We start from the raw sequence: 55,523 nt of genomic DNA, 5'->3' as shown, positions 1-55,523 counted from the left end.
CCAGCCGGGCCTGCCCAAGGATGAGCTGAAGGCGTTGCAGGACAAGGCCAAGCAGGCCGGGTTCTTCGGCGTCCTCACGCCGCAGGAGTACGGCGGCATGGGCCTCGGCGCGATGATGACCGCGCTCATCGAGGCGGAACTCGGCCGCAGCTTCGTCCCGTTCCGGTTCGGCGGCTACGCGGACAACATCCTGTTCCACGGCAACGAGGAGCAGAAGCAGCGCTACCTGCTGCCGACGATCTCCGGCGAACGCGTGTCGTGCTTCGCGATCACCGAGCCCGGCGCGGGCAGTGACGCCAAGGCCATCCGCACGTCCGCCGTGAAGGACGGCAACGAGTGGGTCATCAACGGTGAGAAGACGTTCATCACGCAGGGCAACGAGGCCGACTTCGTGATGGTCTTCGCCGTGACGGACAAGGAGAAGGGCGCCGACGGCGGCGTCACGTGCTTCCTCGTCGACCGCGACATGGGCTGGAAGTCCGAGCCCATCCCGACCATGGGCCAGTGGGGTCCGGCGGCGCTCGTGTTCGACAACGTCCGAGTGCCCGAGGAGAACGTCCTCGGCGAGGTCGGCAAGGGCTTCCACCTCGCGATGCAGTGGATCGGCCAGGGCCGCTACCTGCTGCCCGCCCGCGCGCTCGGCAGCGTCGAGCGCCTCGTCGAGATGGCGATCGAGCAGGCCAAGAACCGCGTCACGTTCGGCCAGCCCATCGCCGAGTACCAGGCGATCCAGTGGATGATCGCGGACTCCGCGGTCGAGATCGAGGCACTGCGCTGGCTCGTGCTGCACGCCGCGTGGCTCGTCGACCAGAAGCAGGACTCGCGGCAGGCGCAGTCCATCGCGAAGCTCTACGGCGGCATCAAGGCCAACGAGATCGTCGACCGCGTCCTGCAGATCCACGGCGGCATGGGCTACACCCGTGAGCTGCCGATCGAGCGCTGGTACCGCGAGCTGCGGCTGCTGCGGATCTACGAGGGCACCGACGAGATCCAGCGCCGCACGATCGCCCGGAATCTCCTCAAGGGTCACGCGAACATCCGGGGAACGCTCGGTTAGCTCTATCTTGGGGTGGTGCTCAACCACAACATCCTCGGCGTCGTCGAGCGACAGGTCCGCACCTGGTCGGCCGACGACGCCGGGGTGTACGCGTCGGCGACGGGCGGCTACTCCCCGGCGTTCGCCATCCCGTTGCTGCAGCACGGCGGCCCGCAGCTGGGCCTGACCGGCGCGGACATGACCCAGGTCCTGCACGCCGAGCAGTCGCTGTGGCTGCACCGGCCGCTCCCGGCGCACGGCTCCACAATCGTCACCAAGACCGTCACCGGCATCTACGACAAGGGTTCGGGAGCGCTGGTCGTCAGCACCTGGGAGTCGGGGTACGCCTCGACGCGCTCATCGTGCTTCGTCAAGGGCGAAGGCGGTTTCGGCGGCGAGCGCGGTGAGACACGCGAGTTCGGCGTTCCGGACACCGAGCCGGAGGTCAGTTACTTCCGGACGTCGACGAACCAGGCGTTGCGCTACTGCGAGACCGGTGACGTGAACCCGATGCACCACGACCCCGAGTTCGCGCGGAGGGCGGGGTTCCCGAAGCCGATCCTGCATGGCGTGTGCACCCTCGGAATCACCGTGCGCGGCAGGAACTTCACCGAGTTGCACGCCCGGTTCACCGCCCCGGTGCTCCCAGGCGACGAGCTCAGGATCGAGCACTGGGCGACCGGTGAGTTCCGCACCTCGGCCGGCGATCGGCAGGTGCTCGTCGGGTCGGTTCGGTTTTCCGAAGTGGACAGCAGCTGAAAGTCAGCACGATCGCACCATGAGTAGTGCCCTGGCGACCGTGGACTCCGGAATCGAACCGGTGCGCGTCGCGGTGGAGTCCCGCGACCTGATCAGTGCGGCCGGTGTGACGCACCTGCTGAAGAACTCACCTCGCGTGCGCGTGGTGCAGGATCGTACGGACGCGCACGTCTTACTCGCCATAGTCAACGAGCTGTGCGCGCAGCAGGCGGCACGGCTGCGGGCCACCGGCTCGCCGCGGATCGTGGTGATCGCGGCACGGGTGCACGACCTCACCCCGTCGATCGCCGCGCAGGCCGGCCTGGCGGTCCCGTTGCGGCGTGCGGACGTCAACGCCGAACGCCTCATCAGGCTCCTCATCGGCGGGCAGGCGGTGCAGGAACGGTCGCCGGTGCTCAACGACCGCGACCTGCAGCTGCTGCGGTTGCTGGCCGACGGCGCGACGATCGCGGAGGTCGCCGCCCGGCTGTTCTGCTCGGAGCGGACCGTGAAGTACGCGCTGCACCAGCTGCTGGACCGGTTCGGGCTGCGCAACCGGGTGCACGCCGTGGCGTGGGCGATCCGCTCCGGTCTGCTGTAGCTCAGGCGGGACCGAAGACGGAGGAGAGCTGCACCCGCCTGCTGATCCCTGCCTTGCGGTAGACGCGGGTCAGGTGCAGCTCCACGGTCCGTTGGGTGACGTTGAACCGCAGGGCGATCTCCCGGTTCGTCTCCCCGTCCAGCGCCAGCTCCACGATGCGCGCCTCGTGCGGCGTGAGCTTTCCCCACGCACCGCCGCGCACCGGTGCGGGCCGCTCCGTCAGCGCGGCCCGCGCCACGCTCGCGATCTCGGCCGCCCCCGCACGTTCGGCGTCGGCCAGCGCGGCCCGCGGCGCACCGAGAGCGAGGTGCATGCGCGCCCTGTGCCGCAACAACAGGGTGCACACCCACGCCGGTGACAGCGTGCCGGTGTAACCGAGCCGCACCAGCATCTCCCGCGCTTCGCAGAACCGGCCGGTGTCCACACAGGACGCGACGAACGCAGCCGCCGCCAGTGCCGCGCAGCCCCGCGCGGGAGAAACGTGCTCCGCCAGCTCGTGCATGAGCCGGAACACCTCGGCGTGGTCACCGTTCGCCCTGTGCGCCCACATCTGCAGCGCGACCAGCCAGTCGTTCTCCGCACCGACGAGCCGGTCTCCCGGCGCGAGATCCAGCAGGACGTGTTCGGAGCCACCGTGCAGCAGCCCCAGCCCCGCGAGGACGAGCGGCGGCATCGCGAACTCCGGCAGGTCGCCGAGCACCCGCTCGGCCCCTTGCCCCGACCAGAACGCGCGCAATGCCGCAGCCACCGGAGAGTCACCGATGACCTCGCGCTCGCTCAACGGACTCATGGCCATCGCGAGAGCACGGAACGACACCGGCGGTCCTTCGTCACCAGCGGGTACACCGAGGACGTCCTCGTCGCACTGCCAGTCCAGCACCACCGCGGCGAGCCGGTCCAGCGCGCCGTCCGGGTTCCCCGCCGCGGTCAGCCGTTGCCAGCACCGGGAAAGCTCGTCCGCCCGAGGCGGGATCCCGCACCGCAGATGAAGATCAGCCATCCCGATCGCCACCTGCGCCACGACCTGCCCGCTCATCGGTTCACGCAGAGCCGCCCGCAGGCACCGCACCGCGCTCTCCGGCCGGCCGGCCGCCCGGTGCAGCCGGGCGGCGGTGCGCAACACCGGCGCGACCCACTGCTCCCCAACGGGTTGCGGGCACGCCACCAGATGCTCTGCCACCGCGGTCGCCGGATCCGATCTCCGGTGCATCACCTCCGCGGCCGCGCGGTGCAACCGTTCGCGCGACTCCGGTGCCATCTCGTGCCAGATAGCGTGACTCAACGCCGGGGAGTGGATCCGCATCGGCTCGTTGAGCACCAGCCGGGCGTCCGTGAGTCGCTCGAAGGCGGCGAGAGTGTCGCAGGACTCCATTCCGGCGACCTCGCACAGCAGGTCCAGCGGTGCGCTGCCCAGCACCGCGAGCGCCTGGGCGACGGCCACCGCCTCGCCGTCCAGCACCTGCCAGTACCGCCGCACGGCCCGAAGCAGGCGCGGCAACCGCAGCCCGCGCAACGACCTCGCCGACACCTCACCGGGATCGACGAGGTCGAGGACGTCGCTCAGCACACCCGGCGCGCCCCCGCAGTGGTCGAGGCACAACGCGGTCAGCTCGGGAGAGGCCTCGACGTCGAACCGGCGCCGGATCATCTCGGCCACCACGCCCGCGTCGACGGGCCGCAACGGCACCCGCACGGCGTCCGCAACGAGGTCCAGGCACTCGGGATCGAAGTCCCCGGCGAGCACCACGGCGCCGCGGAACCGCGCCAGCCGCTCGGTCTCCTCGGCGGAGAGCCGCTCGACGTCGTCGACCACCAGCAACGTGTGCCGGTCGGCCCCGGACAAAGCACGCAATCCGCGCACCGGCCGCATTCCGCTGCGCACCGCGATCGACGACGCGACGGACAACAACGCGCTCTTACCCATTCCCGTCGAACCATGCACCACGCACGACCGCGCACCACCGCTGAGCGCGTCTGTCAAGGCTGTGATCTCCCGCTCACGCCCCACGAGCACGCCGCCTGCCTGCCGGACGACGGTGTCGACGAGGCCAGGGCGGAGCGGTGCAACCATGCCATCCAGGAAAACGGCACCGACCGGGAAGGACCATGCAGAAAAACCGGCAGAAGTTCCGAAGGTCTGCCCGTTCGCACAGACACGTCTCGATCGGGAACGCCGGGGAATTGGTAATGGCAACAAGTCACGTTGAACCAATTCCGCTCCCTTTGCGTGAGAACTGCTGAACACCGGCGAACACCTCAGGGAGTCCCGATGCGGGTCGCATCACGCACCGTCTTCGACTTCGTCCGCCCGGACGGCAGCACCGTCCCGGTGGAGACCGAGCTGCTCTACCAGTCGGACGACCCGTTCGCGGTCACGATGAGATTCCACGCCGGCGGCGCGGTCGCGACCTGGATCATGGGCAGGGACCTGCTCGCCGAGGGCATGACCGCGCCCGCGGGTCTCGGCGACGTGCGGGTGCGGCCCAACACCGGCCGCACGCTGATGCTGGAGCTGGTCTCCGACCGGCACGTCACGGTGTTCCGGCTGCCCACGGGCACGCTGCGCAAGTTCCTCGACGCCAGCTACCGGCTCGTGCCGCCCGGTGCCGAGCGGTTCGACGCGGACGCGTTCCTCAGCGCTGTGCTGTCCTGAGGCGGTTCACGCCGACAGGCGGAGTGCCGCGGTCAGCTGGTGCTGCAAGTTGGTCATGCCGGGTGACTCGTAGCTCTCGGACGCCGCGAGCGCGCGCACTCGCTGCCGAGTCGCCGCGTCGTGGTCTCCCATCCGGTCGCAGATGTCCGCGAGCATGATCAGCAGCGACACCTTGGCCTCCGGGTCGGCCAGCCCGTCGGCGGCACCGGCCAGCTCGTCACGGGCTTCGGCGAGCCGTCCGGCGTTGCTCAGCGCGATGCCGCGGGTGTGCCGCACGATCGCCCGCACGCCGGACAGGGACGTCTTGACGAGCGCATCGGCCTCGTCCGCCACGGCCAGCGCCTCGTCGTGGTCGCCGGCCGCGGTCAGGCAGTCCGCGAGCCGGAGCAGGAACTGGGCTGCGTTCTCGTTCGCCACCCCGCGCTCACCGTGCGCCGCCCGTTCCTCGGCGATGCACGCCCGATGTGTCTCGATGGCCTCGGCGAAGCGGCCCAGCCGTTGCAGCTGCACTCCCGCCAGCGACAGGGCGTACACCACCCCGGACGACATCCCGCCCTCCCGGAACAGCTCGGCGGCTCGCCTCGCGTGAATCACGCCCGCCGCGTGGTTGCTGCTGCGCCCCTCGATGCCTGAGCGGTAGTAGTGCGCCCACGCCATCTCCACCAGTGAGCCGCACTCCTCGGCGACGCGCAGAGCCTCTTCGTGCGTCTTCATGGCTCGTTGCAGGTTCATCAAGCGCGCGGTGTAGACCCAGCACACGAAGTTGAGCTGCTGCGCCTCCTCCTCCGGCCTGCGCAGCGCCCGTGCGGCCTGGACGCCCGCCGAGTAGACCTCCTCCCACAGTTCGTCCACGCCGCGATGGTCCGAGTACCAGTGCATCGACTGCGCCACCGCCAGCACCTGCTCGTGCGCGCCGTCCGCGACGGCCTCCCGGAACGCGCCACGCCAGTTCGCCAGCTCGTCGGACAGCCAGCGGTCCGCGCTCGCCAGATCGGACGCGCCCTCGTCGTCCGGACGGAACGACGACGCGGCTTTCATCGCGGTCGTCAGCAGCCAATCGCGCGTGCGCAGCCGATGTGCGTCGAGGTCGGGTTCCTCGCTGTGCAAGCGTTCGCGTGCGTAGTCGCGAATCAGGTCGTGGCACGAGTACCGGCCGGGTAGGTCCGGTCGGAGGAGGCTCGCGTCCACGAGCTCCTCCAGCAACGTCTCCGCGTCGGCGGCGGGTATGTCGGCGGCGACAGCGGCAACAGCGACGGACGTGTCCGGGCCGTGGATCAGCGCGAGTCTGCGGAAAACCGCGGCGGCTTCCGGGGCGAGCTGGCGGTAGGACATCTCGAAGGCGGTGCGCACCTGGACGTGCTCGGTCGCGAGCACGTCGAGGCGTTCGCGTTCGTCGGAGAGCTGCTCTGCGAGGCGGCGCAACGACCACGTGGTGCGGCCGGTGAGCCGGTGGCCCGCGATGGCGAGCGCCAGCGGCACTCCCCCGCACAGCCTCGCGACCAGGGCGGCGGACTCCTGATCCGCACCGACCCGGTCGGCTCCCGCGGCCGCGGCGAGCAGGGCGACGGCGTCTTCGTGGCCGAGCGGCCCGAGGTCGACGCGGTACCGGCAGTCCAGGCCGGCCAGCACGTTGCGGCTGGTCACGAGCGCCAGCGACCCGGGACCGGCGGCGAGCAGCGGCCGGACCTGGGCCTCGTTCGCGGCGTTGTCGAGCACCAGCAGAACGGTCCGCTCACGCAGCACCGACCGGTACAGGCGGAAGCGGTCGTCGGCCTCGGACGGCATCCGCGCGTCCGGCACGCCGAACGCCCGCAGCACTCTCTCCACCGCGCGTTCCGGCGTGAGCGGGACGGGGTCCATACCGCGCAGGTCGAGGTAGAGGCAGCCGTCGGTGAACGAGCACGCGAACCGGTGGGCCGAGTCGATCGCGAGCGATGTCTTGCCGACGCCCGGCGGTCCGTGCAGGACGACGACGTCCAGCACCGATGACGCCGCCGCACGACCGATGCACTCGGCGAGCTCTTCCTGCTCGGACGCACGCCCGGTGAGCTCCTTGGCAGGCGGAGGCGCGCAGTCCGTCCTTTCCGGACGTGGCTGGGTTGCTTCCGGCGACCGGGCGAGCGCGACGAACTCGCTCGCCTCGGTGTCGTCGAGTCCCAGCCCGGCGACGAGCAGGCCGACCGTCTGCGCCTGCGGGGTCTGCACCCGGCCGCGTTCGAGGTCGCTCAGCGTGCGCACGCCCAGGCCGGTGCGGGCGGCGAGATCCTCCTGGGTCAGTGCGGCCCGGCGCCGGTAGAAGCGCAGAAACTCGCTGAAGGTGGTCGCCCGCATTCCCTCACCCTCTGGACAGGCACTCCCGCACTTCGGCGGCGATCTTGCGCGTCGCGTCGGTGTCCCACCGCTCGCACGCCGCCAGCGAGTCTTGCAGATGACGCAGACACGCGCTGTCGTCGCCTCGTGACTTGGCGTTGTCCGCGAGCGCGCGCAACGTCTCGATCTCCCTCACGCCGTCGCCGGACGCGCGGAACCCTTCGAGCGCCTTCATGAGGTCCTCATCGGACTCGGCGAGCCGGCCCGCCGCACGGTGGGCTTCGGCGCGATGCCACAGTGCGCGCGCACGCCACGACGTCATCTGGGCGCGCTCATAGACCTTCTCCGCCTCGGTCAGCGCCGAGACGGCGTCGTCCGGCCTGCCGGCCTGGATCAGGGCGAGTCCGAGCCACCAGACAGTGCGGCCGAGTGCTGAGAGTTCGTACGTCGTGCAGGCGAAAGCGCGCAGTTCGTTCGCTACTTCTTCGTGGATGCCCACCGCGTCGTCCGGACGGTTCATCCGCTGCCACAGCACGCCGAGCACGGACCGTGCGTAAAGAACGTCCACGGGCTCGCGCATCCACTCGATCGCCTCGCGGCACACGCGTTCGGCCTTTTCGAGATCACCGAGCCCGCTGTGCGCGGCCGACGCGACGAGCCACACCCAGCCGATGTGCCCGGTCTCGCCGGTCGACTCGGCGAGCCGGGCCGCGCGGGTCAGCACCTCCAGCGCGTCCGCCGGCCGGTCGACCACGTCGAACAGCACCCAGCCGAGCTGGGTGAGCACCACGATCTCCTGCCACGGCTGACACGTCGACGCGAGTGCGGCGCGGTAGACGTGTTCCCAGATCGGGCTCGGTTCGATGGCGGCGTAGTGCGAGAGTGCGATCACCGCGCGCGCAACGTCGTCGTGCAAGCCCTTGTGCTGCGCCTGTTCGATGATCTCGGGCATCAGGTCGCGGTGCTCGTCCAGCCAGCGCCTCGCCGCCGGAACGTCCGTGCGGCCGCGCGGACTCACGCGCCGCGCGTCGCCCGTCTGTCCGAAGAGGACTCCCGCGGTGACGGTGGTCTCCAGGAGCCGGGCGAGCATCCTGCGGTGCGCGTCGTCATCGGTGGCGTCGATCAGGCCGTTGGCGAACGTCCGGACGAGGCCGTGGATCGAGTACCCGAGGTCGTCGGCGTCGAGCAGGCTGACGTCGGTGAGCTCCTCCAGCGCCTGTTCCGCCTCCGTGACGCCGATGCCGGCCAGTTCCGCGGCGAGATCCGGGGTGACGTGGGTGCCGATGAGCAGACCGAGCCTGCGGAACACGAGCTTCGCGTCGTCCGGCAGGTGGGCCAGCGACACTTCGAACGCCCCGCGCACCTCCAGGTCGCCCGCGGTGAGCGCGGCCAGGCGGCGTTCCTCGATCTGCTCGGCCAGGTGCCCGAGCGGCCAGCGCGGGCGGCTGGCGAGCCGGTTGCCCGCGATCCGCAGTGCCAGCGGCAGCATCCCGCACAGCCGCACGAGCTCGCGCGCTGTCTTGGGGTCCGCTTCGACGCGTTGGGCGCCGATGATCGATGCGAGCAGCTCCACCGCCGCCTCCTCGGTGAGCCCGCCCAGCCGGATCCAGGTGGCGCCCGCGAGCCCGGCTAGCCTGCGGCGGGACGTCACGATCGTGAGGCAGCCCGGCAGGTCGGCAGCGAGCGTGCGGACTTCCTCCTCTGTGCTCGCGCCGTCGAGCACGAGCAGCAGGCGCCTGCCCGCGAGCAACGACCGGTAGAGCCGTATTTGGCCGTTGGTGTCCTCCGGCAGGTGCCCGGCGGCGACGCCGAGGTCTTTCAGCAACCGCTGAAGCGGCGGTGTGGAGCCTTCCAGCTCGATGAGCAGCTGTCCGTCCGGAAACCGTGCCTCGAGCAGATGGGCGGCCCGCACGGCGAGGCTGGTCTTGCCTGTGCCCGCCGCGCCGTGCACCACGACGAGCCCGCGGTCCTTCGCGGCGATCGCGTCGAGCTCCGCGTCCCTGCCGACGAGGTCCGCCACGTACATCGGCAGCGACCAGACGGGTCCCGGCAGCGCGACCCGGCCGGTCCTGGCGAGCCTGCGCAGCTCCTCGCGGGCGGGTTCGTCGAGGTCGAGGGCGTCGAGCAGGGCCTCGGTCGTGCGGCGCTGCGGGGAACGGGCACGGCCGCGTTCCATGTCGCTGATCGCGCGGACACTGACCCCGGAGCGCTCGCTGAGCTCCTCCTGGCTGAGTCCCGCGGCCTTGCGGTGGTGCTGGAGCCGGGCGCCGAACGTCATGCCACCGAAGTTAGTGGTTCAGGCTCGTCAGCATCTGCGCACACACGCGGGAGAGGTGCCGTCGCATCACCGTCGACGCCCCGGCCGCGTCACCGTCGGCGATCGCGAGGACCAGTTCGTCGTGGTCGTCCATCGACGCGTGCTGGTGTGGCGGGTCGTCCTCCAGCGCACTGCGGAGGAGCACGACGCGTTGCTGCACGAGCCTGACCTGCTCGGCGATGCGCGGGCTGCGGGCCGCGTCGATCAGCGTCTGGTGGAACGCGAGGTCCAGCCGGTACGGGAACGGCTGCCCCGCCCGGTAGTTGGCGCGGCTCTCCGCGCAGACCTCCTGCAGCCGCACCAGGTCCACGTCGGTCCTGCGCGACGCCGCCAGCTCCGCCGCCGCGCATTCGAGGGCCGTGCGCAGCTCGAACAACGCCTTGACCTCGTCGGCGTCCGCGGCGGGCACGAACGCGCCCCGGTGCGGCACCAGCGTGAGCAGCCCTTCGGACGCCAGGTGCCGGATCGCCTCGCGCAACGGCCCGCGGCTGATCCCGAGCTTCTGCGCCACCTCGACCTCGTTGACCCGTGAGCCCGGCGGGATCTCCCCGGTGAGCACCTGCTCGCGCAGGACGTCCACGGCCTGCCCGGCCAGACTGAGGTGCAGCGGAGGTGTCACGTTCGTCTCCTGCTCTGGACGGCACAGGCCGTCTCCTGGTTACACTAGCCGCGTTGTCAACTGTCGACAGTTGGCAGTTTCTCGAGCACACGGGAGGGGCGACATGGGACACGAGGTTGTGGCAGAGGTCTGGCGGGGCGACTTCCTGGAGTCCGTGCACCACGGCACCGTCGTCGCCACCGACGCCGCCGGCATCCCCGCGCTGGCTGTCGGACGTCCCGGCGACGTCGCGTTCCCGCGCTCGTCGAACAAGCCGCTCCAGGCCCTCGCGATGCTCCGCGCCGGCCTCGACCTCGACGGCGAGCTGCTCGCCCTGGCCTGCGCCTCGCACTCGGGCGAGGACTTCCACGTCGAGGGCGCGCTGCGGATCCTGGCCTCGGCCGGCCTGAGCGAGGACGCGTTGCAGTGCACCCCCGACCTCCCGCTCGGCGAGGAGGCCCGCGCCCGGCACCTCGCCCGCGGTCTCGCCGCCGCCCCGAAGTACATGAACTGCTCGGGCAAGCACGCCGCCATGCTCGCCACGTGCGTCGCCAACGGCTGGTCGACGGACGACTACCTGGATCCGACGCACCCGCTGCAGGTCGCCACTCGCGAGACGATCGAGGACGTGGCCGGCGAGCCCGTCGCCCAGGTCGGCGTCGACGGCTGCGGTGCCCCGATCTTCGCCATCAGCCTCACGGGCCTGGCGCGCGCGTTCGGCCGCCTGGCTTCAGCCCCGGGAGGCACCCTGGAACACCGCGTCGCCACCGCGATGAACGCCTACCCGCAGTGGGTCGGCGGCACCGGCCGTGACGTCACGGTGCTGATGGACGCCCTGCCCGGCGTCATCGCGAAGGACGGTGCCGAGGGCGTGTACGCCGTCGGCCTGCCGAGCGGCGGGGGTGTCGCCCTGAAGATCGCCGACGGCTCGTCACGCGCCCGCGCGGTCGTCGTGATCGCGGTGCTCAAGCGGCTCGGAGTGGACGTGAGCAAGGTCGAGGACCTCGCCACGGTGCCCGTCCTCGGCCACGGACGCGCCGTCGGAGCCGTCAAGCCCTCACTTGCCCTGGCCGGTTGATTCCTGGCACTACCCTTGAGCGTTATGGGCGATTCGAAGGACGAGAACGAGAAGTTCCAGGAGGAGCTGATCGGCCTCGACCCCCAAGACCCCGAGACGCAGGCGTTCGCCGAGCACCTCGACCGGATGAAGCGGCAGCGACCCGGCTACACCGTCGAGGGGTACCTGGAGGGCGTGCAGGACTTCGCCGACTCGGCGAACCGCACGACCGGGCACCAGCGGCTGGTGGCCGTCATCGTCGTCGGGATGATCCTGCTCGGCGTCATCCTGACGATCTGGTTCGCGTTGAGCGACATCATCACCATCATCTTCTGAGCCAAACGAAGACGACATCTCAACAAGGTCTTACGGCAGGGTGCACGCGGCGGTCGCCGGGAAGCCCTGCGCCTGTGCCCGCGTTATAAAGGGACATGGAACCTGTTGTCGGCGCCACCCCCAAAGTCGTGCGTTCCGAAGAGGAATGGCGCGCCCAGCTGAACCCCGCCGAGTACGCGGTGCTGCGCCAGGCAGGCACCGAGCGCCCGTGGACCGGCGAGTACACCGAGACCAAGACCGAGGGCGTCTACGAGTGCCGTGCGTGCGGAGCCGAGCTGTTCCGCAGCGACACCAAGTTCGACTCGCACTGCGGCTGGCCGTCGTTCTTCTCGCCGCTGGCCGGAGACGCAGTGCTCCTGCGCGAGGACCGCACCCTCGGTATGACCCGCGTCGAAGTGCTCTGCGCCACCTGCCACAGCCACCTCGGGCATGTTTTCGAAGGTGAGGGGTATCCCACGCCGACGGATCAGCGGTACTGCATCAACTCCGTCTCCTTGAAACTCGTTCCGTCCGAATAGGAGACTGAGCCGAGTCCGGTCGATCGGACCGGACCGACCTGGGAGGCGTAATGATCTTCTTCGGTACCGACGGTGAAGGCTCCAGCGGAGTCGACGGCGGCTCGTCCAGCTGAGAGCTGGTCAGAGCGGCGAACTGGTGACAAAAGACGGACAACCCTAAGGCTTAGTCAACAAGCATTGCGGGGCTGTGGCCCGGACCACACCATGGACGCCACCGAAGCACTTTCGGGGCAGTCAGGGGGTGGGTCGCATGCAGAGGCCTTGGGGGTTGTCCGGACCTGAGTTCCTTCAGCTCTACTGGATCGGGCTGGCACTGGCGGTGCTGGTCGCGATCATCGTTCGGGTACGCGTGCGGGCGGGTCACAGCAACCAGCCCGTGCGCTCCCTCGACATGGACGAGCTCGCCTATCTCGCGGGCGGTCCGAAGCGCGTGGTCGAAACGTCCGTCGCGCGGCTGCTCACCGCGGGTGAGCTTCGCACCTCACGGCGTGGCACGGTGCAGGTCACGACCACCACGAGCTCCTTGAACCCGGTGGACCGCGCCGTCATCACCGACAGCCAGCGCTACACCAACCGCACCGTCGGCCTGATGATCCCCTCCGTCTCCAAGGACGGCGTGGTCATCGGGATCGGCCGCAGGCTCGAGGAAATGGGCCTGGTCGTCCACCCGGACGTCGCGAAGAGCGCGCTGCGCAAGGGATCCATCGCGCTGTGGGTGTTGCTCGTGATCGGTGTGGCCCGCTGGGTCAACGGCGTCGCGATCGACGCGCCCGTCGGCTGGCTGACGTTGCAGCTCGTCATCACCGGTGCGCTCATCTTCCTCCTCACGCGGCGCGGCAAGCACGTCCGCACGTCCAAGGGGAACCGCGTGCTGAACGAGGCACGCACCACGAGCAGCGGCCGCGCCGCCACGTCCGACGAGGCGCTGTACGCGGGCGCGGCCGGGCTGGTTCTGTTCGGCGGTCTGGCGGTGTACCCCGATCTGGCGGTGCGCAGCTCGTTGCTCGCCGCTTCCGGGGGCAGCTACACCGGCTACACCGGGTGTTCGGCGGGTTCTTCATCGTGTTCGAGCGGTGGCGGAGGTGGCGGCTGCGGGGGCGGCTGCGGCGGGGGCGGCAGCTGATTTCCCGCTGTCCGGTCTGAATCAGGTAACACCAGGAACCCGGGGGTAGATCTCACGTCGAAGATGCACGGGCACCAGTGAGGGGAGTGCTGATGGCCAAGTCTTCGACACCGCAGGCGAACTGGGCCGCGGAGGAGATCGGGTTCCTGGCGGGGGGACCGGGCAGGGCGGCGGAGGCCGCTCTCGCCCGGCTGATGGACGGCGGTCTCGTGCGGTTCTCCCGTGAGGGACTCGTGACCGCCGTCCATCAGAACGGTCACGGCGCGACGAGCCCGCTCGAGGCGTCCATCCTCACCGGGCTGTCCGGCGGGGGCCGCCCGATCGGCCTGGTGGTGGGGCCGGCGGCGCACAGCCAGGAGATGGGTGCACTGCACCGCAATCTGGTCGAGAAGGCGCTGGTCCACCGCCAGTGGGGCAAGACGAACGGCGGCAGGGTGGCGTTGCGGGTCCTGCTGGTCCTGCTCGGCATCGCGTTCCTCGCGGCGGGGCTCTTCGTCGACCTGAACCTCCTGGCCGTCACGCTCGTGGCGTGGTTCGTGGCGTTCCTCCTGCGCGACAAGAAGATGCTCACGCAGATCGGCAGGGGCGTCCTGGGGCACGCACAGCGAAACCCGCGCAGCCGGGTGGACGCCGTGGCGTTGCACGGACTGCGTGGTGTGGTCGGCCGCCGGAGGGTCGCCGACCTGTACGGCTTGCCGCCAGGCATCCTGTACCCACCACCGGTGCACCACAACGGAAAGCGGAAGTCGCATTCGGACAGTGGCGGGTGCGGCGGCGTTCACGAGCACCACAACTGCGCGTCGTCGTCTTCCTGCTCCAGCAGCAGTTGCAGCAGCAGCAGCAGCTGTTCGAGCAGCAGCAGTTCCAGTTGCAGCAGTTCGAGTTGCGGTAGCAGCAGTAGCAGCAGCTGCAGCAGTTCCAGCAGTTGAGGGGGAAACTCATGGTCACACCGGTGACATCACAGGGGACGCAGCTTTCCGCGGAACAGGTCGGCTACCTGACGGCGGGTCCCGGCCGCGCCGCCGAGACCGCGCTCGCCCGGCTGATCGACGCCGGCCTCGTGCGGGTGTCGCGCGACGGCCTCGTCTCGGCCGTGCACCAGAACAACCACGGTGCGACCACGGCGATCGAGGCGCGGATCCTGAGCTACGCGCGTACACCCGTCCGGTTCGACACGGTCGTGCGGTCGGCCGCGCACAGCACCGAGATGTCGATGCTGCACCAGCACCTGCTCGACCGGAAGCTCCTGCAACGCCCCCGCCGCCGCAACGAGGGCTGGTGGTTCTCGCTCGTGGTCGCGGGCGTGCTGCTCCTGCTCGGCTTCGTGGCGCCGGAGTTCCTGCTCGGCGTCCCGATCGCCGTGCTGTTCTTCCTGTGGCAGCGCGGGCGCAAGGCCATCACCGGGGCGGGCAGGGAGGCCCTCCTGCGGGTGACCGCGACCGACCGGGTGCACGCCGTGGCGGTCTACGGCTTCTGCGGCAGGGTGAACCGCCGCCCGGTCGCCGATCTCTTCGAGCTCTCCCAGAGCATCGTCAGGATGCTGCCGCTGAAGCAGAACCGCAAGCGGCGGTCCTCTTCGGACGGTGGCGGCGGCGGGTCGAGTTGCAGCAGCTGCGGCAGCGGGTGTGGTAGCAGTAGTTGTTCATCGAGCAGCGGCAGCAGCTGCTCGTCGTCGAGCGGCAGCAGCTGTGGTGGCAGCAGCTGCGGCGGCGGTGGCGGAGGAGGCGACTGATGGCGGGCATCGCGGACCTGGGCGTCGGAATCGGCTGGCGTTCGGAGATCGACCTGACCGTGGAACGGCTGCCCGGCGTGGACTTCGTCGAGGTGGTGGCGGAGAACCTCCACCTCGGACACCTGCCGGAGTCGGTGACGCTGCTGCTGGAGCGCGGAGTTCCGGTGCTCCCCCACGCCGTGTCGCTGTCGCTCGGTGGCGCGGACCCGGTCGACCTCGGTCGCGTCGAGCACCTCGGCAAGGTCGCGGAAGCCGTCGGCGCGCCGATGGTGAGCGACCACGTGTGCTTCGTCCGCGCGGGCGGGCTCGACTCGGGCCACCTGATGCCCGTGCCGCGCACCAGGGACGCGCTCGACGTGCTCGTGGCGAACGTCCAGCTGGCGCAGCGGAACCTGCCGGTGCCGCTCGCGCTGGAGAACGTCGCCGCGCTGCTGGAGTGGCCGGACGGCGAGCTGTCCGAGGGCCAGTTCCTCGCCGAGCTCGTCGAACGGACGGACTGCTGGCTGCTCGTCGACGTCGCGAACCTGTACGCGAACGCGCGCAACATCGGCACGGACCCGGAGCGGTTCCTCGACGAGATTCCGCTGGAGCGCCTGGCTTACGTGCACGTGGCCGGCGGCGTCGACCACGGCGACGTCTACCACGACACCCACGCCCACGCGGTGCTGCCGGAAGTGCTCGGCGTCCTCGACGAACTGTGCTCGCGCGTGAAACCACCCGGCGTTCTGCTGGAACGCGACGACAACTACCCGTCCGACACCGAAATCGCGTCCGAACTGGCCGCGATCCGCGCCGTCGTGGACAAACACCGTGGCTGAAATCATCGACCGGAATGATCCTTCGGCCGCACGCGAAAGGCTTGCCGCCGCACAGGCCGAGCTGCTAAATGCATTGCTCGCGAACGGACCGGCTCCGGCGGGATTCGACGAACAACGACTGGACGTCGAACGCCGCGCGTTGCTGTCCAAACGCCGCGGCATCGTGCGGATGCTGGGGCCCGCTGTCGCCGACGAGCTCGGCGACCGGTTCCGGACGCTCTTCGACGCGTACGCCCTGGAAAACCCTCGTCGCGCGGGCTCGCGTGCCCGCGACGACGCCGCGGCGTTCGCCGAATGGTGCCGTGCCGCGGGAGAACTGTCAGCCAAACGCAAGGCGCGCTGGAAGTTCTGGCAGTCGAACTGACGGGCGAACAGAACTCCCTCAAGAATCGCCCGTTCAGCCCTGTGTGACCCCCGCCACCGTCGATACGTTCGAAAGGGTCGGGGGGCCATTTTCACATTGCGCAGAAGGCCTTCCGGCCTGCGCGGACCACAGCGCGCAGCATTTCGAACCATGAGGGGATTCGAATGCGCGGAAATGTGAAAGTGCTGGGGGCCGCCTTCGCGGCGCTCGCACTGACCGCGGGAACGGCCACCGCAGCGTCGGCCGCACCGCAACCCACCGGTCCACAACGGGCGGTCGACGAGATCACCCTCGTCACCGGAGACAAGGTCCTTCTGGGACAGGCACAGCAGGTCGTCGCGATTCAGCCCGGCGAGGGCCGCAAGGGGATGACCTTCAAGACCCACCGCGGTGCCGACGGGCACACGATGGTCGTGCCGACGGACGCGTTCGGGCCCCTGGCGGCGGGCCGGCTCGACCGCAGACTCTTCGACGTCACCACGCTGCTGGAGTTCGGCTACCGGGACCGGATGCCGTTGATCGTGGACGGTCAGGCGAGACTCGGAGCGCGGTCCTCGGCCGACTGGGCCGCTCTGCGGGCAGAGGCCGCCTCCGGTGACAAGATCTGGCTCGACGGCATCCGCAAGCCGAGCCTCGACCGCAGCGTCGCCCAGATCGGCGCGCCGGCCGCGCACCAGCGCGGCATCACCGGCAAGGGCGTCAAGGTCGCGATCGTCGACACCGGCGTGGACGAGAACCACCCGGACCTCAAGGGTCAGCAGATCGCGGAGAAGAACTTCACCAGCGACCCGGACACCACCGACAGGGTCGGCCACGGCACGCACGTCGGCGCGACCGTCGCGAGCGCCGGGTCGCAGTACGGCGGCGTCGCACCGGGCGCCCAGCTGCTCGACGCCAAGGTCTGCGTCGAGTTCGGCTGCCAGGAGTCGTGGATCCTCGACGGCATGCGCTGGGCCGCCGAGCAGGGCGCCCAGGTCGTCAACATGAGCCTCGGGGGTGGCGACACCCCGGAGATCGACCCGCTGGAGCAGGCGGTCAACGACCTCACCGCCAAGTACGGCACGTTGTTCGTGATCGCGGCGGGCAACTCGGGCGGGCCGGGCACGGTCAGCTCACCCAGCACGGCCGAGGCCGCGCTGTCGGTCGGCGCCGTCGACCGCGACGACAAGCTCGCCTACTTCTCCAGCAGGGGCCCTCGCACCGGTGACAGCGGGCTCAAGCCCGAGGTGACCGCACCGGGCGTCGAGATCGTCGCCGCCAAGGCGGGCTCCACCGAGCACGTCTCGGCGAGCGGCACGTCCATGGCGACTCCGCACGTGGCCGGTGCCGCGGCGTTGCTGAAGCAGCAGCACCCGGAGTGGACGCCCGCGCAGCTCAAGTCGGCGCTGGCCACCACGGCCAAGCCGGCACCCGGCGTGAGCCCGTTCGACCAGGGCGCCGGTCGCATCGACGTGGCCAAGGCGATCAACCAGGTGCTGACCGCGGACGTCGTCGCGGTCAACCTCGGCCTGCACGAGTGGCCGCACGGTGACGACAAGCCGGAGACCAGGTCGATCACCTACAGCAACCCGACCGACGCCGACATCACGCTCGACGTGAAGATCACCAGCGGTGCGCCGCAGGGCATGTTCTCGCTGAGCGCCTCGAAGGTCACCGTTCCCGCCAAGGGCACGGCGGCCGTCAAGGTCACCGGCGACACCCGCGTCGGCACGCAGGACGCCGCGTACACCGGCGAGGTCGTCGCCACGTCCGGCACGCACACCGTCCGCACGCTCGTCGGTGTCGAGCGCGAGGTGGAGAGCTACACCCTCACGATCGACATGATCGGCCGCGACGGGCAGGACCCCGTGGACGCGCTGACGTTCGTCAGCGGCCTGGACATCCCGACGTCCAAGGTGGTCTTCGGTGGTGGCGACCAGAAGATCCGCCTGCCCAAGGGCACGTACGTGGTCGACTCCTCGATCAGCTCGCCGAACGGCATGGACATGCTGTTCCATCCGACGGTGAAGGTGACCGGCGACCTGGCTATCAAGCAGGACGCCCGCCTCGCGCAGCCGCTGTCGGTGACGGTGCCGGAACCCACCGGGGACTTCGTCGTCGGTGAGCTCTCGTACCGGCGCGCGTACGGCGACAGGGTCCTGCAGGCAGGGCTGATCGCGTTCGGTGGCTTCGACGGCATCTCGGTGGCGCAGGTCGGCGGCCCGCTCTCGCCGAAGGAGCTGGCGTCGATGGCGACGCTGCACGCGAACTCCGCGGCCGAGGCCAACGTGTACTACCGGCTGTCCTACCCGGTCGCCGGCAGCCTGCCCAACGGCCTGACGCGCGCGCCGGGCAAGAAGGACCTGGCACGCGTCGAGGCCACCATCGGCGGTCTCAAGCCGGACAGCCGGGCGCTCAAGGGCGAGTTCCCGACGTCGGTGCACGGCGTGGGCGGCGGTTCGGCGCTCTACCAGTTGCCGGCGGGCAGCAAGGCGGTCGACTACGTGACGACCGAGGACCTGCGCTGGCAGTCGATCGTGAGCATCACCCACGCGAACGGCAGCCGGGAGGAGGCCGTCTCCGGGTTCCGCACGTACGAGGCGGGCAAGACCTACCAGGAGCGGGAGAACCAGCCGGTGTTCTCGCCGGCGCTGCCCGAGTCCCCGTACCCGTACGCCGAGCGCAACGGCACCCAGCTGTTCATCCGCGTGCCGATGCTGAGCGACGCGAGCAGCGGCCAGGGTGGCTCCACTGTGGACAGTTTCCGGGCGGCGCTGTACCGCAACGGTGTGCTGATCGGTGAAGGCGCCGGGGGCAACTTCCAGAACGTGCCGCTCCCGGAGGGAGACTTCCGCGCGGAGGCGAGCCTCGACCGGAGCTCGCAGTTCGAGTTCAGCAGCAAGGTGTCCGCGGCGTGGACGTTCAGGTCCAAGGGCACGCCGGGCGTGACCGACACCATCCCGCTCTCGGTCGTGCGGTTCGCGCCGAAGCTCGACGACAACGGCGCGGTGCCCGCGGGCACGCTGCAGCGAGTGGGTCTGGTCACCCAGTCCCAGGGCGACACGGGCAAGGTGCGCATCACCGGCGTCCAGTACTCGCACGACGACGGCAAGTCGTGGCGCAACGCGGGTGTGGCCGGCAACAGCGCGTTGATCTACCACCCGGCCGGCGCCAAGTGGACCTCGCTGAAGGCCACGGCGAAGGACGCCAGGGGCAACACGGTCGAGGTGACCGTGATCCACGCCTACAAGGTGAGCTAGTGCGCTGAACGGAGAGGGCCGCCCGGTTCAGGGGCGGCCCTTTCTCGTCACGGCAGGTTCGTGACCAGCTCGGCGGCCGGGACGCGGGTGCCCGTGTAGAAGGGGATCTCCTCACGCACGTGCAGCCGCGCCTCGGTGCCGCGCAGGTGCCGCATCAGGTCGACGATGCGGTGCAGCTCGTCGGCCTCGAAAGCGAGCATCCACTCGTAGTCGCCCAGCGCGAACGACGCGACGGTGTTCGCGCGCACGTCAGGGAAGTCGCGGGCTTCCTTGCCGTGGTCCGCGAGCATCTTGCGGCGGTCCTCCTCCGGCAGCAGGTACCACTCGTAGGAGCGCACGAACGGGTAGACGCAGACGTACTTGCGCGGCTCCTCGTTGGCGAGGAACGCGGGGATGTGGCTGCGGTTGAACTCGGCGGGGCGGTGCAGCGCGACCTGCGACCAGACCGGCGTGGAGACCTTGCCGAGCGGGGTGCGGCGGAAGCCCGTGTAGGCGGCCTGCACCTGCTCGATCTCCTCGGCGTGCCACCAGATCATGAAGTCCGCGTCGGCACGCAGACCGGCCACGTCGTAGACACCGCGGACGACGACGCCCTTGCCTTCCAACGCGTCGAGGTAGTTCTGCGTCTCGGAGGCGGCGGCGCTGCGGTCTTCCGGCAGCTTCCCCGGCTCGACGCGGAACACCGACCACATCGTGTAGCGGATGGTGTCGTTGAGCTCGTTGTAGTTCAGGCGCGCCATACGTCCATCTTGGCACGGCCCTGTCAACGGCGAACGCGGCCCAGCAGGTGTGCTGCGACACGGGCGGCGGCCGCGTCGGCGGTGGCGATGCACGCCGGTACGCCGACGCCGTGCAGCGTGGCGCCGGCCACCGCGAGGCCGGGTACGTCGCCGATGCCCTTCTCGATGGTCTCGACGAGGTCGACGTGCCCGACGCCGTACTGCGGCAGGCCTCCGCCCCAGCGCTGCACCACGTGGTCGATGGGCTCGGCCTTGATCCCGGTGAGCTCGTACAGGTCGTTGCGCACGGCCTTCACGAGGTCCGCGTCACTGCGCTGCAGGAGCGCCGTCTCGCCGCGGCGCCCGACCGAGCCGCGCACCAGCACGGGCTCGCCGAAGTGCGACCACTTGCGGCTGGAGAACGTGAACGCCTTGGCGGTGAACGGGGTGATGCGGTCGCTGTACCGCTCCCCCTCCGCGATCAGGATGCCGGAGCGGTCCGGCAGTTCGGTGCCCGGCGGCAGTGCCAGCGCGACGACGGCCATCGAGGCGACCTCGACCTTGCCGTACGCGGCGGACACCTGCGGCGCGATCTCGGACAGCAGTTTGCGCGCCGACGGAGCCGGGACCGCGAGCACGACGCCGTCGCACTCCAGGTACTCGGGCGTCGCCGCCGAGCCGATCTCCAGCCGCCAGCCGTCGCCCTGCCAGGAGAGCACGCGAACCGGCAGGCCCAGCCGGACGACCGGCTTCGCGACCTCGGCGAGCCGGTCGACGAGCGACGACACGCCGTTGGCGAGGCTGGCGAAGACCGGCGGGCGGGCAGCGCGTGGCTGCGGCGGCGCGGGCATCATCATCGCGGCGGCCGCGAGCAGGGAACCGACGCCCTTGTCCAGCAGCGTCGCGATCTGCGGCATGGTGGCGCGCAGGCCCAGCTCGTCCGCGCGCCCCGCGTAGACGCCGCCCAGCAGCGGGCCGACGAGACGATCCGCGACCTCGGGGCCGAACCTGTCCTTCACCAGCCCGCCGACGGCGACGTCACCGCCGTTGAGCTGGATCGGCGGCAGCGTCGGTTCCATCTCGACCCGCAGCGCGCCTTCCGACGACAGCATCTGCCGGACGGTCTCGACGCTCGCCGGCACGCCCATGAACGTGTGCGAGGGCAGCTGGTGCGTCCGCCCGGCCGCGTGCACGCTCGCCTTGGCCGCCGTCGGGTGCACGACGTGGTCCTGGAGGCCGACCTCGTTGATCAGCTCCTGCGCCTCCGGCTTGCGGTGCAGGAACGCCTCCGCGCCCACGTCGAACCGCACGCCGGCGAGCTCGGTGGTCCGCAGCTTGCCGCCGAGCCGGTCGGACTGCTCGATCACGGTGATCTTCGCGTCGGGGCCGAGCAGCATGCGCAACCGGTGCGCGGCGGCCAGGCCGGAGATCCCTCCCCCGACGACTGCTACGTGCGGCGCTCTTCCGCGCATTACAAGCTGTGGATCAGTTCGACGGTCCGGGTGATGATCTCCGGATCGGTGTCCGGCAGCACGCCGTGGCCCAGGTTGAAGATGTGGCCGGCGGCCGCCTTGCCCTCGGCGTGGATGCGGCGCACCTCGCGTTCGACGGCCTCGAACCCTGCGAAGAACAGCGCCGGATCGAGGTTGCCCTGCACGACCGGCTTCGGCAGCTGCGGGGCGGCGTTCTCCAGCCTCCGCACCGCCTCGTCGAGCGGGATCCGCCAGTCGACACCGACGACGTCCGCGCCGGCCTCGCGCATCGCGGGCAGCAGCTCGCCGGTGCCGACGCCGAAGTGGATGCGCGGCACTGTCGTGATCGTCTGGAGCACCCGCTTGGAGTGCGGCAGCACGAACTCGCGGTAGTCGCGCTCGGACAGCGCGCCCGCCCACGAGTCGAACAGCTGCACGGCCTGCACCCCGGCGTCGAGCTGCGCGTGCAGGAACGCGGCGGTGACGTCCGCGATCTTGGCCAGCAACGCGTGCCACAGCTCGGGGTTGCCGTGCATGAGCGCCTTGGTGAGCTCGTGGTTCTTGCTCGGCCCGCCCTCGACGAGGTAGGAGGCGAGCGTGAACGGCGCCCCGGCGAACCCGATGAGCGCGACCTGCGGCGGCAGTTCCTTGAGCAGCAGCCCGATGGCGTCCGCGACCGGCTGGACCTGCTCGGCGTGCAGCTCCGGCAGGTTGCGCACGTCGTCCAGCGTCCTGACCGGCTTCGCGACCACGGGACCGGTGCCCGCGACGATGTCGAGGTCGACACCGGCCGCCTTGAGCGGCACCACGATGTCGGAGAAGAGGATCGCGCCGTCGACGCCGTGCCGCCGGACGGGCTGCATGGTGATCTCGCGGACCATCTCGGGATCCATGCACGCGTCGAGCATCGCGGTGCCCTGACGAAGCGCCCGGTACTCGGGCAGCGACCGTCCCGCCTGCCTCATGAACCAGACAGGGGTGTGCGACGGGGTGCCGCCACGAGCGGCCACGAGGAGGGGTGCCGAAAGGTTTGACACTGTGCAGTCATCTCTCTTTCTTTCCGCTTCATGGTCCCACGCCCCGGCGTGCCGCCGTCACTCGGTCGGTTTGCGAGGCATACAGTCAGTTGTGTGACCGAGCCGGAAATCTTCCGCCGGGCGGTGGGGACGCTCAAGTCGGTTCGCCACAGGCCCGAGATCGAACTCACCGAGGTTCGCCCGCCGCAGCGGCTCGCGCCGTGGGCGTACGCGCTGACGGCTGAGGTCACCGGCCCGTCGGACGAACTGTCGACAGGACGCCTCGTGCTCCTGCACGACCCGGACGGCGACGAGGCGTGGGGCGGTGTCCTGCGAGTGGTGGCCTACGTGCGCGTGGAGCTCGACCACGAGCTCGCCTCCGACCCGCTGCTGCCCGAGGTCGGCTGGTCGTGGCTGACCGAGGCCCTCGAACAGTCGGGCGCCAGGTTCACCGCGCTCGGCGGAACCGTGACGCAGACGTCGTCGGCCAGGTTCGGTGACATCGCCGGACCGGCTCGCACGGACGACCTGGAGCTGCGCGCGTCGTGGACCGCGCTCGACGGAGAGCTCGCCGAGCACGGCACCGCGTTCTACGAGCTGATGGCGACGGCCGTCGGGCTGCCGCCGGTCGGGGTCACCCTCTTCGGGCAGCGCTAGTCGGCGTCCCTGAGGACGCGCAGGATGTTCGCGCCCGCGAGCTTCGCGCAGTCGTCCTCGGACCAGCCCTTGTCGAGCAGCGCGCCGATGAGGTTCGGGTAGGTCGACACGTCCTCGAGTCCCTGCGGCAGCGCCTGGACCCCGTCGTAGTCGCCACCGAGGCCGATGTGGTCGATGCCGACGACCTCACGCGCGTGCTCGACGTGCGCGACGACGTCGTCGAGCGTCGCGACCGGCGCCGGGTGGTCGACGATCCACTTCTCGCCGAACACCTTGCGGGCGTCGAGGTCGGCGTGGTTCTGCCCCGCGGCCGTCATGGCGTCACGAAGGGCTGCATCCCATTCAGCGAACCGGGGTGCTACGAAGCTCGGCACGAATGTGATCATGGCCACACCGCCGTTGGTCTTGAGCTTGACCAGGACGTCGTCCGGGATGTTGCGCGGATGGTCGGCAACGTGGCGGCACGACGAGTGGCTGAAGATGACGGGCTTGACGCTCGTCTCGAGCGCGGCGTGCATCGTGCTCGGCGCGACGTGCGAGAGGTCGACGAGCATGCCGATGCGGTTCATCTCGCGCACGACCTCGCGGCCGAACTCCGTCAGGCCGCCGTGTTCGGGCTGGTCAGTGGCGCTGTCGGCCCACGGGGTGTTGTCGTTGTGGGTGAGCGTCATGTAGCGGACGCCCAGGCGGCGCAACGCGCGCAGAACGCCGAGTGAAGAGTTGATGGAATGTCCGCCCTCGGCACCGAGGAGGGACGCGACACGCCCGGACGCGAAGACTTTTTCCGCCTCGGCGGCGGTCGTGGCGATGCCCAGGTGATCGGAGTACCGCCCTGCCAGCTCGTAGACCAGTTCGACCTGCTCCAGCACCGCGGTGACCGCTCCGTCGCCGGCGAGCCTGCCGGGAATCCAGACGGACCAGAACTGCATGCCGAGGCCGCCCTCGCGCATTTTCACGATGTCCGTGTGCAAGCTGGGATGACGTTCCGTGAGATCGATCTTCGCGGCGGTCGTGTAGACGTCCTCGCCCGTTCCCTCACCGAACTCCCGGAGAGCCCACGGGAGGTCGTTGTGGCCGTCGACGAGGGGCACACGCTGCAGCAACGCCCGCGCTCGCTCGGGACCGGTCAGGCTCGGCACAACCATCTCCTAGATGTCGTCATGAGGGCAACTCGCGTTACTCCCCCTATCCAGTTGTCAGCCAATCGTGTGACAACTGAGGCCATCTGTCACAACTCAATAGGGATAGATACCCGATTGATCGTCCCGTAGACCCGCTTGGGCGGCTACGCTGCCCCAGACGACACCACTTTCGGTCGATCAGTGGCGCGGCTGATTGGGCGAAAGTCCCGGTGCCGGTCGGGGGGCACGACCGACTCCAGGGAGGTAGTGACGTGGCTGCCGTCGGCTTAGGTCAGGCCGTTCGTACCACGCCAGCCGGCTCGTTGCCGGCGAACATGGTCCCGCACCCGCGGGAAGAGCTTTTTTCAGTGCTGGTGGTCGACGACCACCCACTGCTGAGGGAGGCGATATCAGCTCGGCTCACGCAAATGGGAGCCGGCACAGTGCATGAGGCCGCATCGGTGGCAGAGGCTCGGGCGCGGGCACTTGCAACCGGTCCTTGCGACCTCGCGATCCTCGATCTGGGCTTGCCGGATGGCACCGGCATCGACCTGGTCACGGAACTCCGTGCCCAGGGCTGGCCCCGCATCGTGGTCCTCGCATCCTCCGACGACCCCTACGCGGTCAGGTCGGCCTTCCAGGCGGGCGCCCAGGCGTACCTCCTGAAGTCCGCCTCTCCGATGGTGGTCACCGACGGGGTGCGCCGGGTTCTCGATGGCGGCGTTTACGCAGATCCGAGCGTGGCACCAGTACTCGCAGCGGGTACTCGGGTGCCGGGCACCGACAACACGCCGCGGGAACTCTCCGCGCGTGAGGTCGAGGTGCTCCAGCTGGTCGCCGATGGCCAGAGCAACAAGGAAATCGGCGAGGCTCTGAGCCTGTCCGCGTTGACGGTGAAGTCTCACCTGTCGCGGATCGGCCGGAAGCTGGGCACCGGGGATCGCGCTCAGATGGTCGCGCTGGCCATGCGTGCCGGCGTGATCCGTTAGATACCGGTTTGAAGCACTGAACCGGCCGAGAACACCTGTGAGTGGTGCGATCGTCGTAGGGTCATCCGCTGTGGATGTACCCGCCGACGAGCCAACCGCACCAACCGGACCAGATCCGGTACCGCTGACGGAACCTGCTGATGGGGTCCCGCCCGTGGTCGCCGATCCTGCTGCGCTCCGGCGAGCCGCTGACGCGCTCGCCGGGGCGAAGGGCCCGGTCGCGGTGGACACCGAGCGAGCCTCGGGCTACCGCTACTCACAGCGTGCCTATCTGGTGCAACTGCGCCGGGAGGGCGCCGGCACCTGGTTGGTCGACCCGATCGCTCTAGGCGGACGGCTCGACCCGCTGGTGCAGGCGCTGGACGGCACCGAGTGGGTGTTGCACGCAGCGTCTCAGGACCTGCCGTGCCTCGCCGAACTCGGGCTGCGACCCGGCGTGCTGTTCGACACCGAGCTGGCGGGCAGGCTGGCTGGGTTCGAACGCGTGGCATTGGGCACGCTGGTCGAGCGACTGCTCGGCTATCGGCTGGAGAAGGGGCACGGCGCGGCCGACTGGTCGCGCCGCCCCCTTCCTGCCGACTGGCTGACGTATGCCGCTCTGGACGTGGAGCTGCTCGTTCAGCTCCGCGACGTTCTCGAGGCCGAGCTGGAGCGCCAGGGCAAACTCGCCTGGGCGCTCGAGGAGTTCGAGGCGGTACGGATGGCGCCGTTGCCGCGCCCCCGTACCGACCCCTGGCGGCGCACGTCGGGTATCCACCGCGTGCGCAACCAGCGTCAACTGGCCCTCGTCCGCGCGCTCTGGGAAGCCCGCGACGCCGTGGCCCGCGAACGCGACATCGCCCCCGGCCGAGTCCTCCCGGACTCCGCCCTGATGGAGGCAGCCGCCCGCAACCCCGCTTCGGAACCCGAGCTGCTCGCGCTGCCGGTCTTCCGCGGCCGGGCCCAGCGCCGCATGTCCGGCGTCTGGATGAACGCCCTGCGCAAAGCCGCCGCCCTGCCCAAGTCGGAGCTCCCAGAGCCCGCCGGGCAGCACGAAGGTCCTCCCCCGCCCAACCGCTGGGCGGACAAGGACCCGGACGCGGCGGCCCGTCTGGCCGCGGCCCGCACGGCACTGACGGCCATCGCCGAGGCCAACACCCTCCCGGTGGAGAACCTCCTGCTGCCGGACCTCGTGCGCCGCACCTGCTGGCAACCGCCGGCCGACGTCTCCCCCGAATCCGTGGCCACCGCGCTGCGCGACGGCGGGGCCCGGTCGTGGCAGATCGAGCTCACCCTCGAAGCCATGACGAAGGCGCTGGCGGCGACAGCACCGCAGGCCTGACCCACCCACATCCAATATCCGATATATCAGTTCACCCCGGCCCACCGCCGGTCGACCCTTGCTGACCTGCCCCTTAGCAATGAGACTTTGGACGACGTCCGCAAAAGACTCATTGCAAGGGGCAGGTTCGCATGATCAGCACCGACCGGCTGGACCTGCTGCCGCTGCGGGTCGAGCACGCCGCGGAGATGGCGACGGTGCTGGCGGACCCGGCGCTGCACACGTTCACCGGCGGCGCCCCGCTCTCGCCGGAGGCGCTCCTCGCCCGGTACGAGAGGTTGGTCGCGGGCTCACCCGACCCGGCCCAGCGCTGGCTCAACTGGGTGATCCGGCTGCGCGCCGACGACCGGCTTGCCGGCACCGTCCAGGCGACCATCACCGGCCGGACCGCGGAGATCGCCTGGGTCGTCGGCACGCCGTGGCAGGGTCGCGGCATCGCGAGTGAGGCGGCGCGAGGTCTCGTCGGCTGGCTCGGCACCCAGCCGGTGGACACCGTGATCGCGCACGTTCATCCCGATCACCACGCGTCCGCCGCGGTGGCCGCCTCCGCCGGCCTCTCCCCCACCGGCGAGTGGCACGACGGCGAGATCAGGTGGCTGAAGCCGCTGCGACGGCAGTCCTGAACGACCTGCGGTAGGCGCTCGGCGTGAGACCGGTCCGGCGTACCAGGTGCTGCCGCAACGAGTCGGCGCTCGTCCCACCGCCCGTTCGTCGTCGACGCTTCCCGCGTCGGTTCCACGTTCGGGCTGACGGCGACGCCGCTCGACGAGGTCCTCACCGCGACCCTGAGCCGGGCGGACACCCGGTCGCGGGAGCTCACGACCGCCTGATCGCTCTCCGTTCAGTGAAAGACCGTGCTCGGCGTCGCGCTGAGCACGGTCTTCGGCGTTTGCACGCCCGCCCTGTCAGTCGGCCGAGCCATCTCCGATCACCTTGCGCGACGCCTGGGTGTGCGCGAGCCGCCGCACCGCCTTGAGCACGGCGTCGCCGATCAGGGTGCCCACGACCATTCCCTCGATGACGTCGTCGGGCGAACCGCGCCGCGCGACGTACTCGACGTCCGCCTGCGCGATGATCTTCAACCCCTCCAGGTAGGGGTCGAGCAGGTCGTGGAAGTGGTCGTGGCCGACCGAGCGGGCCGCGGACAGCGCCATGGCGAGCATGTGGGTCACGTTGCTCTCGGTGACGTCGCAGTACTCCTCGCCCTGCCGCCGGACGAACGCGAGAACGTCCTCGACGGCGAGCGGGTCGAGCTCGCCCGAGCCCGGCTGGCTGATGGCCTCCTGCACGGCGCCGAGCTTCTCGTGCAGTGACTCGTCGCGGTTGTCGATGGCGGCGAGGACGTCTCGAACCGCCGCGATCGAGAGGCCACCGACGTCCACGAGGGCACGCACCAGCCGGAGGCGACGGAGGTGCTCGTCGTCGTAGTGGGCCTGGTTCGGGCTGGTCAGCACGCCGGCGGGCAGCAGTCCCTCACGCAGGTAGTACTTGATCGTCGGCACCGGGACGCCGCTTCGCTTCGAAAGCTCGCCAACACGCATATGGATAGTGTACCTTTCCGATAGCGGCGAGCGCCGCTATCCATTCTTCTGAGGGGGCTCAGATGCTGAAGACCGCATACAACTGGCACCGGCCGTTAATGCTCTTCACGCTGTCCATGGTCGTTCTGACTCCGATCGCCGCACTCGGCATGCTGCTGGACGACCGGGTGCTGGTCGACTCGCCGATCTGGTTCAAGCCGTTCAAGTTCGCGGTGTCGTTCGTGCTCTACAGCGCCTCGCTGGCGTGGTTCATCAGCCTTCTCGATGGCCGCGCGCACCGGATCGCGTGGTGGCTCGGGACCGTGTCCGCGCTCGTCGGCGTCGGCGAGATGGCGATCATCGTCGGACAGGTCGTCAGGGGGAAGCGCAGCCACTTCAACTTCGAGACGCCGCTCGACGCGGCGCTGTTCAGCGCCATGGGCACGATGGTCGTGGTCCTCTGGGTCGCGAACCTGGTCATCGCACTCATGTTGCTGCGCAAGAAGTTCGCCGACCCCGCCCTGGGCTGGACGGTGCGCTTCAGCCTGCTGATCGCGCTGATCGGCATGGGCGTCGGCTTCCTGATGACCCAGCCGAAGCCCGGCCAGTCCATCGACCAGGGCACGCTCGGCGCGCACTCGATCGGCGGGGCCGACGGCGGACCGTCGATGCCCTTCACCGGGTGGAGCACGGTGTACGGCGACTACCGGGTCGGCCACTTCATCGGCATGCACGCCCTGCAGTTCCTGCCCCTGCTGATCACGCTCGCCGGCCGGTGGGCGAACGCGCGCCTCGCGTGGGTGATCAGCGGCGGCTACCTCGGGCTGACCCTGCTGGTGATCTGGCAGGCCATGCGCGCCCAGCCGCTCATCAAGCCGGACGCCCTCACCCTGGTCGTCGCCGCTGTCATCGTCGCCGGGACCGCGCTGGGCGTGGTGTGGGCGCGGCAGCCGCAGCAGAACACCGAGAAGGAGCTCGTGGCCGCATGACCGCCATCCTGTTCGACCTGACGTTCCTGTTGATCGCACCGTTCTGGGCGCTCATGATCTTCGCGCCGAAGTGGTCGTGGACGCGCAGGATCGCCGAGTCGTACCTCATCGTGCTGCCGCCGGTCGTGATCTACGTCGTGCTCATGGTCCCCGTGCTGCCGGAGCTGATCCCTCTGGTCACGCGACCGGAACTCCCGGCGCTGGCCGAGTTCATGAGCACGGACACCGGCGCCGCGCTGGTGTGGGCGCACATGATCGCGTGGGACCTGTTCGTCGGGCGCTGGATGTACCTGGAGGGGCGCCGGCTGAACGTCCACCCGCTGGTCATGGCACCCGTTCTGGTGATCACGATCCTGCTGGCGCCGGTCGGGTTGCCGCTGTTCCTGATCGTGCGCAAGGTGTGTGACGCAAAGAACAGGGGTGCCGCTGTGGTTACCCGCCAGTAACTAGGGCTAGAGTTGGCGTTACCGACCGGTAGGGATGTCGCGCACCCCCTGCCCGGTGGACAGAGTTGTCACCACAAGTGGAGGAGACGCCGTGGCCGCACCAGCAGCGCCGGCACGCGTTCGGAACGTGGTCTTCGTCGACGGCGTGCGGACGCCGTTCGGCAAGGCCGGCCCCAAGGGCATTTTCGCCGAGACCCGTGCCGACGACCTCATCGTGAAGGTCATCCGTGAGCTGCTGCGCAGGCACCCCGAGCTGCCGCCGGAGCGCGTCGACGAGGTCGCCATCGCCGCGACCACGCAGATCGGCGACCAGGGCCTCACGCTCGGCCGCACCGCCGCACTGCTCGCGGGCCTGCCGAAGTCGGTCCCCGGTTACTCGATCGACCGCATGTGCGCGGGCGCGATGACCGCCGTCACGACCGCGGCGAGCGGTATCGCGTTCGGCGCGTACGACATCGCGATCGCTGGCGGCGTCGAGCACATGGGCCGCCACCCGATGGGCGAGGGCGTCGACCCGAACCCGCGCTTCCTGTCGGACAAGATCGTCGACACCAGCGCGCTCGTGATGGGCCAGACCGCGGAGAACCTGCACGACCGGTTCCCGCACATCACCAAGGAGCGCACGGACGCCTACGCGGCCGCTTCCCAGGCCAAGTACGCCGACGCGCTCAAGAACGGCAAGATCGGCCCGGAGCTCGTGCCCGTCGCGACCCGTTCCGCCGAGCACGGCTGGGGCCTCGCCACCGCCGACGAGCCGCCGCGTCCCGGCACCACCGTCGAGGACCTGGCCAAGCTCAAGACGCCGTTCCGCCCGCACGGCCGGATCACCGCGGGCAACGCGGCCGGTCTGAACGACGGTGCGACGGGCTGCATCCTCGCCGAGGAGGAGACCGCGCGCGAGCTCGGCCTGCCCATCGGCATGCGGATGGTCGGCTACTCGTTCCTGGGCGTCGAGCCCGAGGTCATGGGCATCGGCCCGGTGCCGGCGACCGAGAAGGCTCTCGAGCGCGCCGGTCTGTCCATTGAGGACATCGGCCTGTTCGAGGTCAACGAGGCGTTCGCCATCCAGGTCCTCGCGTTCCTCGACCACTTCGGCATCGCCGACGACGACCCGCGCGTGAACCAGTGGGGCGGCGCGATCGCCACTGGCCACCCGCTGGCCTCGTCCGGTGTCCGGCTGATGACGCAGCTGTCGCGTCAGTTCGCCGAGCGGCCGGACGTCCGCTACGGCCTCACCACCATGTGCATCGGCATCGGCATGGGCGGCACCGTTATCTGGGAGAACCCGAACTGGAGTGGCGACAAGTGACCATCACCGCTGAGGAAGCAAAGGCGATCTTCCCCGACGAGGTCGTCACCCACGCCAAGACGCGTCTGATCAGCGTTCCCGGCCTCGACAAGCCGGTCGCGCTCATCACGATCGACAACGGCCTGGACCACACCCGCCCGTCGACGTTCGGCCCGCAGTCGCTGGTGTCACTCGGTGCGGCGTTCGACGAGGCCCACGCGGCCGGCCCCGCCGCGATCGCGGTGACCGGCAAGCCGTTCATCTTCGCCGTCGGCGCGGACCTGTCCGCCGTCGAGCAGGCGACGGACCGCTCGCAGGGCGTCACGATCGGCAAGCTGGGCCACGACGTCTTCAAGAAGTTCACCGACTCGGACGTCCCGACCTTCGCCTTCGTCAACGGCGCGGTCATGGGCGGTGGCCTCGAGCTCGCGCTGTCGTGCCACTACCGCACGCTCGCGTCGAACGCGGCCGCGATCGCGCTGCCCGAGGTGTTCCTCGGCCTGTTCCCGGGCTGGGGCGGCACGCAGCTGCTGCCGAACCTGATCGGCGCCAACGACGCCGTGACGGTGATCTTCGAGAACGCGTTGAACCAGAACAAGATGCTCAAGCCGAAGGAAGCTCTGGCGCTGGGCATCGCGGACGTGCTGTTCGACTCCGCCGACTACCTGGAGCAGTCGCTGCTGTGGCTGTCCGGTGTCGTGCGCGGTGAGATCACCGTGCCGCGCAAGGAGATCGACCGCGGCGAGGCGTGGGACGCCGCCGTCGCGCGCGCCAAGGCGATCGTGCACGGCAAGACCAAGGGCGCGGCGCCGGGTGCGCAGAAGGCGCTGGAGCTGCTGGAGCTGGCGCGCGAGAACGACCTGGAGAAGGGCTACGCCGCCGAGACCGAGGGCCTCGCGGACCTGGTCATGAGCGACGAGCTCCGTGCCGGGCTGTACTCGTTCAACCTGGTGCAGAAGCGCGCGAAGCGGCCGGCCGGTGCGCCGGACAAGTCGCTGGCGCGCAAGGTGACCAAGGTCGGCGTCGTCGGTGCCGGTCTGATGGCGTCGCAGATGGCGCTGCTGTTCATCCGCCGCCTGCACGTGCCGGTCGTGCTGACCGACATCGACCAGGCACGCGTGGACAAGGGCGTCGGCTACGTCCACGGCGAGATCGACAAGCTGGCCGGCAAGAAGCGCATCTCGCCGGACGAGGCGAACAGGTTGAAGGCGCTCGTGTCCGGTTCGCTGGACAAGGCCGCGTTCGCCGACGCCGACTTCGTGATCGAGGCCGTGTTCGAGGACCTCGCCGTGAAGCAGCAGGTGTTCGCCGAGGTCGAGGAGCACGTCTCCGCCGAGGCCATCCTCGCCACGAACACGTCGTCGCTGTCCATCACGGACATGGCGTCGAAGCTCAAGCACCCCGAGCGGGTCGTGGGCTTCCACTTCTTCAACCCGGTCGCGGTCATGCCGCTGCTGGAGATCGTGCGCGCCGAGCAGACCGACGACGCCACGCTGGCGACGGCGTTCGCGGTCGGCAAGCAGCTGAAGAAGTCCTCGGTGCTGGTGAAGGACGCGCCCGCGTTCGTCGTGAACCGCCTGCTGACCCGCTTCATGGGCGAGGTCATCAAGTCGGTCGACGAGGGCACCTCCTTCGAGGTCGCGGACAAGGCCACCGAGCCGCTCGGCCTGCCGATGTCGCCGATGATCCTGCTGCAGCTGGTCGGTTCCGCCGTCGCGCTGCACGTGTCGGAGACGATGCACAACGCGTTCCCCGACCGCTTCTCGGTGTCGGAGAACATGAAGAAGTTCGTCGCGGCGGGCAAGGGCGCCGTCTGGCAGTGGGACTCCACCGGTGCGCAGACGGTCGACCCCGAGGTCCAGGCGCTGTGGGAGTTCGGCGACTCGCCCCTGTCGGGTGAGGAGGTCAAGACCCGCGCGCTGGAGGCTCTGGCCGAGGAGATCCGGATCATGCTCGACGAGGGCGTGGTCGCGGAGGCGCAGGACATCGACCTGTGCATGATCCTCGGTGCCGGATGGCCGTTCTGGCTGGGTGGCATCACGCCGTACCTGGACCGCACCGGCATCTCGGAGAAGGTGACGGGCAAGCGGTTCCTGGCGCCGGGTGTGGCGTCCGTGCCGGCCTAGGTAGTCACGAAGACGCCCGGTTCCCCTTGGGAGCCGGGCGTTTTCGCCTGCTCGGGCGTACACCGGCAGTGATCATCGGCCTACCTTCGGTGCATGGCCAGAAGCTACCCCTTCGCGGAGCCCGGTCGTCTCGAGATCGACCCCGAGCTGACCGCGACGCCGCCGCTCACCCGCGTGAAGTTCCCCTACGGCAAGGAAACCTGGCTCGTGACGGGCCATCCGGAAGCACGGGCGGTGCTGAGCGACCCCCGGTTCGTGCGCACCACCGCGGACCAGCTCGACGAACCGCGAATGGGCGAACACAACAACTCGCCCGGCATCCTGTCCCTCGACGCGCCACAGCACACCCGGCTGCGCAAGCTGGTGACGAGCGTCTTCACCGTGCGCCGCGTACAGGCCCTGCGCCCGCGCGCCGTCGAGATCGTGGACTCACTGCTGGACGACCTGACCCCGCCCGCCGACCTGGTGGAGGGCCTGGCCCGCCCGTTCCCGATGCTGATGATCACGACGCTGCTCGGCGTGCCGCAGGAGGATCACGAAGAGTTCGGCATGTGGGCAGACAGCTTCCTCAGCACGGGCGCGGTACCTGCTTCGGTCGCCGCAGAGCACTACACCGCCATCTGCGACTACCTGGCCGCTCTCGCCCACCGGCGTGCCGAAGCTCCGACCGACGACCTGTTCGGCGCGCTGGTGCGCTGCCTGAACGCGGGCGAACTCACCGTCGACGAGCTCGTCATGGTCTCGTTCAGCATCCTGGTCGGCGGCCTGGAGACGGTGAAGACGCAGCTGCCCAACATGGTGTACCTGCTGCTGACGGGCCCGTCCCTGCTCGAGGAGCTGCGCGCCGACCTCTCGCGACTGCCCGCCGCGGTGGAGGAGATGCTGCGCTACATCCCGCTACCGACGACCGCCGTCTTCGCGCGCTTCGCCACCGAGGACGTGCCGGTCGGCGACGTGGTCATCGCGCGCGGCGAGCCGGTGCTGGTCGAGGTGCCCGTGACGAACCGCGATCCCCGCGTCTTCGCCGACGCCGACTCCCTCGACTTCGCCCGCGATCCCAATCCGCACCTGGCGTTCGGGCACGGAGCGCACTACTGCCTGGGCGCACAACTGGCCAGGCTGGAACTCCAGGTCGCGCTGGAACGCCTGCTGACCCGCATGCCCGCGCTGCGTCTCGCCGTGCCGGAGCAGGAGCTCGGCTGGAACCGGGGCTACATGGTGCGCGGCGTGACCGCGCTGCCGGTGACCTGGTGAACTAGTCCTCGAGTTCGGGCTGGTACTGCTCCGCGCTGCCGTCCTGGCCGATGAAGTAGGCCTCGATGTTCGTCGCCCGCAACGTCACCTCGGATCCGGCCACCAGGTCGCGGTAACGCAGCAGATCCGGCAGGCCGAGCGCGACGACGTCGAACGGGTGCTTCTGGCGCAGCATCAGCGACCGCCGCAACGCCTCGCTGAACGCCCGGCGCGGCGAGTCGTCGTCATCGGGGACTTCTACCAGCGCACCTTCGAGCTGACGTTCGAGCGCGGCCCGCACGTGGTCTGCCGTGCACCAGGCCGCGATCTCCGTGAGAGTCATGTGTCCCGTATCGCGAAAAATCGCGGGATCATTAGCAGTCCGGATGTTTCGATCGGGTCATGTTGCCCCGACCGGCGGTTCTGGTCGACGTCGACGGCCCGCTGAATCCCTACCTGGCGAAGCCGACCCGGCGCCCGGCCGGCTACACCACACACCGCATCCGTCCCGCGGGTTTCTCCAGGCCACTGCGTGTCTGGCTGGACCCGTCCCACGGCCCGTGGCTGCTCTCGCTCGCCGCCGCGGCGGATGCGGACCTGGTGTGGGCGACGACGTGGGAGCACGAGGCGAACGAGTTCATCGGGCCGCGGCTCGGGCTGCCCGAGCTGGAGTGGATCGACTTCGGCGGCCGCGGCGCCGACCACCGCGACGGCCACCACGGGAAGGTGCCCGCGATCACCGAGTGGGCGGGTACACGGCCGATCGCCTGGCTGGACGACGAGTTCCAGCCGCGCGACGCCGGGTGGGCGGCTGCCCGGCCGGGCACGCTGCTCGTGCCGGTCGACCCGCGCAAGGGCATCGGCATCGAACACCTGGAGCAGGTCCGCACGTTCCTCACCCGAGGTGAACGGCGGAGTGATCATGCCGGGCGCTGGACCTGACGGATCGGCACGACCTCGACGAGCCGTTCGACGTCCTTGAAGTCCTTGACGTTCATGGTCAGCACCGGCATGCCCGCGACCGCCGCGGTGGCCGCGATCTGCAGGTCCATCCGCCGCGGACGAGGACTGCGGCCGGCTCTCCGCACCAGCGAGGCCATCTGCCCGTAGACCTTGGCCTCCTCCACACCGAACGGCAGCACCTCGAACGTCTGCAGCGCCGCGTAGTACCGCTCCGTGCGGGCGAAACGCTCGACGGGGTCGTCGGTGTCCAGCCCGAACGCCAGCTCCGCGATGGTGACCGCGCTGAGGAACGGCTGCGCGTCGATGTAGTCCCCCAGGTGCGCCCGCTCGAGCCTGATCAGCACACAGGTGTCGAGCAGGCAGCGACTCACCTCTGCCACGGGTCTTCCAGCGGGTCGTCCGCGCCGAAGACCTCGTCGGCCGCATTCCTGTCGGCCTCCCAGCGATCCGCGTCGACCGGCGGCAGCGTCCCGAACAACACCTGCACGTCACGGAGCGGCGGCCGCGACGGGGCTTCCGGCCGATACGGCAGGAGCTGCGCGACCGGTTTGTTGTTGCGGGTGACGACGAAGCCCTCACCCGCCTCGACACGGCGCATGATCTCCGCGTTGTCGTTGCGGAGCTCACGCTGCCCGATGGCCTTGAGCTTCATGACACCAATGTAGCACAAACCTGCGAAAGGTGCTACAGAGTAGCTACAGGAGGCCCTGGATACCCGTGATGACGTGATCAGGATCGGTACCTCGGGCTGGCGCTACCCGGAGTGGCGCGACGGCTTCTACCGCGACGTCCCGCAGAAGCGCTGGCTCGGTCACCTGGCCGGACACGTGGGCACGATCGAGGTCAACGGCTCGTTCTACCGGCTCCAGCCGCCGTCGAACTACCAGAAGTGGGCCGCCGAGACCCCGGACGACTTCCTGTTCGCCGTCAAAGGCTCGCGGCTGATCACGCACCACAAACGCCTGCGCCACGTCGAGGAGGCGCTCAAGACCTTCACGTCCTCGCTCGCACTCGGCGCCAAGCAGGGGCCGATCCTCTGGCAGCTGCCGTCCACCCTGCGCTTCGATCCCGCCACCCTGCAGGACTTCCTCACCCTGCTCCCACCGGGTAGGCACGCGGTCGAACCGCGGCACGAGTCGTTCCGCACCGACGCCTACTTCAGCCTCCTGCACGCCCACAACGTCGCCCACGTCGTGTCGGACGCGCCGGCGTTCCCGTGCATCGAAGCCGTCACCGCCGACTTCGCCTACGTCCGGCTGCACGGCCACGACGAGCTCTACATCAGCTCCTACAGCGACGAGCAGCTCGACGAGTGGGCGCGGAAGATCCACGACTGGGACCGCGACACGTTCGTCTACTTCGACAACACGATGCACGGCGCGGCCCCGTACAACGCGCTCAGCCTCATGGAACGAACCACGTCTCCAGCGCGGCGTTGAGCGTCGACGGATCGCTCACCCACGCGACGTGGCCGTCCGGGCGGATGAACACGCCGCCGAGTTCTGGCACGTCGTCCAGCAACACCGGTTTGCCGGGCCGCAACAGCTCGGCGACCGTCGTGCGCCTGCCGTCCACCTCCACCGCGAGGTTCGGCGCGAGCCTGCCGAGCCACGGGTGGTCGCCGGGGATCCGCGGGTCGTACCGGGTGTCGACACCCGTGACCATCTCGGCGAGGTGTTTGCCGACGGCGGGCAGCCCACCGAGCTCTACCAGCAGATCGCGTACGGGGTCCAGTCGACCGGCCATCGTCTGCGCCCGCGCCGTCCGCAACAGTCGTCTGCCGACTGCATGCCGTTCATCGTGGTAGGTGTGCAGCAGACCGGCGGGCGCCCGGCCGTGCACGGTCGCGGCGAGCTTCCACCCGAGGTTCGTCGCGTCGGCCAGCGCCACGTTCACCCCGACCGCACCCGCGGGCGGATGGACGTGCGCGGCGTCCCCGGCCAGGATCACCCGCCCCTGCACGTACTGCTCGGCCTGCCGCGCCGCGTCGGAGAACCGGCTGAGCCACAGCGGTTTCCCCAGCGGAACCTCCCGGCCGAGCCGCGCGTTCAGCAACGACTGGACGTACTCCAGTTCCACGGGCCCGTCACGCGGTTCCGGCTCGTCGAGCACGATCCGCACGTATCCCGGCCGCGGCAGCACGAACACCTCACCCGTCGCGAGCGCGTCGTAGTCGGCCTCGACGTCCGCGATCAGCCCGTACGAGGTCGCGTCCACGCCGGGAAACGCGATGCCCGCACGTTTGCGGACCACGCTGCGGCTGCCGTCGCACCCGACCAGGTACGAGAACCGCCGCCGTTCCTCTCCGACGACCACGTCGACACCGTCGTCGTCCTGCCGGAGATCGACGACCGCACGCCCCCACCGAACCCGCACACCCAGCTCGGCGAGCCACTCCTCCAGCAGCTCCTCGACCCGGTTCTGCGCGATGCCGAGCGTGTACGGATGATCGGTGTCCATCGTGGAGAGATCGAGAACCAGTCCGGGCAGGAACATCCCTTGCGGTACAACGGGTCCTTCGGCGAGGAACCGCTCGACCAGCCCGCGCCGGTCCAGCAGCTCCAGGCTGCGGGCGGACAGCGTGAAGCCACGCGGGTGCGACGACCGTGCCGGCGCCGCGTCCACCACCTCTACCTCGGCACCGGCCAGCGCCAGCTCCGCGGCCACCATCAGCCCGGCCGGCCCCGCCCCGGCCACCAGCACCGTCATTCCGCCACCTCCGGCCACGCGAGCCGGCCGGACTCGACGTCGGCGACGATCTCCTCGACCCAGCCGATCTCGGCCTCGGCCATCCGCACCGCGTACTCGACCTCCACCACGAACAGGCGCGGCACCTGCGCCAGCGCCTCCTGGTGCCCGGCGCGCATCTCCTCCACCGAGGCACGCAACCGCTCCGCCCGCTCCCGCAACGCGGCCACTGCACCGTCCGGACCGAGCGCGCCGAGATAGCTGACGGCGGAGAGGAACTTCGGGTACTCCGCCTGCGGTTCGCGCACCAGCCGGTCGACCCAGGCGGTGAACTCCTCCCGCCCCAGCGCGGTCAGTCCGTACACGGTCCGCTCCGGCCGCGCCCCGACCCGTACCGTCTCGCGTGCCTCGATCCACCCCTCACGCACGAGCGCGCGCACCACGTCGTACAGCGATCCGGTCGTCACCTTGAACGCCCGGTCCATACCGCGTTCGCGCAACGTCGCCGCCATGGCGTGCGGGTGCAACGGCGACTCCATGAGCAGTCCCAGCACCGCCATACCCAGCGCATTCTTCATCACTCGGCTCCGATCGCTCGGATCCGAGTATTTGGGTTGAAGCGTTTCGCGTCAACTACCCTGCGAGACATGAAGGTGATTCGCGTCTCGGCCACCCTGCTCCTGGCCGCGAGTCTCGTAGCTCCCGCGCAGGCGGAACCGGCGTCCTGGACCGGTCCGCTGAGCACGCGCGGACGGTGGATCGTCGATGCCAACGGCGACCGCTTCAAGCTGAAGTCCGGCAACTGGCATGGTGCGAGCGGCACCTGGAACGGTTCCGGCGACATCAACGACCCCGCCACCCACCACGCCGGCGAGAAGGCCGACCAGGTTCCGCTGGGCCTCGACCGGGCGACGATGGCCACGATCATCAGCGGTTTCAAGGAGATCGGCGTCAACAGCGTCCGGTTGCCGTTCTCCAACCAGATGATCAAGGACACCAACCCGGTCAACGGGCTGAAGGACGCGCATCTCAACGGCAAGCGGCCGCTGGAGATCTACGACGCCGCGATAGCCGAGCTGACGCGCAACAACCTCGCCGTCATCCTCAACAACCACACCACGACGTCGAGGTGGTGCTGCGGCGTCGACGGCAACGAACGCTGGAACACAAGCCAGAGCACGAACCAGTGGGTCAGCGACTGGGCGTTCATGGCCGACCGCTACAAGGCCAACAAGCGCGTCGTCGGCGCGGACCTCTACAACGAGGTGCGCCGCAACATCTGGGACGACCCGAACTGGGGCTGGGGCAACGACCACGACTGGCACAAGGCCTCCCAGCAGGCCGCGGACCGGATCCAGCAGACCGCGCCCGACCTGCTCGTCATCGTGGAAGGCATCAACTGGACCGGCATCCCGGTCGACGGCTTCCCGCACGGACGTCCGACGCTGGAGCCCGCCAGGCACCTCAGCCACACGCTCGCCAACCCGGACAAGCTCGTCTACTCCGCCCACTTCTACGGCTACACCGGGCCGAACCACAGCGGCGCCACCGGAACCGGCGAGACGAGCGACCCGCGTTACCAGGACCTGTCGCCGCAGGAGCTGACGGATGTCCTGCAGCGGCAGGCGTTCTTCATCACCGAGGCGCAGAAGCACTTCACCGCGCCGCTGTGGATCAGCGAGTTCGGCGTCGGCGGCCGTGAGGAGACCAACCCCAGGTCGCGCGACTGGTTCGAGCGGTTCGTGAACCATCTGGTCGCGGCCGACGCCGACTTCGCGTACTGGCCGCTGGTCGGCTTCCACACCAACCGGCGCGGCAACGGCTGGGCGCTGCTGCACTGGGACGCCAACGGCAACCGCATGGGTGTCAACGACGGCGACGACTGGCGCGCCAACGCCTGGAACCGGCTCGTGAACGCCCCGCAACGGTCCGGGCAGATCCCGCGCGAGACCCGGTGGAACATGCTCCTCAAGGAATCGTGCCCGCAGAACGAAAAGCTCGTCGGCATCAGCCACACCGGCAACCGCGGCCTGTGCGTCAGCGGTCCACAGTGGAGCAATACGACGCGCGTCACCAACGAGCAGCACGTCACCGACGACTGGGCACGCGGCTACACGAAACTCCAGTGCCCGCGAGGAAACGCGGCCGTCGGGTACGCGAACCTCACGCTGATCTGCGCACCCAACACCACCGGGACGAGCTCACGCGTCCTGTGGTTCGACCGCGGCGACAACCGGCCGGACCAGGGCGGTGACTGGGCGAACGGGCACTACAAGGGACAGTGCGCCCAGGACGAGCACATCGCCGGCGTCGCCTACAACTGGCGCAGGACGCCGGACGCGTTGCTCTGCAGGAAGTGAATTCCGAAGTGTTGAAGGAAGGCGGCCGCGGAATCCTCGACGTCGGTTGAGGTCTTGCGGTCGCCTTCGGTCACCACGAGCTTGTCGCCGGTCACGGTGATCCGCCCGTCGGGCAACGCCAGCGACGCCATCGGCCCGCGCCGGAAGTGCGACTCCGGTGCGGTCTGCTGCCACCAGCACGTCGGCACGAACTCCGCGAGCTGACGCGGCCGCCGTTCCAGCCGGTAACAGGGCTCGCCGTCCCTCCGCACCTCCACGTCGTCACCCACGTCCACCAGCCGGAACACGCCGAACGGGTCCTTCTGGTCCTCTCGCGACGCCCACGACAGCGGGTGCAGCGTGAAGGCGCCGAACCCGACGTCCACCAGCCACGCGTCGTCCACCAGCAGGGCGAGGTGGTCGAACGGCGGCCCGAACGTCTCGCCGTTGAACACGCGAGCCGCGAGCAGCTCCACGGAATACCCCAAGTGCCGCAACAACTCCGCGAACATGCCGTTGAGCTCGTAGCAGAACCCGCCCCGTCTCTGCACCACGATCTTGTCGTAGAGCCACGGGACCTCCAGCACGATCCGGGTGTCCATGTGGGTGTCGAGGTTCTCGAACGGGACGCTCAGCAGATGCCGTTCGTGCAGTTCCGTCAACGACGACGAGCGGGGAGCGCCGATGCGCTGTAGGTAAGCGTCCATCGTGCCACGATAACCACATGGGCGAGGTCAGGATCGGCACTTCGGGGTGGGTCTACCCGCCCTGGCGCGGCGTGTTCTACCCCAAGGGCGTCACCCAGAAACGCGAGCTGGCCTACCTGAGCGAGAAGCTCAACTCCGTGGAGATCAACGGCTCCTTCTACTCGCTGCAACGCCCGTCCAGTTACCAGAAGTGGGCCGCGGAGACCCCGGACGACTTCGTGTTCGCCGTGAAGGGCAGCCGCTTCATCACGCACATGAAGCGCCTCAAGGACGGCAACGAGCTCCTCGCGAACTACCTCGCGTCCGGCGTTCTCGCGCTCGGCCCGAAGCTCGGCCCGATCCTCTGGCAGCTCCCGCCCACGCTGCGGTTCGACCCCGACCTGCTCACCCGCTTCTTCGAAGGTCTCCCCCGCACCACCACCGAGGCCGCCGAAGTCGCCAAGCGCCACGACCACCGCGTGGACCCGGCGCACACCACCACGGACGCCGAACGCCCGATGCGCTACGCCCTCGAAGTCCGCCACGACAGCTTCAAGACGCCGGAGTTCTGCGACCTGCTCAAACGCCACGACATCGCACTCGTGATCGCCGACGCGGCCGGCAAGTACCCGTTGATGGAGGAGGTCACCAGCGACTTCGTCTACGTGCGGCTGCACGGTCACGACGAGCTCTACGTCAGCGGCTACACCGACGAGGGCCTCGACATGTGGGCGAAGAAGGTCGAGAAGTGGCGGAAGCACGGCGACGTGTTCGTGTACTTCGACAACGACGCCAAGGCCTATGCCCCGCGTGACGCGATCGCACTCCAAGATCGTCTCGCCGATTGATCCAAACGGACGCACACTCGTTTCGACGGAGGTGCGCCCATGTCGACGAAGAGCCTCATCGCCGCGTTGGTGATCACTGCGGGCGCGGTTGCCTCGAGTGGGATCGCCGTAGCGCAGAGTGACAAGAGCTGCGACAAGGGCGAGTTCTGCGTGTGGGCGGGACCCGACTACACGGGGGCGGTCCAGCGCCTCGACCTGGAGACCGCGAACCCCGACGAGTGCATCACCCTGAACCTCGTCGGCAAGTCGTTCGTCAACCGCCTGAGCAGGGACGCGAGCGTCTTCCAGCGGGAGAACTGCTCGACGGAGGCCGAGTTCACCACCTACCCCAAGCACGGCACCTACGTGCCCGACGCGTACTTCGTGATCCGGGCGCTCGAAGTGTGGGGACCATAACGAGGGCGGACTACTTTAGTCACCCTATGTAACACCACCCGATCGTGTGAGTACTCACCAGTAGGTCTCATTTGGTGCCTAGGTTGCCGCCCTATCGAGTGGTGGCAGCTGGAGGAAATGTGACCGTGGCGGGTGAAGCCGGGTTACTCGAACTGATGGCCGGAAGACTGGCCAAAGACGATCTCACCCCACGTGCGGCGGAACTGGTGCTGGCGGCGTGCCGCGGCGAAGCGGCGCTGGAACGCGCGCTCACCGGTGTGCCCGTTCAGGAGGAGGCGCCGCGGGAACCGGCGGACGGCCCCGGCCAGGGGATTTTCGTGTCGGAGATCCGCGTGCGCGGCTTCCGGGGCATCGGCCCTCATGCGCGCCTGCCGCTGGCACCGGGTCCCGGGCTGACCGTCGTCACCGGGCGCAACGGCTCTGGCAAGTCGAGCTTCGCCGAGGCGGCGGAACTGGCACTGACCGGCTACAACGCCCGCTGGACCCGCGCGCGGCACGACGTGTGGCGTCAGGGCTGGCGCAACCTGCACCAGAACGACACCGCCGTCGAGCTGGAGCTCGTCCAATCCGGGCAGGCGGACAGGACGACGATCCGGCGGTGCTGGGCGGAGGACGAGGACCTGGCGCAGGGCGAGTGGACGCAGGACGACGAGCCGTTCGACGGCCGCAGGTGGCACGACGCGCTGGAGACCTACCGGCCGTTCCTGCCCTACAGCGAGCTGGGGACCGTTCTCGACGCACAGCCGGAGGACCTCTACGAGGCGATGCACCGCCTGCTGGGACTGGAGGCGATCACCGAGGCGCAGCAGTCGCTCGCCGAGCACCGCAAGCGTCTCGCCGAGATCGTCGCCCGCCCCTACGACCGGCGGGAACGGGTGCGCGCGGAGCTGGCGGCGTCCCAGGACGAACGCGCTCGCCGCGCCGCCGCGCTCCTCGGCAGCGACTCCCCCGACCTCGACGCGATCGCGGACCTGGCACTGGGCGCGGACGTCGGCAGTGGAACCAACCTGCTGCACCAGATCGTGGCCCTGCCGCTGCCGCCCGACGACGAGATCGAGAGGTGCCGCGAGACCCTCGACCTGGCGCTCGGCGCGGTCACCGTGGTGGCGACGGACAACGCGCAGGACTCGTTGCGGTGCAGCGAGATCCTGCGGCTCGCGATCCAGCTGCAGGAGTCGGGCGGCAACCAGGCGTGCCCGGTGTGCGACCTCGGCCGGCTCGACGGGCTGTGGCTCGCCAAGGCCAGGGAACGCGCGGAGCACCTCAGCAGGGCCGCCGCGGAGCTGCACGAGGCCGCGGACCGGCTGGACGTGGCGGTGGCGGCCACGCGGGCGTTGTGCCAGCCGGCACCGGACGTGCTGCTGGAAGCGCAGGGCATCCTCGACACGACCGCCGCGCTGCAGGCCTGGCAGGCGTGGGACGACTGCGTCGCGATCGACGACCCGGTGCGGCTGCGCCACGAGTTCTTCGACCGCCACGCCGAGCTGGAGGCCGCGGTCGAGGCGGTGAAGGCCGTGGCACGCGAGCAGATCGACCGGCGTGACCTGGTGTGGCGGCCGATGGCGATCGCGTTGTTCGAGTGGCACTCCCAGGCGCAGCAAGCGCTTGCGGATGCCGACGTGCTCGCCGACGTGACCGAGGCGGAGAACTGGATCCGCAAGACCGCGGCGACACTGCGGGCCGAGCGCATCGCGCCGTTCGCCAAGGAGTCGCAGCGGATCTGGCAGCGGTTGCGGCAGCAGAGCAACGTCGACCTGGGCGCGGTGCGGCTCGGCGGCACCCGCAACGTCGAGCTGGACGTGTCCGTCGACGGCGTCTCCAACTCGGCGCTGGCGGTGATGAGCCAGGGCGAGCTGCACTCGCTGGGGCTCGCGCTGTTCCTGCCGCGGGCGATGGTGGACGAGAGCCCGTTCCGGTTCGTGGTGATCGACGACCCCGTGCAGGCGATGGATCCGTCCAAGGTGGATGGCCTCGCCCAGGTGCTCGCCGACGTCGGGCTGACGCGCCAGGTCGTGGTCTTCACGCACGACGAACGGCTGGTGGAGGCACTGCGGCGGTTGCGGCTGCCGGCGACGGTCTGGGAGGTCTGCCGCGGCGAGGAGTCCGTCGTGCAGGTGCGGTTGTCCGACGATCCCGTCGGCCGCTGCCTGAACGACGCGCGTGCCATGCGCGGCGACGAGCACCTGCCGGACGCGTTGCGGGCGGAGCTGGTGGCCTCGTGCTGCCGGGCGGCGCTGGAAGCCGCTTCGCACGCCAGGTTCCGGCGCGAGCGGCTCGCCCGCGGGATGCCCCACGCCGAGGTCGAACGCACGCTGGAATGCGCGCTGACAACCCGGCAGAAGATCGCGCTGGCCGTGCTCGACGACCTCGGCGAGCCGGGGAAGCTGTTGCCGCACCTGGAGGACGTCGTCGGATCGTGGGCGGTCGACCTGCTGCAGGCTTGCCGCGTCGGCGGTGACGGTGGCGACCTGGACGTGCTGATCCGCGACACCGAACTGCTCGCGGGGTGGTTGCAGCGATGAACCTGTCCTCGGACGTCCAGGACCGCCTGACCTGCGTCGCGAACCTGCTGGCACGCCCGGATCAGCTCGACGGCGTGCGGATCCGCTGCTGCGCGGAGCTGTTGCGCACGGCGGTGGAACGATCGGTGGCCCGTGCCTGTGGCGCCGTGAACACCGACCAGCCGGTGCACGCGTTGCTGATCAGCCTTCCGTCCCATGTGGACGCTGACGTGGCGCACGACGCCTCACAGCTGTGGCACGCACTGAGCCGCGCGATCCGGCACCACGGCTACGAGCTGACCCCGACCGTCGCGGAACTGCGCGGCTGGCACGCCGACACCGCGTCCGTCGTCGTGGCTCTGCAGCCGACCCTGACCCTGTCCGGCACCATCGACCTCACCTGAAGGCACCGGTGAAACTGCTGCTGTTCGCGGACCTGCACCTGGACACGCGCTTCGCCAGCGCTGGTCCCGCACGCCGCCAGGCGTTGCGCGACACGCTGGGCCGGATCGTCGAGCTCGCCGAGGAGTCGCACGTCGACGCGGTGCTCTGCGCCGGCGACCTCTACGAGCACGAACGCTGCTCCCCTTCCACGGCCTCGTTCCTGCGTTCGTCGTTCGACTGCTCGATGCCGGTGTTCCTGGCGCCGGGCAACGACGACTGGTACGGCCCGCAGTCGGTCTACCAGCAGGTGGACTGGTCGCCGAACGTGCACGTGTTCTCCTCGGACGACCTGACGCCCGTCGAGCTCGCCGACGGCGTCACGCTGTGGGGTGCCGCGCGCGTCGGACCCGGCCAGACGCGGGACTTCCTGGACGGCTTCGCGGTGAACAGGTCCGGGGTGAACCTGGCCCTGTGCCACGGTTCCGCGCCGGACGATGTGGCGATCACGGGACTGGACCACGCCTTCCTCGGCCACGTGCACACACCGGAGCACGCCACGCACTACACGTTCCCCGGCAACCCGGATCCCCTGACAGCGGGCGAAACCGGTGAGCGGGGCGCCGTTCTGTGCACCGTCCACGACGACGGCACGGTGTCGCGGGAGGTGTTCGACGTGTCGGCGTCGCGCTCACTCGGGTTGCTGATGGAGAGCTCGGAGGCGTTTCCGTTGCTGGATTTCGACTCCGTTGCGGCAGAACGAACCGTGCGCGGCCAGTTCGTGCGCGACGTGCTGGCCGACGCGACCTTGGACACGGCGTTGCGCGGCCGCGTGCTCGCCACCGGCCTGCGGGCCTTGGAGGGGCGATGAGGATCGAGTCGGTCACCGCGCACGCGTTCGGGCCGCTGCACGACCGGACGCTGCCGCTGGCACCGGGACTGACGGTGGTGTCGGGCGTGAACGAGTCCGCGAAGTCGTCCTGGCACGCCGCCATCCGCGCGGCTCTGTGCGGCGAACCGTCGGCGCGGCACCGCCCGTGGGACGGCGAGTCGTGGCGTGTCGCCGCAACGGTGTCGCTGGCGTCCGGCGAGGTCGTGACGGTCGACCGCGACCTCGACGAGGACAGCTGCCCTGACGTCGCGCGCCACGTCGGCCTGGACCGCACCTCGTTCGCCGCCACCGCCTGCGTGGACCAGGCCCAGCTGTTGTCGGTGCTGGACGCGGCCGACGGCCTGCAGGACCACCTGCGCCACGCCGCCGCCACCGCGGGCACCGACGGCACGGTGGAACAGGCGTTGCTGCGGCTGAACGCACCCGTGGACGCGTTGCGGGAGGCCAGGAACCGCCTGCGGGAAGCCGAAACGGACCTGGCGGTGGCCCGCCGCGAGCACGCGCGTTATCTGGATCTGAGCGTCAAGGCCCGGTCGGCCGCCGCCGCTCGTGCGCGCATGGCCGTGCAGGAGCACTCCGCTGTCGTCGACGCGCTCGCCGCTCGGGTGACTCGCCTGACCGAGCTGCAAAAGCGCTTCGGTGACGGCCCGCCGTCCGGCCTGGCGGCGCAGGAAGAACTGACCCACCTGGTCAACCGCGCGCTGGCCGCGTGGCGCGCCGCTCCCACCCCGCGTGTGCTGACCGGGCCGTCCTCGTCGACGCTGCAGGGCGAGCTGGAAGCCCTGCCGGAGTTCCCCTGCGGTGAGACCGCGCTCGACGACGACCTTCGCGTGGTGGCGAGTGCCTACGAGACCGCGTCGGCCGTCGCTGCCGCTCACGACGAACGCCGCCCGTCGCCCGCCACGACGGCCGAACCGTCGGTGCTGCGCGGTCTGGCGACGCGGCTGGACCCGGCCAGCGGAGCCCGTCTGACCACCGCGTCCATCGAGGTGGACACCGCCCGCCTGTACCAGGACGAAGCGGCAGCCAACGCGGCGCGCGTCCAGGTGGAGGCCGACGTGGCGGCCGCGCGGGTGCAGGAGATCGCGATGCCGAACCCGTTCCTGCGCATCGCTTTGCTGGCACTGAGCTGCCTCACGACGTTGGTCGGTCTGCTGCTGTTCCTGGTGAACCAGGAGATGGCCGCCATGGGTGTCCTCGTCGCCGCTTTTGTCGCCGGTGTCGGCGGTGCCCTGGCCCGCGGCAACGCGCCCCAGCGTGACGACGCCGTGGCCTTCGCCGCCGAGCGAGCCGCGGCCGCCACCGAGGCACGCAGCCTGCTGTTCGCCGCGGACCGCAAACTTGCGGAGGCCGAGGGTCAGCGCGCCGTCGCCCTCGAGGCCGTTCGCGTCCACGACGAGGCCACTGCTTCGTGCGCTGCGCTGGGCATCCCCCCGGACCGCGAAACGTTGTGGCGCCTGGCCAACCGCGCGGCCTGGGAAGCGGAGCACGCCGACCTGGTGTGCGAGGTGGCGCGCACCGAGAAGGTCGTCCGCGTCGAGCTCGCCGCCCGCGGCAAGGTCGACAACACGATGTCCGTGCCGGACCTGCTGATCGACTACGAGACCGACTGCAAGGTCCGCGCGCGTCAGGCGTTGATGGCCGCCCAGCGCCCGCTGCTGGCCCGGGCACTGGAGGACCGTCTCCTGGCCGAAGCCACCGTCGCCGAGGCCACCGCCGCTCACGACCGGGCGCTGTCGCTGCTGCGCGAGGCGGTGACCGCGATCGGCGGCTCGGGTGAACGTCCGGAAGACCTGCTCCGCGCGATCGCCGAGTGGCAACGCGGCTGGGACCGGCGGCTGCGCGAGGCCGAGGAGGAACGCAACGCGTGGGCCGAACTGCAGTCGCTCCTGGCCGACGGCACCCTGAACGACCTGGAAACCACCCTCTCCGCCGCCCAGAACCACCACGCCGCGTTGCTGGCGGACGCCGCCCGGTACGCCGCCTGCGCGCCCGTCGACCCGTCGCTGGCCGCCGCCGCCGAATCCCTGGCCGCGACGGTCGCCGAGCTCGCCAGGGCACTGCCCGGCGTTCCGGAGGCCGAGGAGGACGTGCAGGCCGCCGCTGCCGTGCTGGCCGAGGTGCAGGCGGAGGTCGAGGCGATCGACCTCGCCTCGCGCTACCTGGTCGCGGCGCGGGAGAAGGTCCACAGCACGATCGCCCCGGCGCTGGAAGACACGCTCCGCTCGTGGCTGCCATTGGTGACCGACGGGCGTTATGTCGATGCCGCCGTGGATCCGCTGTCGCTGACCGTGCGCGTGTGTGCCGCCTCTGAGACGTGGCATCAGGCCTCGCGTCTGTCCTTGGGCACGACAGAGCAGGTGTACCTGCTGCTGCGAGTGGCTCTTGCTCAGCACCTCGCCACTGAAGCGTGTCCGCTGCTGCTGGACGACGTGACGGTGCAGGCCGATGACGCGCGCACTCGTGCGGTGCTGGATCTGTTGCTGCGGTTGTCGGAAGACCGGCAGATCGTGCTGTTCGCGCAGGAGACCGCGGTGGTGGAGTGGGCGCGGGAACGGCTGGGTGAGCGCGACGTGCTGCATCAGCTCATGCCTGTGGCGGTCTGACCCCGGCGGCGACGAGCGCGACGACCCGGTCGGCGACCTGCTCCGGGTCGTCGTGCTCCCACACCCGCACGACGAGCCAGCCGGCGGCCGCGAGCTGCAGATCGGTGTCCCGATCGCGCACGACCACACCGCGCAGCTTCACCTCCCACCACTCGCGGTTCGCCTTCGGCACCTGGCCGTGCTCCGGGCACGAGTGCCAAAAGCACCCGTCGACGAACAACGCGATCTTGGCCCCGCGCAGCAGCACGTCCACACGCCTGCGCCGGTTGGTTCCGGGCGGTGCGACGTCCACGAGGTAACGCAGTCCCCGCCGGTGCAGCGCGCGCCGAACCGCCAGCTCCGGTGCGGTGCCGGTCCGGCGAGTCCTGCGCATCACCCGGGAGGTCGTCTCGGAGCTGGCGGGCGGGGCGGGTCCTGGGTCGACGTGGCGGTACACGACCTGTGGTTTCCCGGAATTGTCAGACCCCATCGCTACCGTCGGACCCATGACCAACGCCGCCTTCCGCAAGCTGACCCCGACGACCGAGGAGAAGCTCGCCGAGCTGGACCTGCGCCTCGACGTGCTGGACCGCGCGATCGCCGCCGGCATCGACGCACGTGCCGCGTCACCGCCGTTCGGGCCCACCAACGCGCCGGGGCTGCTCGACTGGATCCACCGGGTGGGCACGTTGCGGCAGCTGCTGGCGGCCGAGGGGTGGCAGCGGCTCGACCACTGGAACGCCGGGCTGGTGCGGCACCCGTCGCGGCCGATTCTGCTCGGCACGTTGCAGGGGAACCGGGGGACGGGGTCGCCGGACGCGCCGTTGCGCAGCGACTACGCGAAGGGGCCCGCGATCGCGGCCATGATGCGGGACAACGACCACGACCAGTTCGCGCTGTTCGAGAACGCGCGCACCGAAGGGCTGAAGTTGTGGTTCCTCGTCACGTATCCGCTGCAGCTGGAGGACCGGCTGGTGGTGCTGCGGGAGGTGTCGCAGCCGGAGCCGACACCGCAGAACCAGATCATCGAACGGTGGGCGCACCGCATCCCGTTGCCGCCGATGGAGTTCGCGCAGACCAGGACGCCCAATGTGGACGGTCCGGAGGAGGTGGACTTCCCCGTCGCCCTGCGCCGCTGACCACGCTGCTCGGATCGTCCCGCTCGTCGGCGAGCAGCTCGACCAGAGCGAGCTGGTCCTTTTTGGACACTCCGGCGAGGTCGACCTCGCGGCCGCCGTCCTGCCAGATCACCGACCTGGCCTTCGTGCGCCCGGTGTAGGCCGTGATCACCCGGCCTGGGGGTGGCGACGGTCGCCTTCGAGAACGCGCCGGCGATGACCAGTTCGCCGACCTGCGCCGCGGCGCCCGACTTGCTGCCGGCCGGTGCGTCGGTCTCGTTCCGGACCGCCTTCACCAGCCCGGCGGTGCGGAGGTCCTTGAACAACGACGCGGTCAGGCGGTGCAGTTCGGCGTCGTCAACGGCGCCGTCATCCACCAGCAGCTTCACCCCGGTCACCCCCACACGTGCATCAAGGCCGTCCGGGTCCGTGGCCCAAACGGTCCGAGTGCAACCGATCGGACCCACCGGCCCCCGCGTGGCGCCCCGCCGAGCCAGAGGTGAGAATGGCTCGATCATGCTCACCCCGTCGCGACTCACGCTCGCCCGCACCCGGCGCGGTCTCACCGCGGCCGACCTCGCGCGCAAGTCCGGGGTGCCCGCGCGGGCGATCGGCGAGTACGAACGCGGCCTGCGCAGGCCCAAGCCCGCCACCACCGAGTCGCTGGCCGGCGCGCTAGGGTTCCCGGCGGCCTTCCTCAACGCACCCGAACCGCCTCGGCTGCAGGGCGCCGCGGTGACCACGCAGGCGACCGCCGCGGCCCAGCTGGCGATCGAGTTCAACGCGTGGCTGGAGCGGCTGTTCGTGCTGCCCCAGCCGGACCTGCCGCCGCCGCGGACATCACCGGAAGGCACGCGGAGAGCATGGCGGCTCGACACGGCGCCGGTGCCGAACATGGTGCAGCTGCTGGAGTCCCGCGGCGTGCGGGTGTTCTCCCTGCCGGTCGACTGCGCCGCCGACGACGCGTTCTCCTGCTGGCACAACGGCACGCCGTACGTGTTCCTCAACCCGGCGGCGACGCCGGAGCAGGCGCGGTTCGACGCGGCCGTCCAGCTCGCCGTCCTGCTCGGACACGACGAGCCCGAGGAGTTCGCCGCCGAGTTCCTCATGCCGCAGGAGCAGTTGCCCGGCACGAGCCACCGCCACTGGCACGTCGCGGAGGAGCAGTTCGCGGCCAGAACCCAGGCGTACCACGGCCTCCGAGGTGGCATGGCGCGAAGGGAGACGTCAAAGCTGCTGACCAAGGTGTTCAAGGTTCTGCGCGAGAACGGCACGACGCCGTTCCACGTGGCCAAGGAACTGAACCTGGGTCTGGAAGAGCTCAACGGCCTGGTGTTCGGGCTCGTGCTGACCGCGCTCCCAGGTGGACGAGAACCAGGACCGAGAGGACGCGCACGCCTTACCCTGGTCCACTGATCAAGCTGGGGGGACCAGAAGTGGTGTTCTTGCGCTATCTCGTGGCGCTGCCTTTGCTCGTGGCGAGCGTCGTCGGTGTGCCGACCGGCTACCACGTTCTTTCGTCGTACCTGTACCGGCGCGAGCTTCGGGACGAGAAGTTCGACGTCGTGGGAGAGTTCCGGGAGTCCTTCACCGAGAACGTCGTCGGGTGGCCGATGGCGCTGGCGATCGTGCTGCTCGTCGTGTTCTGGTGGATGACGACGGCGTGGCCGAAGATCGCGTTGGTGCCGTCGGTGCCGGCGTCGGTGGGCGGGGCCATCATCGGCCTGATCGACGGCTGGGAGAACGCGGCGTCCGCGGCCACGGCACCGTTCGTCGCCTGGGGGCTCGCGTGGCTGGCAGGGAAGATCGTGTCCTGGCCGGTCACGGGAGGAGTGCGGCGGTCCGCGGTCGAGATCGCCGTCGGACTGCGCGGCGGTGGCCGGCTGCGGGTGCAGTCCCGGCGGTTGCTGCTCGACAAGCTCCCGCCGCCGGTGCACCCGATGAGCCCGATCGGCAGGGTCGCCATCCGGTTCGACCGGATCAGCGCCGTCGAGGCCGGCGTCGTGCACACCCCCGCGCCGTGGCGGCTGGCCAACACCAGCGAGCTCACCCTCACGCCCGGCGAGGTGCTGCGGGTCATCGGCGGCGGGCAGGAGTGGCTGTTGCCGGTCGGCGACGCGGCCGCGCTCCGGCAGCTCGTGGTGGAACGGGCCGAGCACCGGGCGGTACCGGATCCACGGCCGGCAATGGAGAGCGACCGGTGGTCCCACGCCAAGAACCTGTGGGAGCTGGCCGGTCAGGAGCCGCCGGTGCGCAACACCCGGACGGTCAACCACGGCAACCGCTGGGCGGCGCTCATCATCTCCGCACTGACGACCCCGATGGCGCTCTTCTCGGTGTTCCGCATCTTCACCGACGGCTGGGGCTACCTCGTCGGGGTCTTCTTCTTCGGCCTGATCGCGTGGATCGCGACGCACGTGTGGTTCCGGCAGGGCGTCCTCTACAAGCTCACCGAGGAGAACCCGGTCTCACCGATGGCCGACGAACCCGATCCACGACGCAATCCGGTCACGGGCTGGAGTGCTCAGCCTGTTGTACTAGGCCAAACGAGGGATTTGTGAAACGCATCGCCTGGCATACCCGACACTGAGAGTGACGGAAATGCCAAGTCGTGAGGACGGCCCATGACGATGCAGCAACGCACAGAGCCTTCGCCTGCCGCAGTCCTGATCGCCGTTGCCGTGCTCGCGCTGGTTCTGACCGTTGCTTTCGGCCCGCTGGGCTTCGTCATCGGGCTCGCGTTGTTCGCGTTGATGTTCGTCGGCACGAAGAACAGAGCGGCGCCCGAGCAGATCGTCCCGATGCGTACCCGGACCCGCATCCGCCGGCTGTCCACGGCGGGCCGGGTCGCCATCATCGGCGAGGCGAACTACCAGGACGCCATCGCCGAGGTGGCGCGGCACGCGGCCGCGCACACCGCGGAGGAAGCGATTCCGGCGACCGCGGTGCTCGTGCCGGAGTCCGCCAACCGGCACGACCAGGCCGTCCGTGTCGACCTGCTGCGCGGTGACGGCTCCGCGATCACCGCCGGCTACCTGCGCGGCGACCAGGCCGCCGACTACCAGCCATTGCTGCTCGAACTGGCCGAGCGCGGCGAGGTGGGCTCGTGCCCCGCCCGGATCATGGGTGGCGGTCACCGCTACTACGGCGTGCACCTGCACCTCGGCGGCCCGCGGCTGCTGCTGCTCGACCACGAGGCCCTCGGCACGGCACCGACGATGCCCGCCGAGCAGCAGGTCCCCGTCGTGGGTGAGGAAGCCCATCAGCACGTGCTGCACCGCGTGGTCAACGGCCGGACGCCCGTCCACGTCATCGCGGAACTCCGCGACTGCCGCATCGCCACGGGCACGCACGTCGGCGAACACACGCTTGAAGTGCTGCTCGAAGGAGAACTCATCGGTCAGCTCAGCTACGCGATGGGTCTTCGGTACTGCGAGATGGCGCAAGAGTGGCGCACCCGCACGGGGCGAGCGCTCTGCGAAGCCGTCATCACCAACGAAGGCACGCGCGGCCTTCAGGCGAAGCTGCTGCTGCCCAAGTAGTCCGCGAACGTTCGCGGCTCACGGCCCAGCACGCGCTGCACACCGTCGGACAGGTGCGCCTCGGCTCCCGTGCGGACGCGCACGAGCAGCATCGTGACGAGGTCGGCGATCTCGTCCGGGTAGCCGAGCCCGCGCAGCGTGGCCGCGAACTCCTCCGGCGCGACGTCGGTGTAGAGGACCGGGTTGCCGGTCACCGCGACGATCCGCGCCAGCATCTCGGGGAACGACAACGACTCCGGCCCGCTCAGCTCGTAGGTCTGCCCTGCGTGGCCGGGCTCGGTGAGCGCCGTGACAGCCACCTCGGCGACATCCACCACATCAATGAACGGGTGGATGCCCTGCCCCGCGGGCACAGCCAGCTCGCCGTGCTGGACGGGCGCCGCGAACATGTCCTCGTCGAAGTTCTGCATGAACCACGTCGGCCGCAGGATCGTCCACTCGACACCGGAGTCCTTGATCGCGGCCTCGAACGGGTCATCGGCGGGAGCACCACGCATGGACAACAGCACGAGCCGGGTGACACCGGACTTCACCGCGAGAGGCACGAAGTCGGCGAGGAGCGCGGGGTTCTCCGGGGGAACCACGTAGACCGCGGTGGTGCCGGAGAGGGCCGGCTCCCAGGTGGCCGGGTCCGCCCAGTCGAACTTCGTGGCCGACGACCTCGACGCCGGACGTGCGGCCTGGCCGAGGAGCTCGGTGACGCGGCGCCCGGTCTTGCCGGTGGCGCCGAGCACGAGGACGGTTGGCGACTTGATTCCGCTCAATGTTGACATGACTAGAGCCAATCAACATTGACGCGGACGATCCATGCTTGATTGACCTGCATCCTTGCCCGTTCGTCCACCCATGTCTTTTGGCAACGTGGTACTTAGTGGGTCATGAGTGAGCGTGATCTCGTGGACCTGAGGGATGCGTTGCGGGCGTTCGCCGCTGCCCGTGACTGGGACAGCTACCACACCCCCAAGAACCTGGTGATGGCGTTGTCCGCGGAGGTCGGCGAGCTCACCGACCTCTTCCAGTGGCTGACGCCCGAAGAGGCGAAGAATGCGATGAAAGACCCAGACCTCGCGTGGAACGTGCGGGACGAGCTCGCGGACGTGATGCACTACCTCACCAGGCTGGCGGACAAGCTCGGTGTCGACCTCGTCGAGGCCGCGTTCGCCAAGATCGAGCGCAACGAGCGACGGTTCCCCACGGGGGACCTGCGCCCGGTGCCAGTCGAGAAGGGTGAGCTGTGAGTCTCCAGAACGTGCAGGTCTTGCACGTGCACCAGAAGGTCACGTTCATGATCAACCGCTACGAGGTCTTCGTCGACGACAACGGCGAACCCGGCGAGCTGGTCGGCTTCGCCGAGCAGAAGAAGTTCAAGATCAAGGAACGGATCACGATCTACACCGACTCGTCGAAGAGCCAGGTGCTGTTCGAATTCAACGCCCGCAAGGCGCTCGACCTGGGCAGCGGCTACGACGTGACCGACGCGAACGGGCGGTCGATCGGGTTGTTCCGCAAGAACTTCGAGAAGTCGCTGCTGCGCTCGACGTGGCATCTCGAGCAGCCGGGCTGGGGTGAGTCGACGGGTGCCGAGCGCAACAAGTGGTTGGCCGGCATCCGCCGGCTGTGGCAGTGGATCCCGATCGTCGGCGAAGCGCCGTTCCCCATGCGTTATCACTTCGACTTCACGAAGAACGGCGCTCCTGTGTTCAGCGTCGACAAGAAGACCTGGATCCGCGACCACTACCTGGTCCGCATCCAGGATCCTGGCGTCGACCGCCGGCTCGTGGTCGCCCAAGCCGTCGCGCTCGACGCGCTGCAGTCCCGCTAGAGGTACGTGAGCAGGAGGAGGATCAGGCACATCAGCAGCACGACGCCGAGCACTGCGGGCAGGATTGACTGCGAGGACGGCGCGGGCTCGCGGGCGTGCCTGCCCCGCCTCCTGCGCGCTCGCCACCGCAATGGTGCCTCCCCTGCCCACTGATCGTTCATGACGATCACGGTAGGGACGAACAAGCCGAGCCCAGCTCACATCACCCGCTCGCCTCGGCCTCATCACCCGGTCGGCGGCTCAAGCACGAAAAAACCCTGCGGGGAGCACACGAAGTGCTCAACCCGCAGGGCCACATTAAGTTCGGCGGCGACCTACTCTCCCACACCGTAACCAGTGCAGTACCATCGGCGCAGAAGGGCTTAACTACCGGGTTCGGAATGGGACCGGGTGTTTCCCCAACGCTATAACCACCGAAACACTAT

55 protein-coding genes and 1 rRNA gene (1 of these 56 running past the window's edge) are annotated in these 55,523 nt (G+C 69.7%); 37 read left to right on the top strand and 19 right to left on the bottom strand.

Annotation, left to right across the window (positions count from 1 at the left end; all coding sequences use genetic code 11):
* The 3 genes in view from ABFX45_RS40160 to ABFX45_RS40150 are tightly spaced (at most 19 nt apart) and all read left to right on the top strand, a layout consistent with a single transcriptional unit that may run on beyond the window.
* Window positions 1-1,057: the 3' portion of an acyl-CoA dehydrogenase family protein gene (locus ABFX45_RS40160; RefSeq protein WP_109642632.1), read on the top strand. The gene continues 113 nt to the left of window position 1, outside the view; only the last 1,057 of its 1,170 coding nucleotides appear in the window; its start codon lies off the left edge, out of view; the stop codon is at window positions 1,055-1,057.
* 15 nt (window positions 1,058-1,072) lie between these two features.
* Window positions 1,073-1,795: a MaoC/PaaZ C-terminal domain-containing protein gene (locus ABFX45_RS40155; protein ID WP_146772106.1), complete on the top strand. Its 723-nt coding sequence runs from the start codon at window positions 1,073-1,075 to the stop codon at window positions 1,793-1,795.
* 19 nt (window positions 1,796-1,814) lie between these two features.
* Window positions 1,815-2,375: a helix-turn-helix domain-containing protein gene (locus ABFX45_RS40150; RefSeq protein ID WP_109642628.1), complete on the top strand. Its 561-nt coding sequence runs from the start codon at window positions 1,815-1,817 to the stop codon at window positions 2,373-2,375.
* Window position 2,376: 1 nt separating this feature from the next.
* On the opposite strand, the gene ABFX45_RS40145 is transcribed toward ABFX45_RS40150, so the two are convergent.
* Complete coding sequence (locus tag ABFX45_RS40145) at window positions 2,377-4,446, bottom strand: helix-turn-helix transcriptional regulator (RefSeq protein WP_346136058.1); 2,070 nt, start codon at window positions 4,444-4,446, stop codon at window positions 2,377-2,379.
* Window positions 4,447-4,644: 198 nt separating this feature from the next.
* On the opposite strand from ABFX45_RS40145, the gene ABFX45_RS40140 reads away from it, so the two are divergent.
* On the top strand, window positions 4,645-5,028 hold the full coding sequence (locus tag ABFX45_RS40140; RefSeq protein WP_109642625.1) for an SsgA family sporulation/cell division regulator: 384 nt from the start codon (window positions 4,645-4,647) through the stop codon (window positions 5,026-5,028).
* A 6-nt stretch (window positions 5,029-5,034) separates the two neighbouring features.
* Here the strand turns inward: ABFX45_RS40140 and ABFX45_RS40135 are convergent, their stop codons facing one another.
* The 3 genes from ABFX45_RS40135 to ABFX45_RS40125 are packed head-to-tail and all read right to left on the bottom strand — an operon-like array spanning window position 5,035 to window position 10,274.
* The gene (locus tag ABFX45_RS40135) at window positions 5,035-7,359 is read right to left on the bottom strand and encodes an ATP-binding protein (protein WP_346136056.1); all 2,325 of its coding nucleotides are present in this window, start codon (window positions 7,357-7,359) and stop codon (window positions 5,035-5,037) included.
* A 4-nt stretch (window positions 7,360-7,363) separates the two neighbouring features.
* Window positions 7,364-9,616 carry a helix-turn-helix domain-containing protein gene (locus ABFX45_RS40130; RefSeq protein WP_346136054.1) on the bottom strand — a complete coding sequence of 751 codons (2,253 nt, stop codon included), beginning with the start codon at window positions 9,614-9,616 and terminating at the stop codon, window positions 7,364-7,366.
* A 10-nt stretch (window positions 9,617-9,626) separates the two neighbouring features.
* Window positions 9,627-10,274, bottom strand: a complete 648-nt coding sequence (locus ABFX45_RS40125; protein ID WP_109642618.1) for a GntR family transcriptional regulator — start codon at window positions 10,272-10,274, stop codon at window positions 9,627-9,629.
* 103 nt (window positions 10,275-10,377) lie between these two features.
* Here ABFX45_RS40125 and ABFX45_RS40120 point away from each other — a divergent pair, with 103 nt between their 5' ends.
* The 9 genes from ABFX45_RS40120 (at window position 10,378) to ABFX45_RS40080 (ending at window position 19,440) form a co-directional block, all read left to right on the top strand.
* On the top strand, window positions 10,378-11,331 hold the full coding sequence (locus tag ABFX45_RS40120) for an asparaginase (RefSeq protein ID WP_346136052.1): 954 nt from the start codon (window positions 10,378-10,380) through the stop codon (window positions 11,329-11,331).
* 24 nt (window positions 11,332-11,355) lie between these two features.
* Complete coding sequence (locus tag ABFX45_RS40115; protein WP_109642613.1) at window positions 11,356-11,646, top strand: hypothetical protein; 291 nt, start codon at window positions 11,356-11,358, stop codon at window positions 11,644-11,646.
* Between the two features lie 95 nt (window positions 11,647-11,741).
* The gene (gene msrB, locus ABFX45_RS40110) at window positions 11,742-12,164 is read left to right on the top strand and encodes a peptide-methionine (R)-S-oxide reductase MsrB (protein WP_109642611.1); all 423 of its coding nucleotides are present in this window, start codon (window positions 11,742-11,744) and stop codon (window positions 12,162-12,164) included.
* 250 nt (window positions 12,165-12,414) lie between these two features.
* The gene (locus ABFX45_RS40105; protein ID WP_346136049.1) at window positions 12,415-13,287 is read left to right on the top strand and encodes a TIGR04222 domain-containing membrane protein; all 873 of its coding nucleotides are present in this window, start codon (window positions 12,415-12,417) and stop codon (window positions 13,285-13,287) included.
* 92 nt (window positions 13,288-13,379) lie between these two features.
* The gene (locus tag ABFX45_RS40100) at window positions 13,380-14,216 is read left to right on the top strand and encodes a TIGR04222 domain-containing membrane protein (RefSeq protein ID WP_346136047.1); all 837 of its coding nucleotides are present in this window, start codon (window positions 13,380-13,382) and stop codon (window positions 14,214-14,216) included.
* 23 nt (window positions 14,217-14,239) lie between these two features.
* Window positions 14,240-15,019: a TIGR04222 domain-containing membrane protein gene (locus tag ABFX45_RS40095; RefSeq protein WP_346136045.1), complete on the top strand. Its 780-nt coding sequence runs from the start codon at window positions 14,240-14,242 to the stop codon at window positions 15,017-15,019.
* A complete protein-coding gene (locus ABFX45_RS40090; protein ID WP_346136080.1) occupies window positions 15,019-15,837 on the top strand; it encodes an MbnB/TglH/ChrH family RiPP precursor modification enzyme in 819 nt (272 codons plus the stop codon). The genes ABFX45_RS40095 and ABFX45_RS40090 overlap by 1 nt, the downstream gene beginning before the upstream one ends.
* Window positions 15,830-16,201, top strand: a complete 372-nt coding sequence (locus ABFX45_RS40085) for an SCO6045 C-terminal-like domain-containing protein (protein ID WP_346136043.1) — start codon at window positions 15,830-15,832, stop codon at window positions 16,199-16,201. The genes ABFX45_RS40090 and ABFX45_RS40085 overlap by 8 nt, the downstream gene beginning before the upstream one ends.
* 164 nt (window positions 16,202-16,365) lie before the next feature.
* The gene (locus tag ABFX45_RS40080; protein ID WP_346136041.1) at window positions 16,366-19,440 is read left to right on the top strand and encodes a S8 family peptidase; all 3,075 of its coding nucleotides are present in this window, start codon (window positions 16,366-16,368) and stop codon (window positions 19,438-19,440) included.
* Window positions 19,441-19,487: 47 nt separating this feature from the next.
* Here ABFX45_RS40080 and hemQ read toward each other — a convergent pair whose 3' ends face one another.
* Genes hemQ through hemE form a run of 3 tightly spaced genes read right to left on the bottom strand, consistent with a single transcriptional unit; the run spans window position 19,488 to window position 22,668 of the window.
* A complete protein-coding gene (hemQ, locus tag ABFX45_RS40075) occupies window positions 19,488-20,180 on the bottom strand; it encodes a hydrogen peroxide-dependent heme synthase (protein ID WP_109642599.1) in 693 nt (230 codons plus the stop codon).
* Window positions 20,181-20,203: 23 nt separating this feature from the next.
* Complete coding sequence (gene hemG, locus ABFX45_RS40070) at window positions 20,204-21,631, bottom strand: protoporphyrinogen oxidase (protein WP_346136038.1); 1,428 nt, start codon at window positions 21,629-21,631, stop codon at window positions 20,204-20,206.
* A complete protein-coding gene (gene hemE / locus ABFX45_RS40065; RefSeq protein WP_346136037.1) occupies window positions 21,631-22,668 on the bottom strand; it encodes a uroporphyrinogen decarboxylase in 1,038 nt (345 codons plus the stop codon). Before hemE ends, hemG begins: the two co-directional genes overlap by 1 nt.
* A gap of 93 nt (window positions 22,669-22,761) precedes the next feature.
* On the opposite strand from hemE, the gene ABFX45_RS40060 reads away from it, so the two are divergent.
* Window positions 22,762-23,304 (top strand): DUF3000 domain-containing protein, encoded by a 543-nt coding sequence (locus ABFX45_RS40060; RefSeq protein ID WP_030471905.1) that lies wholly within the window; start codon window positions 22,762-22,764, stop codon window positions 23,302-23,304.
* On the opposite strand, the gene ABFX45_RS40055 is transcribed toward ABFX45_RS40060, so the two are convergent.
* Complete coding sequence (locus tag ABFX45_RS40055) at window positions 23,301-24,443, bottom strand: dipeptidase (protein ID WP_407657048.1); 1,143 nt, start codon at window positions 24,441-24,443, stop codon at window positions 23,301-23,303. The two genes, ABFX45_RS40060 and ABFX45_RS40055, sit on opposite strands and share 4 nt — an antisense overlap.
* Before the next feature lie 254 nt (window positions 24,444-24,697).
* Here ABFX45_RS40055 and ABFX45_RS40050 point away from each other — a divergent pair, with 254 nt between their 5' ends.
* From ABFX45_RS40050 to ABFX45_RS40040, 3 genes are all read left to right on the top strand, one after another.
* Window positions 24,698-25,414, top strand: a complete 717-nt coding sequence (locus ABFX45_RS40050; protein ID WP_015099292.1) for a response regulator — start codon at window positions 24,698-24,700, stop codon at window positions 25,412-25,414.
* Window positions 25,415-25,484: 70 nt separating this feature from the next.
* Window positions 25,485-26,735 carry a ribonuclease D gene (locus ABFX45_RS40045; protein ID WP_109642588.1) on the top strand — a complete coding sequence of 417 codons (1,251 nt, stop codon included), beginning with the start codon at window positions 25,485-25,487 and terminating at the stop codon, window positions 26,733-26,735.
* 131 nt (window positions 26,736-26,866) lie between these two features.
* Window positions 26,867-27,358 carry a GNAT family N-acetyltransferase gene (locus ABFX45_RS40040; RefSeq protein ID WP_109642585.1) on the top strand — a complete coding sequence of 164 codons (492 nt, stop codon included), beginning with the start codon at window positions 26,867-26,869 and terminating at the stop codon, window positions 27,356-27,358.
* A 282-nt stretch (window positions 27,359-27,640) separates the two neighbouring features.
* Here the strand turns inward: ABFX45_RS40040 and ABFX45_RS40035 are convergent, their stop codons facing one another.
* Complete coding sequence (locus tag ABFX45_RS40035) at window positions 27,641-28,276, bottom strand: MerR family transcriptional regulator (protein WP_109642583.1); 636 nt, start codon at window positions 28,274-28,276, stop codon at window positions 27,641-27,643.
* A 62-nt stretch (window positions 28,277-28,338) separates the two neighbouring features.
* Between ABFX45_RS40035 and ABFX45_RS40030 the strand changes: the two genes are divergently transcribed.
* The 5 genes from ABFX45_RS40030 to ABFX45_RS40010 all read left to right on the top strand — a co-directional run bounded on the left by ABFX45_RS40030 (window position 28,339) and on the right by ABFX45_RS40010 (window position 34,358).
* Window positions 28,339-29,244 (top strand): hypothetical protein, encoded by a 906-nt coding sequence (locus tag ABFX45_RS40030; RefSeq protein ID WP_109642581.1) that lies wholly within the window; start codon window positions 28,339-28,341, stop codon window positions 29,242-29,244.
* Complete coding sequence (locus ABFX45_RS40025) at window positions 29,241-29,690, top strand: ABA4-like family protein (RefSeq protein ID WP_346136033.1); 450 nt, start codon at window positions 29,241-29,243, stop codon at window positions 29,688-29,690. The genes ABFX45_RS40030 and ABFX45_RS40025 overlap by 4 nt, the downstream gene beginning before the upstream one ends.
* Before the next feature lie 34 nt (window positions 29,691-29,724).
* Window positions 29,725-30,999, top strand: a complete 1,275-nt coding sequence (locus ABFX45_RS40020) for a thiolase family protein (protein WP_407657047.1) — start codon at window positions 29,725-29,727, stop codon at window positions 30,997-30,999.
* Window positions 30,996-33,104, top strand: coding sequence for a 3-hydroxyacyl-CoA dehydrogenase NAD-binding domain-containing protein (locus ABFX45_RS40015; protein WP_346136031.1), 2,109 nt, complete (start codon window positions 30,996-30,998; stop codon window positions 33,102-33,104). The genes ABFX45_RS40020 and ABFX45_RS40015 overlap by 4 nt, the downstream gene beginning before the upstream one ends.
* Window positions 33,105-33,197: 93 nt before the next feature.
* Window positions 33,198-34,358 (top strand): cytochrome P450, encoded by a 1,161-nt coding sequence (locus ABFX45_RS40010; RefSeq protein ID WP_346136028.1) that lies wholly within the window; start codon window positions 33,198-33,200, stop codon window positions 34,356-34,358.
* A gap of 1 nt (window position 34,359) precedes the next feature.
* On the opposite strand, the gene ABFX45_RS40005 is transcribed toward ABFX45_RS40010, so the two are convergent.
* On the bottom strand, window positions 34,360-34,680 hold the full coding sequence (locus ABFX45_RS40005) for a hypothetical protein (protein WP_346136026.1): 321 nt from the start codon (window positions 34,678-34,680) through the stop codon (window positions 34,360-34,362).
* 59 nt (window positions 34,681-34,739) lie between these two features.
* On the opposite strand from ABFX45_RS40005, the gene ABFX45_RS40000 reads away from it, so the two are divergent.
* The gene (locus tag ABFX45_RS40000; RefSeq protein WP_346136025.1) at window positions 34,740-35,279 is read left to right on the top strand and encodes an HAD domain-containing protein; all 540 of its coding nucleotides are present in this window, start codon (window positions 34,740-34,742) and stop codon (window positions 35,277-35,279) included.
* On the opposite strand, the gene ABFX45_RS39995 is transcribed toward ABFX45_RS40000, so the two are convergent.
* Window positions 35,258-35,680 carry a type II toxin-antitoxin system VapC family toxin gene (locus ABFX45_RS39995; protein ID WP_109642568.1) on the bottom strand — a complete coding sequence of 141 codons (423 nt, stop codon included), beginning with the start codon at window positions 35,678-35,680 and terminating at the stop codon, window positions 35,258-35,260. The two genes, ABFX45_RS40000 and ABFX45_RS39995, sit on opposite strands and share 22 nt — an antisense overlap.
* Complete coding sequence (locus ABFX45_RS39990) at window positions 35,668-35,952, bottom strand: type II toxin-antitoxin system Phd/YefM family antitoxin (protein WP_346136022.1); 285 nt, start codon at window positions 35,950-35,952, stop codon at window positions 35,668-35,670. The genes ABFX45_RS39995 and ABFX45_RS39990 overlap by 13 nt, the downstream gene beginning before the upstream one ends.
* Window positions 35,953-36,025: 73 nt before the next feature.
* Here ABFX45_RS39990 and ABFX45_RS39985 point away from each other — a divergent pair, with 73 nt between their 5' ends.
* Entirely contained in the window at window positions 36,026-36,739 is a 714-nt protein-coding gene (locus tag ABFX45_RS39985; protein WP_109642563.1) for a DUF72 domain-containing protein, read from the top strand.
* Here ABFX45_RS39985 and ABFX45_RS39980 read toward each other — a convergent pair.
* Window positions 36,705-38,009 (bottom strand): FAD-dependent monooxygenase, encoded by a 1,305-nt coding sequence (locus ABFX45_RS39980; RefSeq protein WP_346136020.1) that lies wholly within the window; start codon window positions 38,007-38,009, stop codon window positions 36,705-36,707. The genes ABFX45_RS39985 and ABFX45_RS39980 overlap by 35 nt on opposite strands.
* Window positions 38,006-38,566: a PadR family transcriptional regulator gene (locus ABFX45_RS39975; RefSeq protein ID WP_109642561.1), complete on the bottom strand. Its 561-nt coding sequence runs from the start codon at window positions 38,564-38,566 to the stop codon at window positions 38,006-38,008. Before ABFX45_RS39975 ends, ABFX45_RS39980 begins: the two co-directional genes overlap by 4 nt.
* 69 nt (window positions 38,567-38,635) lie before the next feature.
* Between ABFX45_RS39975 and ABFX45_RS39970 the strand changes: the two genes are divergently transcribed.
* On the top strand, window positions 38,636-40,348 hold the full coding sequence (locus ABFX45_RS39970; RefSeq protein ID WP_346136018.1) for a glycoside hydrolase family 5 protein: 1,713 nt from the start codon (window positions 38,636-38,638) through the stop codon (window positions 40,346-40,348).
* Here the strand turns inward: ABFX45_RS39970 and ABFX45_RS39965 are convergent.
* Entirely contained in the window at window positions 40,303-41,034 is a 732-nt protein-coding gene (locus ABFX45_RS39965; RefSeq protein ID WP_346136016.1) for an arylamine N-acetyltransferase family protein, read from the bottom strand. The two genes, ABFX45_RS39970 and ABFX45_RS39965, sit on opposite strands and share 46 nt — an antisense overlap.
* A gap of 17 nt (window positions 41,035-41,051) precedes the next feature.
* Here ABFX45_RS39965 and ABFX45_RS39960 point away from each other — a divergent pair, with 17 nt between their 5' ends.
* From ABFX45_RS39960 to ABFX45_RS39935, 6 genes are all read left to right on the top strand, one after another.
* Complete coding sequence (locus tag ABFX45_RS39960; protein WP_109642555.1) at window positions 41,052-41,861, top strand: DUF72 domain-containing protein; 810 nt, start codon at window positions 41,052-41,054, stop codon at window positions 41,859-41,861.
* 39 nt (window positions 41,862-41,900) lie between these two features.
* Window positions 41,901-42,257 (top strand): peptidase inhibitor family I36 protein, encoded by a 357-nt coding sequence (locus ABFX45_RS39955; RefSeq protein WP_109642553.1) that lies wholly within the window; start codon window positions 41,901-41,903, stop codon window positions 42,255-42,257.
* Window positions 42,258-42,412: 155 nt separating this feature from the next.
* Window positions 42,413-44,779 (top strand): AAA family ATPase, encoded by a 2,367-nt coding sequence (locus ABFX45_RS39950; RefSeq protein WP_346136013.1) that lies wholly within the window; start codon window positions 42,413-42,415, stop codon window positions 44,777-44,779.
* Window positions 44,776-45,162, top strand: a complete 387-nt coding sequence (locus ABFX45_RS39945) for a hypothetical protein (RefSeq protein WP_109642548.1) — start codon at window positions 44,776-44,778, stop codon at window positions 45,160-45,162. Before ABFX45_RS39950 ends, ABFX45_RS39945 begins: the two co-directional genes overlap by 4 nt.
* Window positions 45,163-45,170: 8 nt before the next feature.
* A complete protein-coding gene (locus tag ABFX45_RS39940; protein ID WP_109642546.1) occupies window positions 45,171-46,010 on the top strand; it encodes a metallophosphoesterase family protein in 840 nt (279 codons plus the stop codon).
* Window positions 46,007-48,637 carry an ATP-binding protein gene (locus ABFX45_RS39935; RefSeq protein ID WP_346136010.1) on the top strand — a complete coding sequence of 877 codons (2,631 nt, stop codon included), beginning with the start codon at window positions 46,007-46,009 and terminating at the stop codon, window positions 48,635-48,637. The genes ABFX45_RS39940 and ABFX45_RS39935 overlap by 4 nt, the downstream gene beginning before the upstream one ends.
* Here ABFX45_RS39935 and ABFX45_RS39930 read toward each other — a convergent pair.
* On the bottom strand, window positions 48,618-49,073 hold the full coding sequence (locus ABFX45_RS39930) for a very short patch repair endonuclease (RefSeq protein WP_428834284.1): 456 nt from the start codon (window positions 49,071-49,073) through the stop codon (window positions 48,618-48,620). The two genes, ABFX45_RS39935 and ABFX45_RS39930, sit on opposite strands and share 20 nt — an antisense overlap.
* Window positions 49,074-49,122: 49 nt before the next feature.
* Here ABFX45_RS39930 and ABFX45_RS39925 point away from each other — a divergent pair, with 49 nt between their 5' ends.
* From ABFX45_RS39925 to ABFX45_RS39910, 4 genes are all read left to right on the top strand, one after another.
* On the top strand, window positions 49,123-49,755 hold the full coding sequence (locus ABFX45_RS39925) for a hypothetical protein (RefSeq protein WP_109642538.1): 633 nt from the start codon (window positions 49,123-49,125) through the stop codon (window positions 49,753-49,755).
* Between the two features lie 495 nt (window positions 49,756-50,250).
* Window positions 50,251-51,150, top strand: a complete 900-nt coding sequence (locus ABFX45_RS39920) for an ImmA/IrrE family metallo-endopeptidase (RefSeq protein WP_346136006.1) — start codon at window positions 50,251-50,253, stop codon at window positions 51,148-51,150.
* A 20-nt stretch (window positions 51,151-51,170) separates the two neighbouring features.
* The gene (locus ABFX45_RS39915) at window positions 51,171-52,295 is read left to right on the top strand and encodes a hypothetical protein (RefSeq protein WP_346136004.1); all 1,125 of its coding nucleotides are present in this window, start codon (window positions 51,171-51,173) and stop codon (window positions 52,293-52,295) included.
* 63 nt (window positions 52,296-52,358) lie between these two features.
* Window positions 52,359-53,276, top strand: a complete 918-nt coding sequence (locus ABFX45_RS39910; RefSeq protein ID WP_109642532.1) for a hypothetical protein — start codon at window positions 52,359-52,361, stop codon at window positions 53,274-53,276.
* Here ABFX45_RS39910 and ABFX45_RS39905 read toward each other — a convergent pair.
* On the bottom strand, window positions 53,249-54,049 hold the full coding sequence (locus ABFX45_RS39905) for an NAD(P)H-binding protein (protein ID WP_346136002.1): 801 nt from the start codon (window positions 54,047-54,049) through the stop codon (window positions 53,249-53,251). The genes ABFX45_RS39910 and ABFX45_RS39905 overlap by 28 nt on opposite strands.
* Before the next feature lie 105 nt (window positions 54,050-54,154).
* On the opposite strand from ABFX45_RS39905, the gene ABFX45_RS39900 reads away from it, so the two are divergent.
* Together ABFX45_RS39900 and ABFX45_RS39895 are read left to right on the top strand one after the other, a co-directional pair.
* The gene (locus ABFX45_RS39900) at window positions 54,155-54,514 is read left to right on the top strand and encodes a nucleotide pyrophosphohydrolase (protein ID WP_109642528.1); all 360 of its coding nucleotides are present in this window, start codon (window positions 54,155-54,157) and stop codon (window positions 54,512-54,514) included.
* 11 nt (window positions 54,515-54,525) lie between these two features.
* Window positions 54,526-55,098 (top strand): LURP-one-related family protein, encoded by a 573-nt coding sequence (locus ABFX45_RS39895; protein ID WP_346136000.1) that lies wholly within the window; start codon window positions 54,526-54,528, stop codon window positions 55,096-55,098.
* Here ABFX45_RS39895 and ABFX45_RS39890 read toward each other — a convergent pair.
* Together ABFX45_RS39890 and rrf are read right to left on the bottom strand one after the other, a co-directional pair.
* On the bottom strand, window positions 55,095-55,259 hold the full coding sequence (locus ABFX45_RS39890; protein WP_170155373.1) for a hypothetical protein: 165 nt from the start codon (window positions 55,257-55,259) through the stop codon (window positions 55,095-55,097). The two genes, ABFX45_RS39895 and ABFX45_RS39890, sit on opposite strands and share 4 nt — an antisense overlap.
* A 140-nt stretch (window positions 55,260-55,399) precedes the next feature.
* Window positions 55,400-55,516, bottom strand: a 5S ribosomal RNA gene (gene rrf, locus ABFX45_RS39885).
* Window positions 55,517-55,523 lie beyond the last annotated feature (7 nt).

The sequence above is a fragment of the Lentzea roselyniae genome (genome assembly GCF_039537795.1).
In the GTDB taxonomy this organism is placed as follows: domain Bacteria; phylum Actinomycetota; class Actinomycetes; order Mycobacteriales; family Pseudonocardiaceae; genus Lentzea; species Lentzea atacamensis.
This window is presented reverse-complemented; position numbering and strand designations above follow the sequence as displayed.

Excerpts from the sequence above, each read along its gene's own strand:
- ABFX45_RS40040 (WP_109642585.1), top strand. The coding sequence starts at position 26,867 with ATGATCAGCACCGACCGGCTGGACCTGCTGCCGCTGCGGGTCGAGCAC.
- hemG (WP_346136038.1), bottom strand. The coding sequence starts at position 21,631 with ATGCGCGGAAGAGCGCCGCACGTAGCAGTCGTCGGGGGAGGGATCTCC.
- ABFX45_RS40035 (WP_109642583.1), bottom strand. The coding sequence starts at position 28,276 with ATGCGTGTTGGCGAGCTTTCGAAGCGAAGCGGCGTCCCGGTGCCGACG.
- ABFX45_RS39905 (WP_346136002.1), bottom strand. The coding sequence starts at position 54,049 with ATGTCAACATTGAGCGGAATCAAGTCGCCAACCGTCCTCGTGCTCGGC.
- ABFX45_RS40000 (WP_346136025.1), top strand. The coding sequence starts at position 34,740 with ATGTTGCCCCGACCGGCGGTTCTGGTCGACGTCGACGGCCCGCTGAAT.
- ABFX45_RS40020 (WP_407657047.1), top strand. The coding sequence starts at position 29,725 with ATGTCGCGCACCCCCTGCCCGGTGGACAGAGTTGTCACCACAAGTGGA.
- ABFX45_RS39955 (WP_109642553.1), top strand. The coding sequence starts at position 41,901 with ATGTCGACGAAGAGCCTCATCGCCGCGTTGGTGATCACTGCGGGCGCG.
- ABFX45_RS39920 (WP_346136006.1), top strand. The coding sequence starts at position 50,251 with ATGCTCACCCCGTCGCGACTCACGCTCGCCCGCACCCGGCGCGGTCTC.
- ABFX45_RS40100 (WP_346136047.1), top strand. The coding sequence starts at position 13,380 with ATGGCCAAGTCTTCGACACCGCAGGCGAACTGGGCCGCGGAGGAGATC.
- ABFX45_RS39925 (WP_109642538.1), top strand. The coding sequence starts at position 49,123 with ATGACCAACGCCGCCTTCCGCAAGCTGACCCCGACGACCGAGGAGAAG.
- hemQ (WP_109642599.1), bottom strand. The coding sequence starts at position 20,180 with ATGGCGCGCCTGAACTACAACGAGCTCAACGACACCATCCGCTACACG.
- ABFX45_RS40005 (WP_346136026.1), bottom strand. The coding sequence starts at position 34,680 with ATGACTCTCACGGAGATCGCGGCCTGGTGCACGGCAGACCACGTGCGG.
- ABFX45_RS39950 (WP_346136013.1), top strand. The coding sequence starts at position 42,413 with ATGGCCGGAAGACTGGCCAAAGACGATCTCACCCCACGTGCGGCGGAA.
- ABFX45_RS40025 (WP_346136033.1), top strand. The coding sequence starts at position 29,241 with ATGACCGCCATCCTGTTCGACCTGACGTTCCTGTTGATCGCACCGTTC.
- msrB (WP_109642611.1), top strand. The coding sequence starts at position 11,742 with ATGGAACCTGTTGTCGGCGCCACCCCCAAAGTCGTGCGTTCCGAAGAG.
- ABFX45_RS39980 (WP_346136020.1), bottom strand. The coding sequence starts at position 38,009 with ATGACGGTGCTGGTGGCCGGGGCGGGGCCGGCCGGGCTGATGGTGGCC.
- ABFX45_RS40130 (WP_346136054.1), bottom strand. The coding sequence starts at position 9,616 with ATGACGTTCGGCGCCCGGCTCCAGCACCACCGCAAGGCCGCGGGACTC.
- ABFX45_RS40135 (WP_346136056.1), bottom strand. The coding sequence starts at position 7,359 with ATGCGGGCGACCACCTTCAGCGAGTTTCTGCGCTTCTACCGGCGCCGG.
- ABFX45_RS39970 (WP_346136018.1), top strand. The coding sequence starts at position 38,636 with ATGAAGGTGATTCGCGTCTCGGCCACCCTGCTCCTGGCCGCGAGTCTC.
- ABFX45_RS40115 (WP_109642613.1), top strand. The coding sequence starts at position 11,356 with ATGGGCGATTCGAAGGACGAGAACGAGAAGTTCCAGGAGGAGCTGATC.
- ABFX45_RS39960 (WP_109642555.1), top strand. The coding sequence starts at position 41,052 with ATGGGCGAGGTCAGGATCGGCACTTCGGGGTGGGTCTACCCGCCCTGG.
- ABFX45_RS40010 (WP_346136028.1), top strand. The coding sequence starts at position 33,198 with ATGGCCAGAAGCTACCCCTTCGCGGAGCCCGGTCGTCTCGAGATCGAC.
- ABFX45_RS39890 (WP_170155373.1), bottom strand. The coding sequence starts at position 55,259 with ATGAACGATCAGTGGGCAGGGGAGGCACCATTGCGGTGGCGAGCGCGC.
- ABFX45_RS39935 (WP_346136010.1), top strand. The coding sequence starts at position 46,007 with ATGAGGATCGAGTCGGTCACCGCGCACGCGTTCGGGCCGCTGCACGAC.
- ABFX45_RS40120 (WP_346136052.1), top strand. The coding sequence starts at position 10,378 with ATGGGACACGAGGTTGTGGCAGAGGTCTGGCGGGGCGACTTCCTGGAG.
- ABFX45_RS40090 (WP_346136080.1), top strand. The coding sequence starts at position 15,019 with ATGGCGGGCATCGCGGACCTGGGCGTCGGAATCGGCTGGCGTTCGGAG.
- ABFX45_RS40030 (WP_109642581.1), top strand. The coding sequence starts at position 28,339 with ATGCTGAAGACCGCATACAACTGGCACCGGCCGTTAATGCTCTTCACG.
- ABFX45_RS39990 (WP_346136022.1), bottom strand. The coding sequence starts at position 35,952 with ATGAAGCTCAAGGCCATCGGGCAGCGTGAGCTCCGCAACGACAACGCG.
- ABFX45_RS40150 (WP_109642628.1), top strand. The coding sequence starts at position 1,815 with ATGAGTAGTGCCCTGGCGACCGTGGACTCCGGAATCGAACCGGTGCGC.
- ABFX45_RS39910 (WP_109642532.1), top strand. The coding sequence starts at position 52,359 with ATGACGATGCAGCAACGCACAGAGCCTTCGCCTGCCGCAGTCCTGATC.
- ABFX45_RS39900 (WP_109642528.1), top strand. The coding sequence starts at position 54,155 with ATGAGTGAGCGTGATCTCGTGGACCTGAGGGATGCGTTGCGGGCGTTC.
- ABFX45_RS40140 (WP_109642625.1), top strand. The coding sequence starts at position 4,645 with ATGCGGGTCGCATCACGCACCGTCTTCGACTTCGTCCGCCCGGACGGC.
- ABFX45_RS39945 (WP_109642548.1), top strand. The coding sequence starts at position 44,776 with ATGAACCTGTCCTCGGACGTCCAGGACCGCCTGACCTGCGTCGCGAAC.
- ABFX45_RS40080 (WP_346136041.1), top strand. The coding sequence starts at position 16,366 with ATGCGCGGAAATGTGAAAGTGCTGGGGGCCGCCTTCGCGGCGCTCGCA.
- ABFX45_RS39975 (WP_109642561.1), bottom strand. The coding sequence starts at position 38,566 with ATGAAGAATGCGCTGGGTATGGCGGTGCTGGGACTGCTCATGGAGTCG.
- ABFX45_RS40105 (WP_346136049.1), top strand. The coding sequence starts at position 12,415 with ATGCAGAGGCCTTGGGGGTTGTCCGGACCTGAGTTCCTTCAGCTCTAC.
- ABFX45_RS39965 (WP_346136016.1), bottom strand. The coding sequence starts at position 41,034 with ATGGACGCTTACCTACAGCGCATCGGCGCTCCCCGCTCGTCGTCGTTG.
- ABFX45_RS40145 (WP_346136058.1), bottom strand. The coding sequence starts at position 4,446 with ATGGTTGCACCGCTCCGCCCTGGCCTCGTCGACACCGTCGTCCGGCAG.